The 57,671-nt window shown below is 41.0% G+C and carries 55 protein-coding genes and 1 other RNA gene (1 of these 56 running past the window's edge); 48 read left to right on the top strand and 8 right to left on the bottom strand.

What is annotated here, in order from left to right:
- Positions 1-120: 120 nt before the first annotated feature.
- The 4 genes from nrdF to nrdH are packed head-to-tail and all read right to left on the bottom strand — an operon-like array spanning position 121 to position 3,893.
- Entirely contained in the window at positions 121-1,098 is a 978-nt protein-coding gene (nrdF, locus tag FC36_RS00890) for a class 1b ribonucleoside-diphosphate reductase subunit beta (protein WP_025020449.1), read from the bottom strand.
- Positions 1,099-1,116: 18 nt separating this feature from the next.
- Positions 1,117-3,288: a class 1b ribonucleoside-diphosphate reductase subunit alpha gene (gene nrdE, locus FC36_RS00895; RefSeq protein ID WP_035187825.1), complete on the bottom strand. Its 2,172-nt coding sequence runs from the start codon at positions 3,286-3,288 to the stop codon at positions 1,117-1,119.
- Positions 3,278-3,652 carry a class Ib ribonucleoside-diphosphate reductase assembly flavoprotein NrdI gene (gene nrdI, locus FC36_RS00900; protein WP_023859084.1) on the bottom strand — a complete coding sequence of 125 codons (375 nt, stop codon included), beginning with the start codon at positions 3,650-3,652 and terminating at the stop codon, positions 3,278-3,280. The genes nrdE and nrdI overlap by 11 nt, the downstream gene beginning before the upstream one ends.
- A gap of 19 nt (positions 3,653-3,671) precedes the next feature.
- Positions 3,672-3,893 carry a glutaredoxin-like protein NrdH gene (gene nrdH, locus FC36_RS00905; RefSeq protein ID WP_023859085.1) on the bottom strand — a complete coding sequence of 74 codons (222 nt, stop codon included), beginning with the start codon at positions 3,891-3,893 and terminating at the stop codon, positions 3,672-3,674.
- A gap of 222 nt (positions 3,894-4,115) precedes the next feature.
- Here nrdH and FC36_RS00910 point away from each other — a divergent pair, with 222 nt between their 5' ends.
- The 16 genes from FC36_RS00910 (at position 4,116) to tsaD (ending at position 14,835) form a co-directional block, all read left to right on the top strand.
- Entirely contained in the window at positions 4,116-4,733 is a 618-nt protein-coding gene (locus FC36_RS00910) for a class I SAM-dependent methyltransferase (protein ID WP_025020448.1), read from the top strand.
- Positions 4,734-5,189: a tRNA adenosine(34) deaminase TadA gene (gene tadA / locus FC36_RS00915; RefSeq protein WP_035187822.1), complete on the top strand. Its 456-nt coding sequence runs from the start codon at positions 4,734-4,736 to the stop codon at positions 5,187-5,189.
- Between the two features lie 51 nt (positions 5,190-5,240).
- An RNA gene (gene ffs, locus FC36_RS11485) (signal recognition particle sRNA small type) lies at positions 5,241-5,327 on the top strand.
- A gap of 83 nt (positions 5,328-5,410) precedes the next feature.
- Complete coding sequence (gene dnaX, locus FC36_RS00920) at positions 5,411-7,165, top strand: DNA polymerase III subunit gamma/tau (protein WP_056986658.1); 1,755 nt, start codon at positions 5,411-5,413, stop codon at positions 7,163-7,165.
- Positions 7,166-7,194: 29 nt separating this feature from the next.
- The gene (locus tag FC36_RS00925) at positions 7,195-7,506 is read left to right on the top strand and encodes a YbaB/EbfC family nucleoid-associated protein (protein ID WP_023859089.1); all 312 of its coding nucleotides are present in this window, start codon (positions 7,195-7,197) and stop codon (positions 7,504-7,506) included.
- A gap of 17 nt (positions 7,507-7,523) precedes the next feature.
- Positions 7,524-8,123, top strand: coding sequence for a recombination mediator RecR (gene recR / locus FC36_RS00930; RefSeq protein WP_023859090.1), 600 nt, complete (start codon positions 7,524-7,526; stop codon positions 8,121-8,123).
- Positions 8,124-8,138: 15 nt separating this feature from the next.
- Positions 8,139-8,393: a YaaL family protein gene (locus FC36_RS00935; protein WP_025020447.1), complete on the top strand. Its 255-nt coding sequence runs from the start codon at positions 8,139-8,141 to the stop codon at positions 8,391-8,393.
- Positions 8,394-8,457: 64 nt separating this feature from the next.
- Positions 8,458-9,105 (top strand): dTMP kinase, encoded by a 648-nt coding sequence (gene tmk, locus FC36_RS00940; RefSeq protein ID WP_025020446.1) that lies wholly within the window; start codon positions 8,458-8,460, stop codon positions 9,103-9,105.
- Positions 9,106-9,114: 9 nt separating this feature from the next.
- Positions 9,115-9,444, top strand: coding sequence for a cyclic-di-AMP receptor (locus FC36_RS00945; RefSeq protein WP_023859093.1), 330 nt, complete (start codon positions 9,115-9,117; stop codon positions 9,442-9,444).
- Between the two features lie 11 nt (positions 9,445-9,455).
- Positions 9,456-10,448: a DNA polymerase III subunit delta' gene (gene holB / locus FC36_RS00950; RefSeq protein ID WP_023859094.1), complete on the top strand. Its 993-nt coding sequence runs from the start codon at positions 9,456-9,458 to the stop codon at positions 10,446-10,448.
- Between the two features lie 11 nt (positions 10,449-10,459).
- Positions 10,460-10,792, top strand: coding sequence for a DNA replication initiation control protein YabA (locus FC36_RS00955; protein ID WP_025020445.1), 333 nt, complete (start codon positions 10,460-10,462; stop codon positions 10,790-10,792).
- Positions 10,792-11,682, top strand: coding sequence for a 16S rRNA (cytidine(1402)-2'-O)-methyltransferase (gene rsmI / locus FC36_RS00960; protein ID WP_023859096.1), 891 nt, complete (start codon positions 10,792-10,794; stop codon positions 11,680-11,682). Before FC36_RS00955 ends, rsmI begins: the two co-directional genes overlap by 1 nt.
- Positions 11,682-12,410: an acyl-[acyl-carrier-protein] thioesterase gene (locus FC36_RS00965; RefSeq protein ID WP_025020444.1), complete on the top strand. Its 729-nt coding sequence runs from the start codon at positions 11,682-11,684 to the stop codon at positions 12,408-12,410. The genes rsmI and FC36_RS00965 overlap by 1 nt, the downstream gene beginning before the upstream one ends.
- A gap of 107 nt (positions 12,411-12,517) precedes the next feature.
- Positions 12,518-13,246: a tRNA (adenosine(37)-N6)-threonylcarbamoyltransferase complex dimerization subunit type 1 TsaB gene (gene tsaB, locus FC36_RS00970; RefSeq protein ID WP_056986659.1), complete on the top strand. Its 729-nt coding sequence runs from the start codon at positions 12,518-12,520 to the stop codon at positions 13,244-13,246.
- Positions 13,218-13,796: a ribosomal protein S18-alanine N-acetyltransferase gene (rimI, locus tag FC36_RS00975; protein WP_161628280.1), complete on the top strand. Its 579-nt coding sequence runs from the start codon at positions 13,218-13,220 to the stop codon at positions 13,794-13,796. The genes tsaB and rimI overlap by 29 nt, the downstream gene beginning before the upstream one ends.
- 1 nt (position 13,797) lies before the next feature.
- Positions 13,798-14,835, top strand: coding sequence for a tRNA (adenosine(37)-N6)-threonylcarbamoyltransferase complex transferase subunit TsaD (gene tsaD / locus FC36_RS00980; RefSeq protein ID WP_023859100.1), 1,038 nt, complete (start codon positions 13,798-13,800; stop codon positions 14,833-14,835).
- Positions 14,836-14,893: 58 nt separating this feature from the next.
- Here the strand turns inward: tsaD and FC36_RS00985 are convergent, their stop codons facing one another.
- A complete protein-coding gene (locus FC36_RS00985) occupies positions 14,894-16,843 on the bottom strand; it encodes an ABC-F family ATP-binding cassette domain-containing protein (RefSeq protein ID WP_056986660.1) in 1,950 nt (649 codons plus the stop codon).
- A gap of 195 nt (positions 16,844-17,038) precedes the next feature.
- Here FC36_RS00985 and FC36_RS00990 point away from each other — a divergent pair, with 195 nt between their 5' ends.
- Positions 17,039-17,680 (top strand): redox-sensing transcriptional repressor Rex, encoded by a 642-nt coding sequence (locus tag FC36_RS00990; protein ID WP_023859102.1) that lies wholly within the window; start codon positions 17,039-17,041, stop codon positions 17,678-17,680.
- Between the two features lie 32 nt (positions 17,681-17,712).
- On the opposite strand, the gene FC36_RS00995 is transcribed toward FC36_RS00990, so the two are convergent.
- Positions 17,713-18,345, bottom strand: a complete 633-nt coding sequence (locus FC36_RS00995) for a CPBP family intramembrane glutamic endopeptidase (protein ID WP_056986661.1) — start codon at positions 18,343-18,345, stop codon at positions 17,713-17,715.
- A gap of 173 nt (positions 18,346-18,518) precedes the next feature.
- Between FC36_RS00995 and groES the strand changes: the two genes are divergently transcribed.
- The 4 genes from groES (at position 18,519) to FC36_RS01015 (ending at position 23,650) form a co-directional block, all read left to right on the top strand.
- Positions 18,519-18,803 carry a co-chaperone GroES gene (gene groES / locus FC36_RS01000; RefSeq protein ID WP_025020443.1) on the top strand — a complete coding sequence of 95 codons (285 nt, stop codon included), beginning with the start codon at positions 18,519-18,521 and terminating at the stop codon, positions 18,801-18,803.
- 23 nt (positions 18,804-18,826) lie between these two features.
- Positions 18,827-20,443 (top strand): chaperonin GroEL, encoded by a 1,617-nt coding sequence (gene groL / locus FC36_RS01005; protein WP_056986662.1) that lies wholly within the window; start codon positions 18,827-18,829, stop codon positions 20,441-20,443.
- Positions 20,444-20,584: 141 nt separating this feature from the next.
- The gene (locus FC36_RS01010) at positions 20,585-22,420 is read left to right on the top strand and encodes an APC family permease (RefSeq protein ID WP_025020442.1); all 1,836 of its coding nucleotides are present in this window, start codon (positions 20,585-20,587) and stop codon (positions 22,418-22,420) included.
- A gap of 117 nt (positions 22,421-22,537) precedes the next feature.
- Complete coding sequence (locus FC36_RS01015; RefSeq protein WP_025020441.1) at positions 22,538-23,650, top strand: glycosyltransferase family 4 protein; 1,113 nt, start codon at positions 22,538-22,540, stop codon at positions 23,648-23,650.
- 27 nt (positions 23,651-23,677) lie between these two features.
- Here the strand turns inward: FC36_RS01015 and FC36_RS01020 are convergent, their stop codons facing one another.
- The gene (locus tag FC36_RS01020; RefSeq protein WP_025020440.1) at positions 23,678-24,310 is read right to left on the bottom strand and encodes a YigZ family protein; all 633 of its coding nucleotides are present in this window, start codon (positions 24,308-24,310) and stop codon (positions 23,678-23,680) included.
- A gap of 53 nt (positions 24,311-24,363) precedes the next feature.
- Between FC36_RS01020 and FC36_RS01025 the strand changes: the two genes are divergently transcribed.
- From FC36_RS01025 to whiA, 18 genes are all read left to right on the top strand, one after another.
- Positions 24,364-25,668, top strand: a complete 1,305-nt coding sequence (locus tag FC36_RS01025; RefSeq protein WP_025020439.1) for an ATP-dependent helicase ComFA — start codon at positions 24,364-24,366, stop codon at positions 25,666-25,668.
- Positions 25,669-25,807: 139 nt separating this feature from the next.
- Complete coding sequence (locus tag FC36_RS01030) at positions 25,808-26,338, top strand: ComF family protein (RefSeq protein WP_023859110.1); 531 nt, start codon at positions 25,808-25,810, stop codon at positions 26,336-26,338.
- 146 nt (positions 26,339-26,484) lie between these two features.
- Positions 26,485-27,039, top strand: coding sequence for a ribosome hibernation-promoting factor, HPF/YfiA family (gene hpf, locus FC36_RS01035; protein ID WP_023859111.1), 555 nt, complete (start codon positions 26,485-26,487; stop codon positions 27,037-27,039).
- A gap of 182 nt (positions 27,040-27,221) precedes the next feature.
- Positions 27,222-29,585 carry a preprotein translocase subunit SecA gene (secA, locus tag FC36_RS01040; RefSeq protein ID WP_023859112.1) on the top strand — a complete coding sequence of 788 codons (2,364 nt, stop codon included), beginning with the start codon at positions 27,222-27,224 and terminating at the stop codon, positions 29,583-29,585.
- Between the two features lie 55 nt (positions 29,586-29,640).
- Positions 29,641-30,748, top strand: a protein-coding gene (gene prfB / locus FC36_RS01045; protein ID WP_225349901.1) for a peptide chain release factor 2 whose coding sequence is annotated in 2 segments (ribosomal slippage) — positions 29,641-29,712 and positions 29,714-30,748 — 1,107 coding nt in all. Because the reading frame shifts where the segments join, the coding sequence is not laid out codon by codon here.
- Between the two features lie 116 nt (positions 30,749-30,864).
- A complete protein-coding gene (locus FC36_RS01050; RefSeq protein WP_051527933.1) occupies positions 30,865-31,974 on the top strand; it encodes a PDZ domain-containing protein in 1,110 nt (369 codons plus the stop codon).
- An 84-nt stretch (positions 31,975-32,058) separates the two neighbouring features.
- On the top strand, positions 32,059-32,397 hold the full coding sequence (locus tag FC36_RS01055) for a PspC domain-containing protein (RefSeq protein ID WP_023859115.1): 339 nt from the start codon (positions 32,059-32,061) through the stop codon (positions 32,395-32,397).
- A gap of 9 nt (positions 32,398-32,406) precedes the next feature.
- Positions 32,407-32,757 (top strand): phage holin family protein, encoded by a 351-nt coding sequence (locus FC36_RS01060; RefSeq protein WP_023859116.1) that lies wholly within the window; start codon positions 32,407-32,409, stop codon positions 32,755-32,757.
- A 12-nt stretch (positions 32,758-32,769) separates the two neighbouring features.
- On the top strand, positions 32,770-33,708 hold the full coding sequence (gene hprK, locus FC36_RS01065; protein ID WP_023859117.1) for an HPr(Ser) kinase/phosphatase: 939 nt from the start codon (positions 32,770-32,772) through the stop codon (positions 33,706-33,708).
- Positions 33,709-33,718: 10 nt separating this feature from the next.
- Positions 33,719-34,540 (top strand): prolipoprotein diacylglyceryl transferase, encoded by an 822-nt coding sequence (gene lgt, locus FC36_RS01070; RefSeq protein ID WP_152524897.1) that lies wholly within the window; start codon positions 33,719-33,721, stop codon positions 34,538-34,540.
- A gap of 63 nt (positions 34,541-34,603) precedes the next feature.
- Complete coding sequence (gene trxB, locus FC36_RS01075) at positions 34,604-35,530, top strand: thioredoxin-disulfide reductase (RefSeq protein WP_023859119.1); 927 nt, start codon at positions 34,604-34,606, stop codon at positions 35,528-35,530.
- 178 nt (positions 35,531-35,708) lie between these two features.
- Complete coding sequence (locus tag FC36_RS01080) at positions 35,709-37,436, top strand: phospho-sugar mutase (RefSeq protein WP_056986663.1); 1,728 nt, start codon at positions 35,709-35,711, stop codon at positions 37,434-37,436.
- Between the two features lie 194 nt (positions 37,437-37,630).
- On the top strand, positions 37,631-39,631 hold the full coding sequence (gene uvrB, locus FC36_RS01085) for an excinuclease ABC subunit UvrB (protein WP_056986664.1): 2,001 nt from the start codon (positions 37,631-37,633) through the stop codon (positions 39,629-39,631).
- Positions 39,632-39,643: 12 nt separating this feature from the next.
- The gene (gene uvrA, locus FC36_RS01090) at positions 39,644-42,469 is read left to right on the top strand and encodes an excinuclease ABC subunit UvrA (protein WP_035189948.1); all 2,826 of its coding nucleotides are present in this window, start codon (positions 39,644-39,646) and stop codon (positions 42,467-42,469) included.
- A gap of 43 nt (positions 42,470-42,512) precedes the next feature.
- A complete protein-coding gene (locus FC36_RS01095; protein WP_023859123.1) occupies positions 42,513-42,986 on the top strand; it encodes an S-ribosylhomocysteine lyase in 474 nt (157 codons plus the stop codon).
- A 139-nt stretch (positions 42,987-43,125) separates the two neighbouring features.
- Positions 43,126-44,016 (top strand): RNase adapter RapZ, encoded by an 891-nt coding sequence (gene rapZ, locus FC36_RS01100; RefSeq protein ID WP_023859124.1) that lies wholly within the window; start codon positions 43,126-43,128, stop codon positions 44,014-44,016.
- A complete protein-coding gene (locus FC36_RS01105) occupies positions 44,013-45,005 on the top strand; it encodes a gluconeogenesis factor YvcK family protein (RefSeq protein WP_023859125.1) in 993 nt (330 codons plus the stop codon). The genes rapZ and FC36_RS01105 overlap by 4 nt, the downstream gene beginning before the upstream one ends.
- Positions 45,006-45,023: 18 nt before the next feature.
- Positions 45,024-45,965, top strand: coding sequence for a DNA-binding protein WhiA (gene whiA, locus FC36_RS01110; protein ID WP_023859126.1), 942 nt, complete (start codon positions 45,024-45,026; stop codon positions 45,963-45,965).
- 50 nt (positions 45,966-46,015) lie between these two features.
- On the opposite strand, the gene FC36_RS01115 is transcribed toward whiA, so the two are convergent.
- Positions 46,016-46,609, bottom strand: a complete 594-nt coding sequence (locus tag FC36_RS01115; RefSeq protein ID WP_023859127.1) for an ATP-dependent Clp protease proteolytic subunit — start codon at positions 46,607-46,609, stop codon at positions 46,016-46,018.
- A 195-nt stretch (positions 46,610-46,804) separates the two neighbouring features.
- Here FC36_RS01115 and rpoN point away from each other — a divergent pair, with 195 nt between their 5' ends.
- From rpoN to rnr, 9 genes are all read left to right on the top strand, one after another.
- Positions 46,805-48,091, top strand: a complete 1,287-nt coding sequence (rpoN, locus tag FC36_RS01120) for an RNA polymerase factor sigma-54 (RefSeq protein WP_025020434.1) — start codon at positions 46,805-46,807, stop codon at positions 48,089-48,091.
- A gap of 290 nt (positions 48,092-48,381) precedes the next feature.
- The gene (locus FC36_RS01125) at positions 48,382-49,410 is read left to right on the top strand and encodes a sugar-binding transcriptional regulator (RefSeq protein WP_023859129.1); all 1,029 of its coding nucleotides are present in this window, start codon (positions 48,382-48,384) and stop codon (positions 49,408-49,410) included.
- A 60-nt stretch (positions 49,411-49,470) separates the two neighbouring features.
- On the top strand, positions 49,471-50,487 hold the full coding sequence (gene gap, locus FC36_RS01130) for a type I glyceraldehyde-3-phosphate dehydrogenase (RefSeq protein ID WP_023859130.1): 1,017 nt from the start codon (positions 49,471-49,473) through the stop codon (positions 50,485-50,487).
- A gap of 100 nt (positions 50,488-50,587) precedes the next feature.
- Positions 50,588-51,790, top strand: a complete 1,203-nt coding sequence (locus FC36_RS01135; protein WP_023859131.1) for a phosphoglycerate kinase — start codon at positions 50,588-50,590, stop codon at positions 51,788-51,790.
- A gap of 90 nt (positions 51,791-51,880) precedes the next feature.
- Positions 51,881-52,636 (top strand): triose-phosphate isomerase, encoded by a 756-nt coding sequence (gene tpiA, locus FC36_RS01140; RefSeq protein ID WP_025020433.1) that lies wholly within the window; start codon positions 51,881-51,883, stop codon positions 52,634-52,636.
- A gap of 85 nt (positions 52,637-52,721) precedes the next feature.
- Positions 52,722-54,047, top strand: a complete 1,326-nt coding sequence (gene eno, locus FC36_RS01145; protein WP_023859133.1) for a phosphopyruvate hydratase — start codon at positions 52,722-52,724, stop codon at positions 54,045-54,047.
- Between the two features lie 63 nt (positions 54,048-54,110).
- The gene (locus FC36_RS01150) at positions 54,111-55,682 is read left to right on the top strand and encodes a ClC family H(+)/Cl(-) exchange transporter (protein ID WP_025020432.1); all 1,572 of its coding nucleotides are present in this window, start codon (positions 54,111-54,113) and stop codon (positions 55,680-55,682) included.
- A 79-nt stretch (positions 55,683-55,761) separates the two neighbouring features.
- Positions 55,762-55,998, top strand: a complete 237-nt coding sequence (gene secG / locus FC36_RS01155) for a preprotein translocase subunit SecG (RefSeq protein ID WP_025020431.1) — start codon at positions 55,762-55,764, stop codon at positions 55,996-55,998.
- A 98-nt stretch (positions 55,999-56,096) separates the two neighbouring features.
- On the top strand, positions 56,097-57,671 hold the 5' portion of the coding sequence (gene rnr, locus FC36_RS01160) for a ribonuclease R (RefSeq protein ID WP_025020430.1). The gene runs 831 nt beyond the window's last position; the window shows 1,575 of its 2,406 coding nt (coding positions 1-1,575); the start codon lies at positions 56,097-56,099; its stop codon lies beyond the right edge, outside the window.

The raw sequence follows: 57,671 nt of genomic DNA on the forward strand, positions 1-57,671 counted from the left end.
TAACCAATTGGATTTCTTCCATCGCTTCTTTTTACGTCCTGTTATGGTGTGCTTACTATTAAAGTGGCTTTGAGGCCAAATAAAAAGAAGTCCATAGGACTTCTTTTTATTTGGAAACTATTACTCTTCATCTTCGTCATCAAAACGGAAGAGGTAGTCATTATCATCCATAGCTTCTACGTTTCCCAAAAGATAACCATTGCCGACTTGGGAGAAGAAGTCGTGGTTGGAAGTCGAAGTGGAAATCCCGTTCATAACAACGGGGTTAACATCTTCGGCTGTGTCAGGGAAGAGAGGATCAAAGCCGAGGTTCATCAAAGCTTTATTGGCATTGTAACGCAAGAAGGTTAAAACTTCTTCGGTCCAACCTACTTGATCATAGAGTAGGTGGGTATATTTTTCTTCATTTTCATATAAATCATAGAGCAAGTCATAAACCCAAGTTTGAAAATTGGCTTGTTCTTCTTCAGAAAGTTCGTTGAAGCCTAATTGGAATTTGTAACCAATATAGGTTCCGTGAACGGATTCATCTCGTAAGATTAACTTGATAATTTCAGCCACATTAGGCAATTTGTTGTGGCCTAACCAATAAAGGGGTGTGTAAAAGCCAGAATAAAAGAGGAAAGTTTCTAAGAAAACAGATGCCACTTTCTTTTGAAGGGAAGTTCCTTCTTGGTAGTAGTGGTTAATTTTTTCGGCTTTGTATTGTAAGATTTCGTTTGAATTTGTCCATGCAAAGATTTCGTCAATTTCTGCGGGCGTATTTAAAGTTGAGAAGATTGAAGAGTATGACTTAGCGTGGACAGACTCCATAAATTCAATATTATTAAGCACTGCTTCTTCGTGTTGGGTCCGAATATCTTGCTTTAAAGAAGACATGCCATCTTGAGATTGTAGGGTATCTAAGAGTGTTAAACCACCAAAAACTTTAGCAACAACGTCTTTATCAGCCTCTGTCAAAGTTCGCCAGTCAGCTAAATCATTGGAAATTGGGATACGGGTATCGAGCCAAAATTGTTCCGTTAATTTTTCCCAGGTTGCTTTATCAATTTCATCTTCTAAATTATTCCAGTTAATTGCTTGGTAATTTTCTGCCATCTTTTTATTCTACCTTTCTTAAATTGTACAACTTTCGCATTCGTTAGCACCGACTTCACCGTTATTATCTGTAAAAGTCCGTACATAGTAGATGGATTTGATTTTCTTATCATGTGCGTAGTTACGTAAAATAGATAAATCGCGGGTCGTCATTTTATCGGTGCGACCTTCTTTCCAAGGATAGAGTCCGGCAGGAATGGTTGAACGCATAAAGAGGGTTAAACTCATTCCTTGGTCAATATGTTCTTGGGCAGCAGCGTAGGTGTTAATAACTTTAATCATGCTGGTATCATAAGCGGATTGGTAGAATTTAATAGTATCATTGGATAAATATGGTGCAGGGTAATAAATTTTCCCAATTTTTCTTTCTTGTCTTTCTTCGATTCGGTTGATGATGGGATGCAAGCTCGCGGTGGTGTCGTTAATATAAGAAATTGATCCGTTAGGCGCGACAGCTAAGCGATTTTGGTTGTATAACCCACCGGTCATAACTTTTTCTTTTAAGGCTTGCCAGTCAGCAGGGCCGGGAATAAAGATGCCGTCAAAGAGTTCTTTGGTCCGATCCAAACTAGGGCGGAAGTCTTTTTCTGAGTACTTGTCAAAGTATTTCCCGTTAGCGTAGTCGCTAGCTTCAAAGCCGACGAAACTTTCGCCCTTTTCCACGGCTAATTCGTTAGAAGCGACTAAAGTCCAGTAGTTGAGCAACATGAAGTAAACAGAAGTAAATTCCAGGGCAACTTTTGAACCATAGTTAATATGGTTTTTAGCTAGGTAGGCGTGTAGTCCCATGCCCCCTAAACCAATGGTATGGGCTTGGGCGTTTCCTTTTTGAACGGTTGGTACAACATCGATATCTGAGGCATCAGAAATAAAGGTTAGTGCTTTGGTCATGGTTTTGACAGATTTACCAAAATCAGGTGAAGCCATGAGGTTAACAATATTTGTAGAGCCTAAATTACATGAGATGTCTGTTCCTAATTGCAAGTAAGATTGGTCGTTGGCCACTTCTGAGGGGGTTTGAACTTGCAAGATTTCTGAACAGAGGTTAGACATAATGATTTTGCCAGCAATTGGACTAGCTTCATTAGCCGTATCGATATTGACCACATAAGGGTAGCCAGATTCTTGTTGTAATTTAGAAATTTCTGTTTCTAACTCACGGGCCTTGATAATTTTCTTTGGAATTAGGTTATTAGCGACCATGTTGTCATATTCTTTTGAAATATCCACATAAGAGAAGGGTTTACCATAGACTTTTTCTACACCCCAAGGATCAAAAAGGTACATATCTTCATCGTTCTTGACTAATTCATAGAATTTGTCGGGAACGACTAAACCGAGAGATAGAGTTTTAACCCGAATTTTTTCATCAGCATTTTCTTTTTTAGTGGCTAAAAAAGCTTCAATATCTGTGTGAAAGACATTGAGATAAACCGCCCCGGCTCCTTGCCGTTGTCCCAACTGATTGGAGTAAGAGAAGGAATCCTCTAAAAGTTTCATGACAGGTACCACGCCAGAAGCAGCCCCTTGGATATCTTTAATTGGTGCGCCTGCACCTCGAAGGTTTGAAAGGGTAATCCCCACACCTCCACCAATCCTTGAAAGCTGCAAGGCAGAATTTATGGCCCGACCAATAGAGTTCATGTTGTCCTCCATTTGGATTAAGAAACATGAGACTAACTCTCCACGTCGCTTACGTCCAGCATTCAAGAAGGAAGGGGTAGCTGGTTGATAGCGCTGGTTAACTAATTCATCAGCCAAATCCATAGCTAATTGTTCGTCACCGTCTGCGAAGTAAAGTGCGTTAACTAATACTCTTTCGTTAAATCCTTCTAAGTAATAAGCTCCATCGTTGGTTTTTAGAGCATATTGAGCATAAAATTTGTAAGCTGCCATAAAGGTTTTGAAGGTAAAGTTAGCGGAGTAAATTTTTTGGGCGACTTTCTCAATGAAAGCAAAGTCATATTTTTTAATAAATTCTTCTTCGATATAATTGTTTTCCAAAAGGTAGTCAAAACGTTCTTTTAAAGAGTCAAACTTCATAGAATTTGGCTCAACATTTTCTTTAAGGAAAGCTTCTAGGGCCTGCTTGTCCTTTTCCAAAGGGATTTGTCCGTTAACAGAGATGTTGATTTGGTTATTTAAATCAAAATAAGTAACTTTATTAGTGTCTAAGTTTTTAAGACTCAAGTTTTTTCACCGCTTTCTTGAAGTTTGAAACATCTTTAGATGTACCGTTAAATTCAAAAGCATAGATAATGGGGGTATCATATTCTTCTGCTAAATCTTTAGCAGTAAAAATAAATAGTTGAGCGAAGTTTCGATTACCAGTACCGACAATACCTTTTAGGTAGTTAGCATTTTCGGCATAATCAAGAAAATCACGGACGGGTTCGGTGATTGCGTCTTCGTATGTCGGCGTAATCAAGACGAACGGTTCCGTGATTTCTGGAAATTCGCTAGCAGGATTAATTTCATAGCTCTCAAATTCAGACCCAAGTTTTTTGATAAAGCGTCGGGTCTGACCCGTGACTGTAAAGTAGACGATTTTCATTAACGTTGCCCTCCTTTTATTAGGCTAGGCCGCGTAAAAGGTCTGGACGGAAACCGGCTACAATGGGCTTTTGGTCGCGTTCTAGAACAGGAACGGAACGGAAGCCTTTGGCTTTTAAGTAATCAACATACTCTGGTTCGTTATTGATATTGTGCTCAGTGTAAGTGATGTTTAGTTGTTGTAAAACATTTTTAGTCATCTTGCATTGAATACAATTATCTTTTGTGTATAATTCGAGCATAACAATCTCTCCCTTGGAAATTTTTATTGTGTTTTAAGTATACAACATCTTGAGACAAATTCAAGAGCTGATTCCCAAGATATTGGGTATGAAATTTTGGTTATAACGATATCTTGTGGTTCTTGAAAGGTGCAAAACTTAATTTTTTAACTAGCAAATAGCTTGAATTTATCGCCTTTTATTCGTATGATTAAGAGGAAAATAAAAAAGGAAACGAAATAAATGACAAATTATTATTATACTGAAAATCCGGATGTCCAACATGACGAAAAAACTTGGAGTTTTACTTTGTTGGATCATGATTTAAATTTTACGACAGATAACGGGGTTTTTTCGAAAAGTCGGGTCGACTTTGGCTCTTGTGTGATGTTAGATGCTTTGGCTGAAAACGAAGCTGAGCTGTTAGCGCAAGCCAAAATCTTAGATGTTGGTTGCGGTTATGGCCCCATTGGTTTGGCCTTAGCTAAGAAATGGCCGGCCAACCATGTTGATATGGTAGACGTCAATAACCTTGCCATGGACTTAGCCAAGAAAAATGCTCGCAACAATGGCATTTCAAACGTCAGTATTTTTCCTTCCAACCAATATGAAGGCGTTACAATAACGGATTATGATTTTGTTTTGACTAACCCGCCAATTCGGGCCGGTAAACCAGTGGTACACGGCATCTTGAGTGGCGCTTACGACCACTTAAAGGTTGGAGGACGTTTGGTCGTGGTAATCCAAAAGAAGCAAGGCGCACCTTCCGCCCAAAAAAAGATGGTGGAAGTCTTTGGTAATTGCCAGGTCCTCAAGAAAAATAAGGGCTATTTCATTTTAGAAGCGGTAAAGGAAGCTTAAATGACGCCACAAGCTAAAGAAAAATTTATGCAAGCCGCAATTGTAGAAGCCCAAAAAGCCCAAGCTAAAGGTGAAGTACCGATTGGCGCTGTCGTCGTGCATGAAGGACAAATTATTGGGCGTGGTCACAATTTGAGGGAAAGTCAGCAAGATAGCTTAGCTCACGCCGAAGTTTTGGCTATTCGTGAGGCGAATCAAGCGCTAAATTCCTGGCGCTTAAATGACTGCCAACTTTTTGTGACTTTAGAACCGTGTCCGATGTGCACGGGAGCAATTTTAAATAGTCGCTTAGACGCAGTTTATTATGGGGCTAGTGACCTTAAAGCGGGGGCCTGTGGGACCATTATGAATCTTTTAGACGATCCGCGTTTGAATCATCAAGCTGATGTCGAAAAAGGAATTTGCCAAAAAGAGTGTTTGGCCCTCTTACAAGATTTTTTTCAACAATTAAGATAAAAAAAGCTGGATTTTTGAAAGTAAATCATGTATCATTAAAAGTGCCGTAAGGCCTTGGAACAATGTTCTCCTTACGAATCGTGTCAGGTTCGGAAGAAAGCAGCACTAAGTATGTGAGGGCATGTGTTCCAAGTTACGATGATATTGAACTCCCAGCTTATGCTTTTCGGATTAGGCTGGGAGATTTTTTTTAAGATAAATATTAAAAGAAAGGTGAGTTTATGGGGTATCAAGCATTATACCGAGTTTGGCGGCCACAGCGCTTTGCGGATTTAGTCGGTCAACAAATGGTGACTAAGACCTTACGCAATGCTTTGAGTACGGGGCAGACTACCCACGCCTACCTCTTTACTGGGCCTCGTGGTACGGGGAAGACCTCAGCGGCGAAAATTTTTGCCAAGGCTTTAAACTGTCATCATCAAAAAGATGGGGAGCCATGTAATAAATGTGAAACCTGCCAGGCTATTACGGCAGGGCGGTTAAATGATGTAATTGAAATTGACGCGGCTTCCAATAACGGGGTCGAAGAAATTCGGGATATCCGGGACAAGGCCAAATATGCGCCTACCCAAGCTGATTATAAAGTCTACATTATTGACGAAGTTCACATGTTATCGACAGGGGCCTTTAATGCTTTATTGAAGACTTTGGAAGAACCGCCCAAAAATGTAGTCTTTATTTTAGCAACAACCGAACCCCATAAAATCCCTGCCACGATTATTTCACGGACCCAGCGTTTTGATTTTAAGCGCATTGAAGTGACGGCAATTTTAGAAAGAATGGAATATATTCTGGATGAAAAGGCAATTAGTTACCAACCCGAAGCCCTTAAAGTGATTGCCAAGGTGGCTGAAGGGGGGATGCGAGACGCCTTATCAATCTTAGATCAGGTTATCTCGTTTGGGGATAATGATGTGACTCTGGAAAACGCCCTTTTGGTAACGGGGAGTGTAACCAATGAAAAACTGACCGTTTACTTAAGTCAGGTTAGTCAACATGAAACTCCGCAAGCCTTAAAAACGGTCCATGAATTATTAGCTGATGGCAAGTCAGCTAAACGTTTGGTTGAAGATTTGATTGCCTACTGTCGAGATATGCTCCTGTATCAACAAGCACCAGAATTGCTTGAGCAAAATGAACTTGGGATGTTGACGGAGGCTTTTAAAACTTTCGTAGCTCAAAGCAGTGCAGCTAAGATTTACCGAATGATTGATATCTTAAATGAGCAAGAAGAAAATATGCGTTTCACCAGTCATGAAGCGGTATATTTGGAAGTGCTAACGGTCAAATTGAGTCAATTAAGTGACCAAGCACCTGAAGTAACCAATGGGGTTCAGCCAGAAGTCAATACAGCAGAGGTCAACCAACTCATTACCCAAGTGCAAAGTTTAACGGCTAAAGTAGAAGCTTTACAAAGTCAAGGTGTATCAACGCAAGCAGCGCCTCCTAAAGCTAACCGGCAAACACGGCAAGTGAAGAGTAGTGGTCCCTTTAAGGCTAACCAAGCTCAGATTAATGAGGTCTTGGGTCAGGCAACGCGGGCCGATTTGATGGCCATGCAAGATATTTGGCCGGACCTCTTGAATATGTTACCGCAACAGTCCTCTTCTATGATGTCCTTTGGGAAACCAGTGGCTGCGAGTCCAAGTGGGGCGGTCATTGCCTTTTCTTATGATTTTATGCCCGAACAGTTCCAAGCGGATCCGACGGTGCAAGAACAAGTGACCCGAGCCTTAGTCCGGCTCTTAAACCGGGAAGTGAGATTGACGGTTTTACCTGAAAGAATGTGGGGGCAAGTAAGGCAAGCCTACATTAAGAGTCACAATCTTAAAGGTCAAGCCCAACAGGCTGAGGCTGAAACGATGGTAGACCAAAAACAAGCCGAAGAAACGAAAGCTATTGAAGCGGCACAAGCTGTGGTAGTCGCGGCCAAAGAAAAATTTGGTGACGAAATTGTCACCGTCCAAGCCGATTAATCATTAAATTTGAAAGGAATTGATAAATTATGATGCGTGGAATGGGAAATATGCAAAGTATGATGAAACAAATGCAAAAGTTGCAAAAAAACATGCAAGCAGACCAAGAAAAGTTGCATGAAACAGAATTTACGGGGAAAGCTCCTGAAGATATGGTTTTGGCAACTTTTACTGGTGATCACCAATTAAAAGACCTTACTATTAAAGAAGAAGCTGTGGATCCTGATGATGTGGATATGTTACAAGACTTTGTGATTGCAGCGGTTAACGATGCCATGGCCCAAATTGACGATGCAACTCAAAAAACAATGGGAAAATATTCTCGTTTAGCGGGAATGTAAGAAAAGGGCGGAAATAGATGCAATATCCAGAACCAATTGCTAAGTTAATTGAAAGCTATATGAAATTACCCGGAATTGGGAATAAATCTGCGACCCGCATGGCTTTTTATACTTTAGATATGGATGAAAAAGATGTTAACGATTTCGCTAAAGCTTTGGTGTCAGCTAAAAAAGATTTACATTATTGTAGTGTTTGTGGAAATATTACGGAAAGCGATCCTTGCATGATTTGTGCCGATAAGGGTCGTGATCAAAGTAAAATTATCGTGGTTGAACAGCCGCGTGATGTTATGTCGCTTGAAAAAATGCGGGAATACCGGGGACTCTACCATGTTTTGCATGGGGTCTTATCACCTTTAGAAGGTAAGGGACCTGATGATTTGAATATTGCCTCATTGTTAAGGCGGCTACAAACAAATGAAGCTGTTGAAGAAGTAATCTTGGCAACCAATGCCACCCCAGAAGGGGAAGCGACTGCGACTTACCTGTCTCGATTGATCAAACCTGCGGGAATTAAAATGACACGCTTAGCCCACGGATTAGCGGTTGGTAGTGATATTGAATATGCAGATGAGATGACTTTGTTGAAGGCAATTGAAGGTCGAACAGAATTATAGTAGGGAAGTGGCGCCATGTTTTTCTTTAAACCAAAAGAAAAGTTACGCAAAAAGTATAATGAACGCTTATTAACGGATATTTATCAAGCCCGGGCGCAGTGGGATGTTGCTAAGCATACCCAAGATGCGGTCTATGATGTGGATGATGAGTTAGAAGCTCGAACGAAACTTGCGCGGGCGCGTTATGAGTTCTTATTTAAAGAAGCACGTCGTAGACACCTAAAGGGTGAGTTACGCGCCACGGTTGAACGGCAAAACTGGTTCAACTAAAAATACCCGCAACCTTTAGGGGAGCGGGTATTTTCTTGAGTCAATAAATTTGGAGGAAATTAATGTGAGTGGATATTTTATATCATTTGAAGGCAGCGATGGTTCTGGTAAGACCAGCGTCTTAAAAAAGATTATTGAATTTTTAGATCAAAAAGGCCAACAAGCAAAATATTTATTGACCCGCGAACCTGGTGGTAATAAAATTTCCGAAGAAATTCGCCAGGTCATCTTAGATGTCAAAAACACCCAAATGTCAGCAAAAACGGAAGCGTTACTATATGCAGCTGCTCGGAGTCAACATTTGGAAGAAAATATCTTACCCGCCCTAAAAGAAAATAAGTTAGTCTTATGTGATCGCTTTGTGGATAGCTCCATTGTTTATCAAGGACGTGCCAGGGGGTTAGGAATGGATGTTGTCGCTCAACTCAACGAATTTGCAACGGACAAACTGAGTCCAGAGTTAACTATTTACTTTGATGTCGATCCTCGTGTTGGCTTAGCACGGATTGTGGCGGGACGGACTAACGAAGTTAATCGTTTGGACCAAGAGGATTTAAGTTTTTATGATGATGTACGTGCTGCGTACCAAGAATTAGCACAAAAATATCCTGATCGTATTGTGACGATTAATGCTAACCAAGAACTTGAGCAGGTGGTTGCAGATGTTTTTAAGGTTTTAGCTAAGCGTGTTCCAGCATTTTTTGAAGCTTAAGGTGATACCATGAAAATGATTATTGCAATTGTGCAAGATAGTCTCAGTAATAAGTTGAGTACCGCTTTGATTGAAGCGGAGGTGAAGGCTACTAAGCTTTCAACGACGGGGACTTTTTTAAAAGCTGGTAATACGACTTTTTTGATTGGTAGTAGTCAAGCTAAAGTGCCAGCTGTTATTGAAATTATTAAGCAGGTTTGTCAAAAACATGAAGGCTACCGGGTGCCACCCATTAATTTAGATGCTCCTAGTCAAATTGATGATAAATCACCGCTTGAGGTTCAAGTTGGTGGGGCGACAGTTTTTGTGGTCCCAATCGAAGAATTTTACCATTTTTAAGGGGGAGGCAGATGGAAGCAATTACCCAACTCCAAGCAAATCTAACTCAGCATTTTGCCAAATTAGTCAAGCAAGACCACCTCGCGCATGCATATTTATTAACCGGTCCGAGTGGCACCGGTAAAAAAGAGCTGGCTGTGTGGATTTCGCAGGCAATTTATTGCCGACAAAAAGATGAACAAGGTTATCCTTGTCAAACTTGCATAGAGTGCCGCCGGATTAGTGAAAATAGCCACCCTGATGTGGTGCGGATTGCACCAGAAGGCCAATCAATTAAGGTTGACCAAATTCGTTTTTTAAAGAGTGAATTTTCTAAAAGTGGTTTGGAAAGTTTGCGGAAAATTTTTATCATTGAAGATGCGGAAAAAATGACCACAGGGGCGGCTAACAGTTTGCTGAAGTTTTTGGAAGAGCCTAGTGGTTTGGTCAATGCCTTTTTACTAAGTGAGAGTCCGCAGCTCATCTTGCCAACAATTATTTCGCGTTGTCAAACAGTGGAGTTAGCGGCCTTATCAACCAAGCAGATTGTCAAGGAATTGGTTGATGCTCAAGTTACGCCCGGTAAGGCGAGTCTTTTAGCCCACTTGTGTGGTGACTATGAACAAGCTTTGGCTTTAAGTCAAGACCAAAAATTTGAAAAATTGGTAGAAAACTTGTGGGAATGGTATAATCTAACCTTGAGAGGTGATTTGCGTGCCTTTGTTGATGTGCAAGTCAAATTGATGCCGTATCTGGAAAATAAGGCAGAACAAGAAAGACTTCTCCAGGTATTGGTACTTTTGATTCGGGATACCATGTTGACATATTATCAAAGACAAGATGAACTAGCTTTTAAGATGTATCTGCCTCAATTGCAAGATATCGCCGCTCATATTGGGGGACCACGGATTGTGAAGGCTTTAGAAATTAGCCTAAAATCCTGGCAAAAGTTAGCTGTTAACGTTAATTTTCAAAATATTTTAGAGGAACTAACACTCAATTTAAGTGAATGTTTTGGTAGATAAGGGGTGATTTCGTGGAAAAACGTGAAGTATATGAAAATTTTGAAGAATTAGAAGAAAAAACCATGGCCGTCACGCAAGCCTTAGCGACCATGAAAGAAGAATTTACAGAAATTCTCGAAAGAAATGCTGAACTGGAAATCGAAAATCAGCACCTTAGAGAAAGACTGCAAGACTTGGAAGAAAAAAACCAAGATGTTAAAGAAGGTCTTTCTAAATCGCGCCAAAATTTGGAAAAATTATATAAAGAAGGATTTCATGTCTGTAACGAAATGTATGGTTCACGACGTGTGAATGATGAACCTTGCATTTTTTGCCAAGATGTGATTTATGGGGAGCGTGCTTAATGTTTACTAAGACCAGTAGTTTTCAAACTACTCAAGCTGGAAAGTTATATCTCGTACCCACGCCAATTGGAAATTTGAGTGACATGACGCCGCGGGCGATAGAAACTTTACAGAAGGTGGATCTCATTGCCGCCGAAGATACGCGCAATACTGCCCGGTTGTTAGCTCACTTTGAGGTATCGACGCCACAAATTTCTTTTCATGAGCATAATACTCAAATGCGGATACCGAAGTTGCTGGAAAAATTGCAGGCCGGTCATAGTATTGCGCAGGTCAGTGATGCGGGAATGCCTTCGATTAGTGATCCAGGTAAGGAATTGGTGGCAGCCTGTGTACAAGCTCAAATTCCGGTGATACCTTTGCCAGGGCCGAATGCGGCTCTAACAGCTTTGATTGCTTCGGGATTAGCACCGCAACCATTTTTATTTTATGGCTTCCTGCCCCCTAAACCTAAAGACCAAGTTAAACAACTGGAAGAGTTAAATTATCAAAAATGTACTATGATTTTCTACGAAGCACCGCATCGCATCGGGCGAACCTTAGCTAGCATGGTACAAGTTTTCGGGGCGGAACGACAAGTGGTTTTATGTCGGGAGCTGACCAAAAAATATGAAGAATTTTTACGCGGAAGTTTAGGTGAAGTTCAAGAATGGGCTCAAAATGAAACTATTCGTGGTGAATTTGTGGTTTTAGTGGAAGGGAATGCGAACCCTCCACAAATTCAGGATTCAGGGCTTGATTTGACTTTACCATATGCAAATCAGGTGGAAGCTGTAATAGCGACGGGTATTTCTAGCAAGGAGGCTATTAAAGAAGTGGCCAAGCTTAATCAGGTAAAAAAACAAGTCGTTTATCGGGCTTATCACCATTTAGATGAGGAGGAGGACTAATGCCTAACGCATATAGTTTGGACCACACTGTCTTATTTTATGAAACGGAAATGACGGGGCAAATGGGAATTGGTCGTTTAGTCGATTTATTATTATTAGCTTCTGAAGGTCATAGCGATTCTTTAGGCGTTGGTAGTCAAGAAGTTCAGAAGCTAGGGCTAGGCTGGGTCATTACTCAGCATCAATTAAAGGTTAAGACCTTGCCCCAACGTGGTCAAAAGGTAACGGTCAAAACTCAGGCTCAAAACTATAATTCCTTTTTTTGCTATCGTGATTTTTGGTTATATGATGAAGCCGGTCAAGAGATGGCCTCTATGCACAGTGTCTTTGTGCTCATGGATCAAGAAAAACGTAAAATGACGCGGATTTTACCGGAAGTTGTAGCACCTTTTGAGGTGGAAAAGACTAAGAAAGTGGAACGTTTAGCCCAGCCTCAAGTACCGGCAAATCCAAGTAATCAAAAAAATTACCGGGTCCGTTTTATGGACATTGATGAAAATCGACATGTAAATAATGTTCATTATTTCGATTGGATGTTGGATAGTTTAGAGGCCGATTTCCTCTTAAATCATCAACTGATTGAAATGAATATTGTTTATAAAAACGAAGTCCACTATGGCCAAGAAGTTACCAGCATCGTGCAAATCGATGACTCAACGACGTATCATGAAATTAGGTGTGATGCAACAATTTCTTGCTTGGCTGAGTGTAAGTGGCAAACAAGGTAGTGAAAGACGGGTGTCCGTTTTTCACTTTTTTTGCTTTTACATATATCCAAGTCAGGAAATATGTTAAGATATTCCATGGATGAAAAAGACAGAAAGGGAAAATTTCAATGAAAATTTTAGCAATCGAAACTTCTAATAAGCCATTGAGTGTTGCGGTTTTAGAAGATCAAAATTTATATGCTGAAACTAAAATTAATTATGGAATGGGCAAAGACCACAGTAAAAATCTTATGCCCTTAATTGATGCCACTTTACAAGAAGCACATTTAACTATCCAAGAGATTGATCGTTTGGTTGTTGCCAAAGGCCCGGGCTCTTATACGGGTTTGCGTATTGGAGCGACCACAGCTAAGACCTTAGCTTATACTTTAGATAAAGAACTTAGCAGTGTATCTAGCTTGGAAGTTTTAGCCCAGGCCTATCCTCAAACTGACGCCATTTTAGTGCCGGTCTTTGATGCGCGACGTGATAATGTTTTTGCTGGTGCTTATACTTGGCAAGATGGCAAATTAGTTAATGTTTTGGCGGATGTCCACATTAGTATCACTGATTTACAGGCGGCCTTGCGAGCTTTCGACCAGGAAATAATTTTTATCGGTCAAGACGCCTTGAACTTGAAAGAAAAATTAAGTCAAGATTTTCCGGCTCACTTTGCTGAACAACAGTTTGCCTACCCAAGTGCTTATGTGTTAGGCTTAGTGGGGCAAAAGCGAGATTTAGAAGCAATTGATACTTTTGTACCTGCCTACTTGCGGTTGACGCAAGCGGAAAGACAATGGTTAGACCAAAATCCGCAAAAGGACAATGATGATGATAGCTACGTTCAAAGAGTTTAAGCAAAAAATTATACGCAATATTTTTCAAAATCAAAATCAGTTGCAGTTTGCAAGTCGGCGCCTTACTTGGGCAGGCCATGAGTACCTCTTGTGTCGGGCGGTAATCCCTGATATTGCAGAAATGCTAGAAATTCAACGCCAAGTCTATGGCGGGCAAGTACCTTGGAATGAAGAAGTCTTTCGAAAAGAATTATCTCAAAAAAAAGCCCATTTATATTTGGTTGTCCGTTACCACGATGAATTGGTGGCCTTTGCTGGAATTGACTTGGAACGTAACCCCAAACAAGCTCACATTACCAATATTGCTGTTTTACCGCAGTATCAGGGACGCAAAATCGGAACTATGTTAATGGAGTTGTTGTTAACCCAGGCGCAAGATGCGGGCTGTCATTTGGTGAGCCTTGAAGTTGCAACTAAAAATCAAGTCGCTCAACAGCTATATCGTACCCTGGGTTTTCGGGTAGTCAAAGTACAAACAAATTATTATTTACCAGAAGGTGAAGATGCCTATCTGATGGAAAAAGAATTAAGAAGACGAGGAACAAATTAATATGGGTAAGAAAAGAAATTTAATTTTGGCCTTCGAATCGAGTTGTGATGAAACTAGTGTGGCTGTAGTTGAAGATGGTAGCCAGGTTTTAGCTAATGTTGTCGCAACTCAAATTAAGAGTCACCAACGTTTTGGAGGGGTGGTACCAGAAGTTGCTAGTCGGCACCACATTGAACAAATTACCTACTGTGTTAAGGAGGCTTTAGCCACCGCCGAAGTTTCCTATGAAGACCTCACTGCTGTGGCGGTGACACAAGGTCCTGGTTTAGTAGGGGCTTTATTAATTGGGGTTGCGGCTGCCAAAGCGATTGCTTATGCGCATGATTTACCTTTAGTGCCGGTGAATCATATGGCTGGTCACATTTATGCGGCCCGGTTTGTGGCACCTTTGGAATTTCCAGCTATAGCACTTTTGGTTTCTGGAGGACATACCCAACTGGTTTACATGGAATCACGAAATAGTTTCCAAATCATCGGAGAAACTCGTGATGACGCTGCTGGTGAAGCTTACGATAAAGTTGGGCGTGTGATGAAGATGGCTTACCCGGCTGGTAAGGAAATCGACCAATTAGCCCAAACCGGGCAAGATACTTTTAATTTTCCACGAGCTATGGTAAATGAAGATAATTACGACTTCTCCTTTTCTGGTTTGAAGTCTGCCTTTATTAATACAGTTCACCATGCAAATCAAATTGGCGAAGAATTAAATCAAGCGGATTTAGCTACTAGCTTCCAAAATAGTGTAGTTGATGTCTTAACTCAAAAGACCATGAAGGCCTTAGCTAACTTTCCTGTGAAACAATTAATTTTAGCTGGTGGTGTGGCGGCTAACTCTGGTTTACGACAAAGTTTAGACGAACACTTAAAGTCTTTTCCAGATGTGAAATTAGTTAAAGCCCCTCTTAAGTACTGTGGAGATAATGCTGCCATGATTGGGGCTGCTGGTTATGTGGCTTATGAAGAAGGCGTTCGAGCTGGTTTAGACTTAAATGCCAACCCTGGCCTTGAATTTGACTGGTACCCAGATATGGAAATGTAGATAAATAGCGCTAGCTCGCAAGATACGGAGCTAGCGCTATTTATGTTGTAATCAGTGATTACCCTTCTAAAAATTCTTCTAATTCAAGACTAGCAGTTTCCCAGGCTTCCTCGGCTTGGGCTAGTTTAGTAGTCAGTTCGTCTAATTGTTTTTGTAAATCTGTTAACTTACCTAAATCTGTGGCTACTTCTGGCTGGGCCATTTCGATTTCTAAGTTTGATTTTTGTGAGTCAAGTTTTTCAACTTCTTTTTCGAAACTATCAACGGCCCGTTGTAATTTGCGTTCTTGCTTTTGGCGTTCCTTGGATTGTTGATAGTTAACTTTCCCTGTAGAAACTTGCTTTTCGGTAATCGAGTAGCTTGTGTCTTCTTTAGCTTGCTTGAGGAGTTCGGCTTCTTCTTTCTTTTCCAAGTAGTAATCATAGTCACCTAAGAAAAGCTGACTGCCTTCAGGAGTGATTTCTAGGACACTGGTTGCGACCTTGTTGATAAAGTAACGGTCATGGGAAACAAAGAGGACGGTACCGTCAAATTCCAGAAGGGCTTGCTCTAGCACCTCCTTGGAGTCGATATCTAAGTGGTTAGTTGGTTCGTCCAAAAGTAAGAAGTTATCATGACGAAAGGCAAGCTTCGTTAAGAGTAAACGGGCCTTCTCACCTCCGGAAAGGGAGGCCACAGATTTTAAGACATCATTTCCAGAAAAGAGGAAAGAACCGAGGATAGAACGAATATCATATTCAGGCGTGGTGGGATGCTCGTCCCAAAGTTCGTTTAAGACCGTTTTTTGGGGATTGAGATTTTTTTGTTCTTGGTCATAGTAGCCAACCTCAACCCCCGTTCCAAAACTTGAACTACCTTTAATGAAAGGAATTTGTCCAAGAATGGACTTCAATAAGGTAGATTTCCCAATCCCATTAGGTCCCACTACGGCAATGATATTGTTTTTACGAACTTCAAAGTCGATGGGTTCAGAGATGATATTGCCATCATAACCAATGGCAGCATCAGTGACGGTTAGGACTAAGTTCCCACTGTTTTTTTTAGTGGAGAAGGTGAAATGTGGTCCTTTTTCTAAACCTTCAGGTCGATCTAAGCGATCCATTTTTTCCAATTGTTTCCGTCGACTTTGGGCTCGTTTGGTTGTTGAAGCTCGGACCAAGTTACGGTTGACAAAATCTTCCAACTTATTGATTTCAACTTGTTGCTTTTCGTATTGCTTCCATTCTTGTTGGAGACGTTGGGCTTTTTCATCAATATATTGACTGTAATTGCCGTGGTAGTGGTGGCATTTATTATGGCTAATTTCGTAAACTTCGTTGACAATTTTATCTAGGAAGTAACGGTCGTGGGAGACAATTAAAAGGGCACCGGCATAACTTTGGAGGTAACTTTCTAACCAGGTCAAAGTATCAATATCTAAGTGATTGGTTGGTTCGTCCAAAATTAATAAGTCACGCTTTTCTAACAATAACTTAGCCAAGGCGAGGCGGGTTCTTTGCCCTCCGGAAAGGGAAGATATCAAGCGGTCATGGTCGGCTTCTTCAAAGTGGAAACCGTGGAGAACAGACTTAATTTCATTGACATAACCATAACCGTTTTGTTCCTTAAAATCGTGTTGTAATTGGTCATATTGCTTTAAAATCCGCGCGTATTCAGGGCTTTGATGGTCAGCATCAGGATTGGCCATGGCGCTTTCTAATTGGTGGATTTGTTTTTCCATGTCTTGAAGATAGTCAAACACAGCTAACATTTCATCCATAATCGTCCGGTCAGAGGAAATGTCGGCATTTTGCGCTAGGTAACCGATGGTTAAATCTTTTTTTCTGGCGATGTTGCCGGCACTAGGCTCACTTTCACCGATAATCATTTTAATTAGCGTTGATTTTCCGGCGCCGTTTCTTCCGACTAAGGCAATCCGGGAATTATCTTGAATTTCGAGATTAATATTTTCAAACAAGACGTCTGCGCCAAAATGGCGAGCAACTTGTTGCGCTTGCAGTAAAATCATTTTTATATTCCTACACTTTTTGTAAATTTAGTCCTCTTAATTTTAGCATAAACGAGGGATTTTTTAAAAAGTTAAGTTTGTGAAAAATATAGTATTTTGTTCTTATATTGTCCAAAACATTAGATGATTATGCTTTATTTTCAGGACTCAGATGTGGTAGAATAGAAATAAAAACTATGTGAAAGGAAGAATGAAATGGCTACTGAAAATATTCCTAATGCGACAGCCAAGCGGTTACCAATTTACTATCGATACCTCAATATCTTAGCTGATTCCGGTAAGACCCGGATTTCCTCAACTGAATTGGCTGAAGCAGTAAAAGTCGACTCGGCGACAATTCGCCGTGATTTTTCTTACTTTGGTGCTTTAGGTAAGCGTGGTTATGGTTATGATATTGCTTCTTTGGTTGAATTTTTCAAAAAGGTTTTAAACCAAGACCGGCTAACTAATGTAGCTTTGATTGGGGTCGGTAACTTGGGACATGCGCTTTTGAACTTCAACTTCCATGGTGGAAGCAATGTTCGTATTAGTGCAGCTTTCGATATTAATGAAGAGATTGCTGGTACGATTCAAAGTGGGGTACCTATTTATCCGATGTCAGATATGAAAGAGCAACTTAATGCACAGCAGATTGAGATTGCAATTTTGACGGTGCCTGCACCAGTTGCTCAGAAAGTGACTGATGAATTGACGGAAACCGGGATTAAAGGGATTTTGAACTTTACACCCTTACGGATCAATGTGCCGGAACATATGCGGGTACAAAATGTTGATTTAACGAATGAATTACAAACTTTAATTTACTTCTTAGACCGTTTTGGGACTGAGGATGAATAAAAAAGACCAAGAATGAGCCTTCTTGGTCTTTTTTAGTAGTATGCCATAATTAAAATAGCAGCATTCATTAGAATATGACTTAACATGGAGCTAGTGAGTCGGTGAGTTTTGGCATAAACCCCACATAAAAGTAAGCCCATCCCGGCATAAGTTAGGTAGTGTCCGTCGCCATGAGCTAAGGCAAAGAGCAAGCTCGAAAGCAGGGCTGCCCCGAGAGGAGAAATATGTTGACTGAGATTACCAAAGATTACTTTGCGAAAGACAAATTCTTCCAAAATAGGGAGCGCTAAAACAACAGTTAGCGTAAAGTAAGGATATTTGCCGATTATAGTTAACAAGAGGCTGGTATTGGCGGAAGTAAGCTTTTGTCCTAAAAGGAGGTATTCGAGGTTTAAACCCAAAATTTGAACTAAGAATAAGCCTAGAGCTCCACCCAAACTCCAGAGTAAACTTTGAGGACCACTGATATGGGCTTGGTCATAGGGATTATGAAAAGTAAATTTTTTTTGAATCCCAAACATGGCTGCGCAAGCCAGTAAAGCAAGTAAAGTACCCCAAAGGTAAGGTTGTGCCTTTAAGGGCAAAAGATTAAGGCAAAGAGTATTGAGTATTTGGAAGAGGCAATAGGTTATTAAAATGGCGAAACTATTTCGTGAATTAGTCATAAATGGATTCTCTTTCTATTGTTTTCTAGGGCTTAGTATAGCACATTTTAGCACTCGATGAAATAAAGTGCTAAATAAGGCTTGCATTTTTTAAGGAAAGCGTTTATAGTAATACTTGTAATCATTAGCACTCAAGTGCAAAGAGTGCTAAAAAAGATATGGAGGGATTCTACGTGCTAAAACCATTAGGAGATCGTGTCATTTTACAAGTTCAAGAACAAGAAGAACAAAAGGTTGGAGGAATTATTTTAGCCTCTAACGCTAAAGAAAAACCTCAAACGGCCAAAGTGGTGGCAGTAGGTTCAGGTCGCGTCTTGGAAAACGGCCAAACAGTTGCTTTAAGTGTTAAAGAAGGTGACTTAGTCTTATTTGACAAGTATGCTGGTACAGAAGTGAAGTACAATCAAGAAACATACTTAGTGGTACGTGAAAACGACTTAATCGCAATTGTAGATTAATTATTTGATGAGGTGAAATGAAAATGGCAAAAGAAATTAAATTCTCAGAAGATGCAAGAAAAAAGATGCTTCAAGGGGTTGACAAGTTAGCTAACACTGTTAAGTCAACGATTGGACCTAAGGGGCGTAATGTGGTTTTGGAACAAAGTTTTGGGGCACCAACCATTACTAATGATGGTGTAACAATTGCTAAAGCTATTGAATTAGAAGATCACTTTGAAAATATGGGGGCTAAGTTAGTCGCCGAAGTTGCTTCAAAGACCAACGATATTGCAGGGGACGGGACCACTACGGCGACTGTTTTAACCCAAGCTATCGTAAATGAAGGTATGAAGAACGTAACGGCTGGCGCTAACCCTGTGGGCATTCGTTCTGGGATTGAAATGGCTACCAAAGCAGCAGTTGCTAAGTTGCACGAAATGTCACACACAGTTTCATCTAAGAGTGACATCGCTCAAGTTGCGTCAATTTCTTCTGCAAGTCAAGAAGTTGGGGAATTAATTGCTGACGCGATGGAAAAGGTCGGTAACGATGGGGTTATCACCATTGAAGAATCTAAGGGTATTGACACATCATTAGACGTAGTTGAAGGGATGCAGTTTGACCGCGGTTACCTCTCACAATACATGGTAACAGATACTGACAAGATGGAAGCTGACTTGGATAACCCATACATCTTATTAACAGATAAGAAGTTATCTAACATTCAAGAAATTGCTCCATTATTAAATGACATTATCCAACAAGGTCGCAGTCTCTTGATTGTGGCAGATGACGTGGATGGTGAAGCTTTACCTACTTTGGTCTTGAACAAGATCCGTGGTAACTTCAATGTGGTAGCTGTGAAGGCCCCAGGTTTTGGTGACCGTCGTAAAGCTATGTTAGAAGATATTGCAATTTCAACTGGTGCAACGGTCATTACTGATGAATTAGGCTTGCAATTGAAGGATACCAGTGTGGCTCAATTAGGTTCAGCTCACAAAGTTATTGTAACCAAGGATAGCACTACGATTACGGAAGGTGCTGGTGACCGTCAAGCCATTGCGGAACGTATTGACCAAATTCGTGCCCAAATTGCAGAAACAACTTCTGATTTTGACAAAGAAAAGATGCAAGAACGTTTGGCGAAGTTAGCCGGTGGGGTAGCCGTAATCCGTGTGGGTGCTGCAACGGAAACTGAATTAAAGGAACGGAAATACCGTATCGAAGATGCCTTGAACGCTACTCGCGCTGCGGTTGAAGAAGGTTTTGTTCCTGGTGGTGGTACTGCCTTGGTAAACGTTATTGATGCGGTGGCAGAATTAAAGGCTGAAGGTGATGTCCAAACGGGGATTAACATTGTTAAGCGCGCGTTGGAAGAACCAGTACGCCAAATTGCTGAAAATGCCGGGTTAGAAGGTTCCGTCATTGTTGAAAAATTAAAGGAACAAGAACCAGGTATTGGTTACAATGCCGCTAATAATGAATGGGTTGACATGGTAAAAGCCGGAATTGTAGACCCTACTAAGGTGACACGTTCAGCCTTACAAAACGCTGCCTCTGTTTCAGCTTTACTATTAACTACAGAAGCCGTTGTTGCAGACAAACCAAGTGAAAATGACGCTCCAGCCAATCCTGCAGCCATGGGTGGCATGATGTAAGAAAGGAAAGTTCTCATCGAGATGTTGATGGGAGCTTTTTTAATTTTCATCAAAAATTAGTTGCAAAGTTAAGCGCTTTGTCCTAAAATTGGTAAACATGGATGAAAACAAAATAAATTTCCATATAAAAAGGAGTCTATTATGTGGCGTTATATGAAACGGCTACTGATTGGTGCCCCGCTGAAGACAGCCGAAGAAGGGGGCCAAGCTCTAACCAAATTTAAAGCCTTAGCGCTTTTATCTTCAGATGCTTTATCTTCAGTCGCTTATGGGATTGAAGAAATTGTCGCAGTTTTGTTTGCTCTATCCGCAGCTGCGACATGGTACACCTTACCAGCCGTGGGAATTGTCTTAATTTTATTATTTGCAATTACCATGTCTTACCGGCAAATTATTCATGCCTATCCTTCCGGAGGTGGGGGCTATGTTGTCGCTACCCAAAATTGGGGGAAAACTGCGGGGCTAGTTGCAGGAGGATCGTTACTGGTTGATTATATGTTGACAGTGGCGGTTTCTGTGACTTCAGGGACACAAGCTATTACTTCGGCCATCCCTGCCCTGTATAAATACAGTGTACCAATTTCGATTATTATTATTTTATTTATTATGACCTTGAACTTACGGGGGTTACGGGAATCAGCTTCCTTCTTAACCGTACCAGTTTATTTTTTTGTCATCATGATATTAGCTCTAATCGGAGTTGGATTCTTTAATATTGCGACCGGTAATATTGAATATCATGCCCATGCTGCGGTTGGTTCTAGTGTCAAAGGAATGACGGTACTTTTATTCTTAAAGGCCTTTTCAGCCGGATCGTCATCTTTAACAGGGGTGGAAGCCATCTCCAATGCGGTGCCTAACTTCCGCTCTCCAAGAAGAAAAAATGCAGCGGCTACGCTAACAATTATGGCAATTATCTTAGGTTTCTTCTTGGCGTCCGTGACGGTGATGTTTTACTATGCAGGGATTGAACCTAGTGCTGAAAATACTATGTTATCCCAATTAGGAGAAGCAGTCTTTGGCAAAGGAATTTTCTATTACATGTTACAATTAGCGACCGCTATGATTTTAGCAGTAGCGGCAAATACCGGTTTTTCAGCCTTTCCGGTCTTAGCCTATAACATGGCTAAAGATAAGTTCATGCCACACTTATTTATGGAAAAAGGGGACCGGTTAGGCTACTCTAACGGGATTATTGCCTTAGCGATGGGGGCCATTGTCTTAATCTTAATTTTCAATGGCCAAACTAGTCTCCTAGTTCCGCTGTATGCGGTCGGGGTGTTTGTGCCCTTTACATTGTCACAATCAGGGATGATTATCCACTGGTTCAGAGAAAGAGGGAAAAATTGGGTTCTCAATGCCTGTTTCAACTTCTTAGGAGCAGCTATTTCCCTAGCCTTAGTGGTTTTCTTGTTTTGGTTACACTTCGACAACGTTTGGCCATATCTCATCATCATGGCGGTCTTGATGTTTGCATTCTATAAAATCAATGATCACTACATTAAGATTGCGGAACAATTGCGTTTAAACGCCCAAGTCAAGGCGGATTCACATCGCTATGATGGTTCGACTGTGATTGTGTTGGTTTCATCTGTAACTCACGTGACGACCGGGGCGATTGACTATGCGCGTTCTATTGGTGATTACGTTATCGCTATGCACGTATCTTTTGATACTAATCCGCAAAAGGAACACGAAACGGCTAAAGAGTTCAAAGAAGCCTTTCCAGATATTCGCTTCGTGGACTTACACTCCTCCTACCGTTCCGTTGTTCAACCTGTCTTGCGTTTTACAGATATTATTGCTAAAAATGCGGAAAAACGGAATGCGTCTGTAACGGTAGTTGTACCACAATTTATTCCGAAAAAATCATGGCAAAATATCTTGCATAACCAAACTGCGTTACAATTACGTCGAGCACTAAGTCCTCACGAAAATGTGATTATTTCGACTTATAACTATCATTTGAAAAAATAATGTGCTACTCTTCGCAAATTTTTGCGAAGAGTTTTTTTGAATTTTAAGGTTAAATTTTAAGAAATGTGGTAAGATGAAAGAGAATGTAATTATAAATATGAATAAGGATGGCTGTGTATGTATAGTATCTTTGGTGCCTTTTTAGTAACATTGGTCCTATCTGCTGTGCTAACCCCATTTATTAGAAGAATAGCTCTGAAAATCGGTGCCGTGGACAAGCCTAATGCCCGGCGAGTTAATAAGGTCGCCATGCCTACGATGGGTGGTTTGGCTATCTTTTTAGCTTTTAACTTAACAAACTTTTTCCTACTGAAAAGCCAATACCCGCAAAAACAAATGTGGCTACTTTTTTTAGCCGAACTTGTGGTGATTTTTACGGGAGTCGTCGATGATTTGATTGAATTAAAGCCAGCCCAAAAGATGCTGGGAATTTTCTTAGCCGCGCTTGTTGTTTATTTTGCCGCGGGGGTGCGGATGACGACGCTGACCCTTCCTTTCGTAGGGACGGTTAATCTAGGTTTACTTTCTTTTCCGGTGACGATTTTATGGATTTTGGCTATTACCAATGCTGTTAATTTGATTGATGGTTTAGATGGGTTAGCGACAGGAGTTTCAATTATCGCATTATTTACCAGTGCTTTAACTGGGTATTTTTTCCTTAATGTTACTAACGTATATATTTCAATCATGATTTTTAATTTAATTGCTGCCTTAGCAGGATTCTTACCTTATAACTTTAACCCCGCTAAAATTTATTTAGGTGATACTGGTTCCCTATTTATTGGGTTTATGATGGCTATTTTTTCCCTCTCCGGTTTAAAAAATGCTACCTTTATTACCTTGATAATTCCCGTTGTTATCATGGGGGTTCCGATTACGGATACAGTTTATGCCATCTTACGGCGGAAATTAAATAACCGACCTATTTCCCAAGCAGATAAACATCACCTGCATCATCGCTTGATTCAAATGGGATTGTCACACCGGCAAACAGTGTTAGTAATTTATGGTATTGCTTTAATCTTCTCGCTGATTGCTTTCTTGTATCCATTTTCCAGTTTACTTGGGTCGTTTTTATTAACTCTGGCAACTTTAGTAGGTTTGGAAATCTTTGTGGAATTAATTGGGTTGGTCGGTGATGATCGCCAACCACTTTTGAATTTGATTAAGCGCTTAGCTTTAGGATTCAAATCAGATAAAAATAAGAAAAATACGTCCAATAAAAAATAAGGCTGTTCCGTTTGGAACAGTCTTATTTTAGTTAACGGGAACTTCAACATAGTTTTCGTCACCAATTTCATAGTTGACTTTAGCATTGAAGATATCGATGATTTGAGCACAAAAGTTTTCGACTTGTGGCGAATCGATTCCAACGATAAAGTCGACTTCGACGCCGTAGTCTGTTTGCAGTAGGTTGATGTCATGTTCTTCCAGGTAATTTTGCATCTTACCTTGCAAAGGATAGGGGGTTTTTAAAGTAATAGCAGTTTGGACTGTCTTTTTTACTATCCCAATTTCTTTGATGGCATCGGCAGTAGTGCCACTATAAGCGCGAATTAAACCACCAGCGCCTAGTTTAATCCCCCCGAAGTAGCGGGTGACGACAGCGGTCACGTTATGAAGTTCGTTGTTTTTGAGGACTTCCAAAATCGGTACTCCAGCGGTTCCAGAAGGTTCACCATTATCACTAGCTCGTTGGATTTCGTCATGCATGCCTAGAGTATAGGCATAGCAGTTATGCGTGGCTTTGCGGTGCTCAGTATTAATTTTTTCAATAAAAGCTAAGGCCTCAGTTTCGTTTTCAGTTCGAGCTATGTGGCAAATGAATTCTGATTTCTTAATGATGGCGGTGTAACTGGCATTTTCTTTGATTGTTAAAAAAGATTCCATAAATTTAAGCTAATTCCTTTCTGTTTTGCGTATTTAATATATGAGGTGATTTTATGTTAAAGCAATTATGGGGCCGTCAAATACCAGTAGTAAATCCGGAAATTTATGGCAATCAAGTTATGCAACGCCCCGCTATTTATCGCCATAGGCAGCATTATTATTGTAATCGTTGTGGGCAACGGATTTCTAAGCAAGATTGCCTGCCCCAGCAAAACTATTATTGTCGTCATTGTCTAAGTTTAGGCCGTGTTTCGACGCTAGATACCCTTATTAGTATACCGGAGCCGAATCGATTTCCCAAATTAAATCATAATCCACTTTTATGGTCAGGGCAACTATCACCGCTCCAAAAACAATGTTCTCGGGAATTATTAACTGTTGTAAAAAATGGTGGTCATCATCTTCTTTGGGCTGTCACCGGGGCCGGAAAAACTGAAATGTTATTTGAAACGTTAGCCTATTCGCTTCAAAAACAAATGCGCATTGGCTTGGCTTCACCACGAGTAGATGTGTGTACAGAATTATACCCGCGTATAAAAGAAGCATTTACAGTTAAGCCTCTTTTATTACATGGAAAAAGTGAGATGAGTTATAGTTACTGTCAGCTAACTATTTGTACAACTCACCAGCTATTACGTTTTTATCAGGCTTTTGATCTCCTGATTATTGATGAGGTAGACTCCTTTCCTTTTGCTCAAGATGCAGGTTTAGCCTATGCAGCCCAAAATGCTTGTAAAGCTAAAGGGTCCTTGGTTTATTTGACCGCAACACCAGGTAAGGAGCTTCAAAAGCAAGTTGCTCGGCGAAATTTAAGTGTATCTTATTTACCCTTACGCTTTCATGGTTACCTTTTACCAGAAATTCAAGTAATCAAAACCAGACGTCGAGAACTCTTGCCTGCTAAAGCACTAGATTATTTGAAGAAGTGGTTTCAAGCTGGAACGCCATTCTTAATTTTTGTTCCGAAAATTGTTGATTTAGCGCCTGTCTTAAAAAAGGTTAAACAAACGTTGCCCAATTTGGCCGTAGCCAGTGTTCATGCAGCCGATGAACAACGCTTAGAAAAGGTTATAGCCTTAAGAAGCGGCAAACTGCAAGCTCTGGTGACGACAACCATTTTAGAACGGGGAGTAACCTTTAAAAATTTGGACTTGATGGTGTTAGCTGCAGAGCAGACCTTCTCAAGTGCGGCTCTGGTACAAATTGCGGGCCGGGTTGGGCGTAGTGCTCAAAAGCCAGGCGGTGAGGTGCTTTTCTTTTGCCAACGAAAAAATGCGGCTATCAGGGAAGCACAAAGGCAAATTAAGTTTATGAATCGAAAGGGGGCGCAGCTGGGTGGGAAAATGTATTCTGTGTGAAAAAAATTGTCCGGAACATTTTTCGTTGGCGTGGCTTTTATCCTGGCAAGCTCTTAAACAAGAACGTCTTTGTCGTAAATGTCATGAGAAATTTCTACCTTTATTAAATGAAACGATTTGTCCAGGATGTGGGCGCATAATGACTAAGGCAGAATTATGTCCAGATTGCCACACTTGGCAAAAAAGTCAAGGCGGTTTATTGAAAAATCGTGCCTTGTATACTTACCGTACTTCTGCGATGAAAGATTACATCGAGCGCTACAAATTTCAAGGGGATTATCATTTGCGTTTGGCTTTTAAGGATGAGTTTCAACACTATATTAAGCAACATTATCCGTTGAAAAAATGGGACCTCTGGGTTATTCCCGTTGATGAAGAAACCATGGCGACACGTGGTTTTAATCAGGTGGAAGGCTGGTTAGAAGGACTGAATTACCATTGTGACTTGCAGATGAAACAAAGGCAAGGACGGATTAAACAAGCGCGTAAAACCCGCCAGGAACGTCTTCGAAGTAAGCAACCATTTCTTTATCGAGGACCACGAGTAGAAAATCGAAATATTTTGTTGGTGGATGATATCTATACAACCGGAAGAACCTTATATTATGCCCGCCAAATCGCACTTTTGCAGGGAGCTAAACATGTGAGAAGTATAACTTTATGTCGTTGAAACTTTAAAAAATACAAAAAAGGATAAAAAAATTCGAATATAGATTGAAAAATAAAACGCTTTCTATTATAATAAAGATGTAGATAAGTTAGAGAAAAAACTCTAACTCCCCTAGAAATAAGCCAGGGGCGAAAGGAGAGATTACCATGTTAAAATTTAACGTTCGTGGTGAAAACATTGAAGTTACTGAAGCAATCCGTGACTACGTAGAAAAGAGACTTTCTAAATTAGAAAAATTCTTTAATTACGCCGGTGATTCGATTGCTCACGTAAACTTGAAGGTGTACTCCGACAAGAAGTACAAAGTAGAAGTAACAATTCCATTGCCATACCTGGTATTACGGGCGGAAGAAACTTCTCCTGACATGTACGGTAGTATCGACTTGGTAACTGACAAGTTGGAACGTCAAATTCGCAAGTACAAGACAAAGATTAACCGTAAGTCACGCGAAAAAGGTGTGAAGGAATTCCAAATGCCGGAAATCCCTGAAAAGCCAGCTGAAGACGAAAAGAAGTTTGAAGTTGTGCGGACGAAACGCGTATCTTTGAAACCAATGGACAGCGAAGAAGCGATTTTACAAATGGACATGTTAGGTCATGACTTCTTCATCTACGAAGATGCTGAAACTGAAGGCATCAATATTGTTTATCGTCGTCAAGATGGCCGCTATGGCTTGATTGAAGCAGGCGATGAAGATTAAAATCTGAATAATGCGAAGGCACCATCTTCTACGGAAGGAGGTGCCTTTTTAGGCGCCGGAGTCTTTTCTTTAGGTGAGAATAATGTTAGAATATTTAATGGTATACTGAAAAAGCTATACGATTATAGATGAAATTACTAAGATGAAAAAAGTATCATAAATAAAGAAAGGAAAATTGCTCTATGGCTAACCTTTTAAAAACCTGGGTTGAAAGTGATAAGCGTGAATTAAAGCGCTTAGGTAAAATTGCTGATAAAGTTGAATCGTATGCAGCAGAATATGAAAAATTGAGTGACGCAGAATTACAGGCTAAAACGCCTGAATTCAAGCAACGCTACCAAAACGGAGAAACGTTAGACCAGTTGCTACCAGAAGCCTTTGCAGTTGCACGTGAAGGGGCAAAGCGGGTCTTAGGTCTTTATCCTTACCGGGTACAAATTATCGGGGGGATTGTGCTTCATGGTGGTAATATCGCGGAAATGCGAACTGGAGAAGGGAAGACTTTGACAGCCACAATGCCTGTTTATCTTAATGCCTTATCCGGTGATGGGGTTCACGTTGTGACGGTTAACGAATACCTCTCCGGGCGGGATGCCGCCGAAATGGGTGAATTATATAACTGGCTTGGTCTCTCTGTTGGTTTGAACATTTCCGAAAAGTCACCGGAAGAAAAGCGGGAAGCTTACAATGCAGATATTACTTATTCTACTAACAGTGAACTAGGTTTTGACTACTTACGTGATAACATGGTAGTTTACCGTGAAGATATGGTCCAACGGCCTTTGAACTTTGTGATTGTCGATGAGGTGGACTCTATCTTGATTGATGAAGCGCGAACACCGTTGATTATTTCCGGGCAGGCTACTGGGACAACGACACTTTACACGCGGACTGATCGCTTTGCTAAGACTTTAACTGCTGAAGATGATTTCAAAATTGACTTGGAATCCAAGACTGTGGCTTTAACGGAAGATGGGATTCAAAAAGCTGAAAAATACTTTGGCTTAGAAAATCTTTACGATCCAGATAACACAGCGTTAAACCACCACTTGGATAATGCCTTGCGAGCTAACTTTATTATGTTACGCGACAAGGACTACGTGGTTCGGGAAGGCGAAGTTATGATCGTTGACCAATTTACTGGACGGATTATGGATGGACGGCGTTTCTCAGATGGTTTACACCAAGCCATTGAAGCTAAGGAACAAGTCGAAATTCAAGAAGAAACTAAGACGATGGCCAATATTACTTACCAAAACTTCTTCAGAATGTACAAGAAGTTGTCGGGAATGACGGGAACTGGTAAGACGGAAAAAGAAGAATTCCGTGAAATTTATAACATGGAAGTTGTTACGATTCCAACAAATAAGCCAATTGCCAGAGATGATAAACCTGATTTGCTTTACCCAACCTTGAAGAGTAAATTTGCTGCTGTAGTTGAAGAAATTAAAATTCGCCATGAAGCAGGTCAACCAGTTTTGGTCGGTACGGTGGCCGTGGAAACTTCTGAATACTTGAGTCATTTATTGGATCAAGAAAATATTCCGCATGCGGTCTTGAACGCCAAGAATCACGCTAAGGAAGCAGAAATCGTTATGAATGCTGGTCAACGCGGGGCAGTAACAATTGCCACTAACATGGCCGGACGGGGGACTGACATCAAGTTGGGACCTGGGGTACGTGAAATTGGTGGTTTGGCCGTGATTGGGACGGAACGTCACGAATCGCGTCGGATTGATAACCAGTTACGGGGACGTTCTGGTCGGCAAGGTGACCCTGGGGTTTCTCAATTCTATCTTTCTTTGGAAGATGATCTGATGTTGCGTTTCGGTTCTGAAAGAATCAAGGCTTTCTTAGAAAGAATGAAAGTCGCTGATGATGATGCCGTCATTCAATCTCGGATGATTACTAAGCAAGTAGAATCGGCCCAAAAGCGGGTTGAAGGTAATAACTACGATACTCGTAAGCAAGTCTTACAATATGACGATGTAATGCGGGCACAACGGGAAGTCATCTATGCACAACGTCAACAAGTTATTATGGAAGATAAATCCCTAGAATGGGTTATCATGCCTATGATTCAACGGACGGTGGAACACCAAGTAGAAATGCACACCCAAGGGGATAAGAGTGAATGGAACTTGCAAGCTATTGTTGACTTTGCTGGTTCAGCGATGGTTCATGAGGATTCAATTTCCGTTAGTGACTTTGCTGGTAAGAAACCAGCTGAAATGGTTGATTACCTAATGCAAAGAGCGAAGGAAAACTACGAAGCTAAGCGCAAGCAGCTCTTTGAACAAGCCCAGATGCTTGAGTTCGAAAAGGTAGTAATTTTACGGGTGGTTGATGCGCGGTGGACAGACCATATTGATGAAATGGATCAGTTACGTCAAGCCATCGGTTTGCGTGGTTACGGGCAATTAAATCCGTTGGTGGAGTATCAATCTGATGGTTTCACCATGTTTGAACAAATGATTGGTGATATTGAATATGACGTTACCCGTCTCTTCTTGAAGGCGGAGATTCGTCAAGATATCAAGCGCTAAAAACACGATAGCCTTTGCTTGCGGGCAAAGGCTATTTTCTAAATGAGGTCATAAAATGGAATACAGTGATTACAAACGTGAGGTCGCACGGATGAACGACCAAATCCTTGACTTTAGGGGGTCTCTTTGACTTAGATGAGCTTGAACAGAGCATTGCAGTTAATGAAGGTAAAATGCTAGAGCCTACTTTTTGGGATAACCAAGAAGAAGCACAAAAGATTATTAATGAAAATAATCAATTAAAAGCGCAATTCGATACTTTTCATGAATTGGAAGACGCGGTCGAAGAATTAGATGTCTTATTGGAAATGCTTAAAGAAGAGCCTGAAGAACCAAGTCTTTTAGCAGAATTAGCACAAGCTTTTCCTGAAGTTGAAGAGAAATTAGAAAAATACCATCTACAAATGTTATTAAGTGGTCCTTATGATAAGAATAATGCTATTTTAGAAATTCACCCTGGAGCTGGGGGGACAGAATCACAAGATTGGGGTTCAATGCTTTTGCGGATGTACACTCGTTGGGCCGATCAACATGATTTTAAAGTTGAAGTTCTTGATTACCAAGACGGTGATGAAGCAGGAATTAAAAGTGTCACTCTAATGATTTCAGGTCTCAATGCTTTTGGTTATCTTCAAAGTGAAAGAGGCGTTCACCGTTTAGTACGGATTTCCCCATTTGATTCAGCTGGTCGGCGTCATACGTCATTTGCTTCGGTTAATGTGATGCCTGAGTTGGATGATTCGGTGGAAGTCGAATTACGTCCTGAAGATATTAAGATGGAAGTTTTCCGGGCCAGTGGTGCTGGGGGACAACACATCAACAAAACGTCTTCAGCAGTACGTTTGATTCACATTCCTACTGGGATTGTGGTATCTAGTCAAGCTCAGCGTTCCCAATTTCAAAACCGAGCCACGGCTGAAAGCATGTTGAAAGCAAAGTTATATCAGATGGAAATGGAAGCCAAAGAAAAGGAAAAAGCGCAAATCCAAGGAGAACAAATGGATATTGGTTGGGGTTCGCAAATTCGTTCTTATGTTTTCCACCCTTACACTATGGTTAAAGACCACCGGACCAATTACGAAACCGGTAATGGTCAAGCCGTGATGGATGGCGATTTAGATCCTTTCATCAACAGCTACTTACAATGGAAAATTAATGGCTAAAATAGATTAAGAAAATCCCATTTTTTGTGGGATTTTTTTGTTTTTTCGGTTTAATAATTGCTATAATGGGGATGTTAAGGATTACAAAAAAGAGAAAATGAGGGATTTATGTGATAATGGTATTAAAAGCTTTGCTGACTTACCTAGTTCAGCCGGCCTTGTGGGTGGCAATCGCAACTGTGATTTATCTATACTTTCGCCGGCTTAAACTGGAACGCAAACAGTTTCGTATTGCGATTGAAAAAGATTTTTATGAAGGACGGACCTTTTTAAAAACCGGCTTACTTCTAGGGGGAATCGGCACGTTATTAACCTTTATTTTAGGCCTGACCTTGACGACAAAAATGGTCTATGCCTATGAAGCAGTGACTATTGTGAGTCTTTTATTAGGTAGTGGGGCTTTTAGTTTCTATGCCATTTTACTGACTGGTGGAGTGGCTTTGTACCTTAACCCAGGCCAGTCCGGAAGTATAATGGCCAGTGCCTTTTTAGTCCTAGCTATTTTATATCTTTTGGGAAGACTATTTTTAGCTTCGAGTAAGCAAGTAGCACACTTCTTTCCTTTGGTTAAAAATGGTCAGCGTGGTCGTCGCGTGGCTACTTACCGCTGGCGAGAAATGGCGGTGGCACCAATCTTGGTCTTGATACCAGGAAATGAAATTCAGGGGATTTTTGCGTGGTGGCCGGTGATTAATCTAGGCCAAAGTAGTTACAGTTTGTTTTTCTTACCACTCTTGGTTACAGCGGGGATGCAAATCTTAAAACAAGATAGCAAGGAAGCGTTAATCTTTTATCAAAAACAAACAGAAGTATTGTTACTCTTGACGGTTGTTGTAGCGATTATGGCTTTGATTTGGCCGGTCAGTGCCCCCTATGGTTTAGGCTTTATGGGCTTAGTAAGTATTATTAGTTGGCTACTTGAACGGCGTAAAGATCATCAAGCTAATAATTGGTATGTCGAGACGACTGAAGGAGTGCGAGTCTTAGCTGTACGTAAGGATACCCCGGCGGCCAAGATGGGTCTGCAGGCAGGGGATATTATTTTAGAGTGTAACAAAGTGCCAGTTTCTAATGAAAAGAATTTATATGCGGCTTTACAGGAAAATTCAGCTTATTGTCGCTTGCGGGTAAAGACATATGCAGGTGATTTAAGAGCAGTGGGGAGTGCCATTTATGCTGACTCACCACATGAAATTGGTTTGGTGCTTTTTCAAGATGAATTTTAATGAAAAATTTCTAAAGATGAGCAAGTTATTAGGTAGAATAGCTGTTTTCTCGGTAAACTCAAGGTAATACGAAGGAGTGATAGGATGACTAAAAAATTATATCGTTCTCGGAAACGTTTGTTAGCAGGAGTTTTAGGTGGAATTGCCGATTATTTTAAGTGGCCAGCAAAATATGTCCGGTTGGCTTTCGTAATAATTTGCCTTGGTGCAAGTTTTTTTCCTGGAGGAATCTTACTACCAGTTGGCTTATATGCTCTTTTGGCTTGGTTAGTGCCACTAAATCCCCATCAAGATAATATTTCATGGGTAGATATTATCGAAAGTTTGTATTCTTTTCAAAAAGATAAACCTAAAAATGAAAAAACAAGTACTAAGCAGCAGAAACGTACAATTATTACCGATGCCCGTGAAAGAGATTTATAAGAGGTTAAGATGAGTTTTATTCAAAGAACATTAATTAATGCCGTAATTTTTATTGCAGTAAATGGCTTATTTCCTAATTTATTCCATGTGGAGAATCTGTGGTATGCTTTTATAGCAGCACTTGTTATGGGAGTGTTGAATGCAATTGTCAAGCCAATTTTAGTGATAATTGCTTTACCAATCACTTTCATGACTTTAGGGATTTTCTATTTAGTGATTAATGGATTCATCCTACAATTAACAGCTACCATTGTAGGAAATGGTTTTGCTTTCCAAAATTTTGGCGCAGCCTTTATTGTGGCTTTAATTGTGAGTGGGGTTAATCTAATTATCACAGATTATATGACTAATCGAGGTTAAGGAGTGTTTTTTATGGCAAATTTTGTGACAGTTGAACAACTGGCAAAAGAAAATGATTTAATGATTTATTCAGGGGCCAAATATCTCAAGGAAAGAAAAATTACAACTAGTGATATTTCTCGACCGGGTTTAGAATTATCTGGCTATTTCGACTACTATCCGCAAGAACGGATTCAACTGTTGGGAATGACAGAAATTTCTTATGCCCACAAGATGCCAGCAGAAGAGAGAAAAAAAGTGATGGAAAGACTTTGCGGTCCAGAAACACCATGCTTTTTGATTTCACGTTATCTTTCGGTACCTGAAGAAATGGAAGAGGCAGCACGTAAATACAATATCCCGATTTTACGTTCGAAGTTACCTACCACGCGTTTGTCAGCCAAATTGACGGATTTCTTAGAAGCTTGTTTGGCAGAAAGAAAATCCTTGCATGGGGTTTTGGTTGATATTTACGGCTTAGGAGTTCTAATTACCGGTGAATCTGGAGTTGGTAAATCAGAAACTGCCTTGGACTTAATTAAACGAGGCCACCGTTTAATTGCCGATGATCGGGTAGAAGTTTATCAAAAAGATGAACAAACCATTGTTGGTTCAGCACCACAAATCCTCAGTCATCTTCTCGAAATTCGTGGGGTGGGGATTATTGATATTATGAATCTCTTTGGAGCCGGCGCTGTGCGTCAATCAGCTGGGATTGATGTCATCGTTCATTTAGAAAATTGGAGCAAGGACAAGCAATTTGACCGTCTTGGAAGCGGGGAAGAATATGTCCAAATCTTTGATGTTAACTTGCCAAAGATTACCATTCCTGTTAAAGTTGGGCGGAACATGGCCATTATTATTGAAGCAGCGGCCATGAACTATCGGGCTAAGACTATGGGGTATGATGCTACCCAAGCCTTTGAAAGAAACTTAAACCAATTAATTCAAGAAAATTCGGCTAACAATTAGAGGTGATGGTGTGATTAAAAATATAGCCACCTTAAACCCCATTTTTGTAAGTTTTGGTCCCTTTACCGTACGTTGGTATGGTTTGATTATTGCTTGTGCAGTGGTGATAGCGGTCATTTTATCGGTACGTGAAGGTAAGAGACGTGGTTTGGCAGAAGATGATTTTTACGACTTCTTACTCTGGGCTTTACCTAGTGCGATTATTGCAGCCCGTCTTTATTATGTGATTTTCCAGTGGTCTTATTATGCGAGTCATCCTGGTGAGATTATTCGTATCTGGGATGGAGGCATTGCTATCTATGGTGGATTATTAGGGGCCTTATTAGTTCTTGTAATCTTTACTAAGCGTAAGCAAATCTCCCCCTGGTTATTCCTAGATGTCATTGCACCAACGGTAATCTTAGCGCAAGGGATTGGTCGCTGGGGAAACTTCATGAATCAAGAAGCGCACGGGCGTGCAACGACTTTGACCTTTTTACAAGGCTTGCACTTACCATCCTTTATTATTAATCAAATGCGGATTGATGGTGTTTATTACCAGCCAACTTTCCTTTACGAATCTGTGTGGGATGTGCTAGGATTTTTATTGTTGTTTAGTCTGCGACATAAGTTACCTTTTAAACAAGGGGAAATTTTCCTAAGTTATGTAATATGGTATGGTTGTGGTCGTTTCGTGATTGAAGGGATGCGAACGGATAGTCTTATGCTAGGACCTTTACGTGTCTCACAGTGGTTATCGGTAATTTTCATTATTATTGCTCTAGGCATTTGGGCATACCGTCGCTACTATAATCCCTTAAATCCTGCCTATCTAGCAGCTAAAAACAAATAAGTTGCTTACTAACAAAAAGTAAGTTATAATAAAGAAAATTAAAATGAGAGAAGGAATGGAGTAATGGCAAAGCAATATGATGTAATTGTGATTGGAGCAGGTCCCGGGGGGATGACGGCTGCATTGTATGCGTCCCGTGCTAATTTGAAGGTCTTGATGTTGGATCGTGGGATTTACGGGGGTCAAATGAATAATACGGCTGAAGTTGAAAATTACCCAGGATTTGAATCTATTATGGGACCAGACTTAGCTGAAAAAATGTATACTTCTTCAACGCGTTTTGGAGCTGAATATGCCTACGGTAGTGTTGAATCTGTGACAGTTGACGGCCCAAATAAAATTGTTAAGACTGATAGTGAAGAATTTTCTGCCCCTGTTGTAATCATTGCGACAGGTTCTGAACACCGTAAACTAGGTGTGCCTGGTGAAGAAGAATACGGTGGTCGCGGGGTATCTTACTGTGCAGTCTGCGATGGGGCCTTTTTTAAAAATAAGCAATTAGTCGTAATTGGTGGGGGAGACTCCGCGATTGAAGAAGGAACTTATTTAACACAACATGCAAGTAATGTTAATGTCATCCACCGTCGTGATCAATTGCGGGCACAAAAGGTCATTCAAGACCGGGCTTTTGCCAACGACAAGATGTCTTTCACTTGGGATAGTGTTGTCACGGAAATCTTAGGTGATGGTCAAAAAGTGACAGGTGTTAAGGTAAAAAACGTCAAGACTGAAGAAGAACGTGAAGTTGCCACAGATGGAGTTTTTATCTACGTGGGAATCATTCCAATGACCGCTCCATTTAAGGACTTGGGCATTACTGATGAACAAGGTTGGATTGAAACTAACGATAAGATGGAAACTAAGATTCCTGGAGTTTACGCCTTAGGTGATGTACGTAAGAAAGACTTACGGCAAATTACAACGGCTGTTGGTGACGGTGGAATTGCCGGTCAACAAGCCTTTAACTACATTGAAAGTTTGAATGATTAAAAATCAGTATGAAACGACTTCTTTTGGGAGTCGTTTTTTATTCGAATAAAATCAAAGTTTTTAGCTGTAAGCGATTTTAAATTTTGACAGTCATTAGTTAGGAGATGTGATATAATAAAATTTGAGATAGATTTTGTAAGAAAAAAGTGTGTAAGACACATTACAAGGAGAGATTGCTATGAGTTGGAAAGAAAATTATCAAGTATGGCAAGACAACAAAGATTTGGATGCAGAATTACGTACAGAACTAGATGCTTTGGCTGGTAACGACCAAGCTCTAGAAGATGCGTTTTATGCCCCCCTTGAATTTGGAACCGCGGGGATGCGAGGGGTGTTAGGAGTTGGTTTAAACCGGATGAACATCTATACTGTCCGGCAAGCAACTGCTGGTTTAGCTTCCTTCATGCACACCTTAGACAAAGAAGTGCGTGACCGTGGGGTAGCCATTAGTTACGATTCTCGTCACCACTCTCAAGACTTTGCATTTGAAGCAGCTCGCGTCTTAGGAGCAGCAGGGATTCCTACATATGTTTTTGAAAGTTTACGTCCAACCCCTGAATTATCATTTGCCGTTCGCCACCTACACACTTATGCTGGGATTATGATTACTGCTAGTCACAACCCTAAGCAATACAATGGTTACAAGATTTACGGTGAAGACGGGGCCCAAATGCCACCCAAAGAATCTGATTTGATTACCAAATACATTCGTCAAATCGAAGATGTTTTTGCCATTGAAGTAGCTGATAAAGATGCCTTAATTGCTGATGGAACTTTAAAAGTTATTGGTGGCGAAGTTGACCAAGCTTACTTGGATGAATTAAAGGCGGTGACAATCAATCGTGAATTGGTGGATGAAGAAGGTAAAACTATGAAGTTAGTCTTTACCCCATTACACGGGGCTGGGGCAATGTTAGGTGAAAAAGCCTTACGTCAAGCCGGTTTTGAAGACTTTACTTTGGTACCTGAACAAGCTCAACCAGACCCAGACTTCTCCACGGTTAAATTACCTAATCCTGAAGATCCTGATGCTTTTGATTTGGCTATTAAGTTAGGTAAAAAAGAAGGGGCCGACCTCTTAGTCGGGGTAGACCCTGATGCTGACCGTTTAGGAGCGGCTGTTCGTCAACCAGATGGTGAATACAAACTCTTAACGGGTAACCAAATTGCCGCCATCATGTTAAACTACATTTTAACGGCTCACAAGCAAGCTGGCTCTTTACCAGCAAACGCTGCTGCTGTAAAATCTATTGTTTCTAGTGAATTCGCAACGAAGGTGGCTGAAAGTTACGGCGTTGAAATGATTAATGTTTTAACTGGTTTTAAGTTTATTGCCGAACAAATCAAGCACTTTGAAGATACCAACGCCCACACCTTTATGATGGGATTTGAAGAAAGTTATGGTTACTTGGTACGTCCATTTGTACGTGATAAGGACTCCATCCAATCTTTGGTTATGTTAGCTGAAGTCGCAGCTTTCTACAAGAAACAAGGTAAGAACCTTTACGATGGTTTACAAGAACTCTTCCAAAAATATGGTTACTTCTCTGAAAAGACTATTTCGCACACATTTGATGGGATTTCAGGCGCTGACCAAATTAAAGCCTTGATGACGAAATTTAGAAATGAAGCCCCAGATAGCTTTGGTGGGCAAAAAGTCGCAGTTTTAGAAGACTTTGAATTAAGTACGAAAACTTTCGCTGATGGTCACAGCGAAGAAATGACCTTGCCAAAATCAAATGTGTTGAAGTACATCTTAGAAGATGGCTCTTGGATTGCGGTACGTCCTTCTGGGACTGAACCAAAGATTAAATTCTACATTGGGACGCAAGCTGATAGTCAAGAAGCTTCCTTGGCTAAGCGTGATAACTTTGAAGCCGACATCAATGCTTTTGTAAATGCTTAATTAAAGATTGAAAACAGTTACTTACGGGTAGCTGTTTTTATTTTGCTATTAGTTATGTGTCTGGGTTACAGTATGTTGCTTAATGCTAGAAGGCTTGCGGGTGATAATAGGCAAAATGTGTGAGAAAAAAGGTTGATTGTGGTATGATAAGCGAAGATTAAATGAGCTAAGTGCTAACGAGAGGAGGCCGTGTTGTGATTGAACGACAAGCCAAACGAGAATTTGATTTACAAGCTCCTTATCAACCCACTGGAGATCAACCAGTGGCGATAGCGGAACTAAGCGCTGGAATTAAAGCTGGTAAAAAGGCGCAAATTTTATTAGGTGCTACGGGGACTGGGAAGACTTTTACAATTTCTAATGTTATTAAGAACGTCAATAAGCCGACCTTGGTTTTGGCGCATAATAAGACCTTGGCGGGCCAGCTGTATTCTGAGTTTAAAGAATTTTTTCCCAATAATGCAGTGGAATACTTTGTTTCCTACTATGACTACTATCAACCTGAAGCTTATGTACCTTCCAGTGATACTTATATTGAAAAGGATTCTAGTATCAATGATGAAATTGATAAGTTACGTCACTCAGCGACTTCTTCACTACTAGAACGCAATGATGTGATTGTAGTGGCTTCAGTTTCTTCCATCTTTGGTTTAGGGGATCCACATGAATATCAAGAACACACCTTATCCTTGCGTGTTGGTCAAGAAATTGATTTGAGTAAACTTTTAGCTCAATTGGTTGAAATTCAATATGATCGTAATGATATTGATTTTCAGCGGGGGCGTTTTCGCGTACGTGGTGATGTGGTAGAAATTTTCCCAGCTGCCCGAGACGATAAGGCGTTGCGAGTCGAATTTTTTGGTGACGAAATTGATCGGATTCGTGAAGTTGACCCTTTAACAGGTGAAGTTTATGGCGATCGGGACCATGTAGCGATTTTTCCGGCGACGCACTTTATGACAAATGATGAACGTTTGGAAACCGCTATCACTGGGATTGAGTCTGAATTAGTTGCACGAGTGGCTGAATTAGAAAAAGATGGAAAACTCTTGGAAGCTCAACGTCTAAAGCAAAGAACAACCTATGATATTGAAATGTTAAAGGAAATGGGTTACTGCTCGGGCATTGAAAACTACTCTCGCCATATGGATGGTCGCAAAGCTGGGCAACCACCTTATACCTTGTTAGATTTCTTTCCTGATGACTTTTTAATTGTGGTGGATGAATCACATGTGACTATGCCTCAAGTTCGGGGAATGTACAATGGGGATCGTTCACGTAAACAAATGTTAGTTGATTATGGTTTTCGGCTACCTTCTGCTTTGGATAACCGGCCATTACAATTAGCGGAATTTGAACAACATGTTAACCAAATTATCTATATGTCAGCAACTCCTGGTCCTTATGAAATGGAACAGACTAAGACGGTGGTGCAACAAATTATTCGGCCAACAGGGCTTTTGGATCCAGAAATTGAAGTACGGCCAATTATGGGACAGATGGATGACTTAGTTGGCGAAATCAATGCGCGGGTTGAAAAAGATGAGCGGGTCTTTGTGACTACTTTGACCAAGAAGATGGCTGAAGACTTAACTGATTACTTTAAAGAGCTTGGCATTAAGGTTAAGTATCTGCACTCAGACATCAAAACCTTAGAACGAACAGAAATCATTCGTGATTTACGTCTGGGTAAGTTCGATGTCTTGGTTGGAATTAACCTTTTGCGGGAAGGAATTGACGTTCCAGAAGTATCTTTGATTGCGATTTTAGATGCCGATAAGGAAGGTTTCTTACGCAATGAGCGTTCTTTGATTCAAACGATTGGACGTGCTGCTCGAAATGAGAATGGTCATGTAATTATGTATGCCGATACGATAACTGATTCAATGCAAGCAGCTATTGATGAAACCAAACGGCGGCGAAGCATTCAAGAGGCTTACAATGAAGAACATGGTATTATACCAAAGACTGTTAAGAAGGAAATCAGGGCCAATATTACAGTTACCAACAAAGAAAGTGGTAAGCGTGAGGAATTGACCACGGATGTTGATTTGAGTAACTTGACGCAAGCTGAACAGGCGGACTTGATTAAGAACCTTCAAACCCAAATGCAGGCTGCCGCCAAAGAATTGGACTTCGAAGAAGCTGCCCGTTTGCGGGATACGATTATGGAATTACAGATGCAATTAGATTAAGAAGGTAAAAGCGTGGCACAAGATAAAATTAAAGTACGTGGGGCACGTGCCCACAATTTAAAAAATATTGATGTAGATATTCCTAAAGATAAACTAGTGGTTGTAACGGGGTTATCAGGATCTGGTAAGAGTTCTCTAGCTTTTGATACGCTCTATGCCGAAGGACAAAGACGCTATGTGGAAAGCTTGTCGGCTTATGCACGGCAATTTTTGGGGCAAATGGATAAACCAGATGTGGACTCGATTGATGGTCTTTCGCCAGCAATTTCAATTGACCAAAAGACAACTTCTAAAAATCCCCGTTCAACAGTGGGGACTGTGACGGAGATTAATGACTATTTACGACTTCTATGGGCAAGAGTTGGAACTCCAATTTGTCCCAATGATGGCAGTGAAATTACAAGTCAATCACCAGAACAAATGGTTAACCGAGTGTTAGAATTACCGGAAAGAACGAAATTAATGATTATGGCACCAGTTGTTCGTGGTAAAAAAGGTCAACATAAAAAAATACTCGAGAAAATAGCGCAACAAGGTTTTGTCCGTTTGCAAATTGATGGTCAAAACTATGAAGTCGGAGATGTCATTGAGCTGGACAAAAATCAAAAACACGATATTAATGTTGTGGTAGACCGGATTGTCATTAAGGATGGGATTCGCTCTCGTCTCTTTGACTCTTTTGAAGCAGCCTTACGTCTTAGTGATGGTTACGCGTCCGTGCAAATTATTGATGGTGAATTATTGCAGTTTTCCGAAAACTTTGCTTGTCCTTATTGTGGTTTCACAATTGGCGAACTAGAACCTAGACTCTTTTCTTTTAATGCACCTTTTGGGGCTTGCCCTGATTGTGATGGCTTAGGGACGAAATTAGAAGTTGATCTCGATGCTGTGGTTCCGGACCCAAGTAAGACTTTGCGGGAAGGTGCTATGGCACCATGGAATCCAATTTCTTCTAAGTACTATCCCGCCTTTTTAGAACAGGCATGTCAGGCCTTTGGTATTGACTTAGACACACCATTTGAAGACCTGCCTCAAAAAGATCAAGACACAGTTCTTTATGGTGCGGGTAGTAAGACTTTCCACTTTCATTTCAATGGTGACTTTGGTTTACGGGATATGGATACCGAATTTGAAGGGGTTATCAATAATGTTAACCGCCGTTATCACGATACTAATAGTGACTTTACTCGTGAAGTGATGAGCCAATATATGCAAAGTTTGACCTGTCAAACCTGTCATGGCTACCGTTTAAACGACCAAGCTTTAGCAGTTAAAATCGACGGCCAACATATCGGGGAAGTTTCCGACTACGCTATCGGTGATAGTTTAGACTTTTTTGAAGGTCTGACATTTTCTGCTCAAAAGCAAGCCATTGCAGAACCAATATTAAAGGAGATTGATTCCCGTTTAACTTTCTTGAAAAACGTTGGCTTGGAATATTTGACGTTAAGTCGTGCTAGTCGCACCCTTTCTGGGGGGGAAGCTCAACGGATTCGCTTGGCAACTCAAATTGGTTCGAATTTATCTGGGGTAATGTATGTCTTAGATGAACCATCAATTGGTTTGCATCAAAGGGATAACGACCGTTTACTAGACTCTTTAAAGAAGATGCGCGATTTAGGTAACACTTTGATTGTAGTCGAACACGACGAAGATACCATGCGGGCTGCGGATTACTTGATTGATATTGGTCCAGGAGCTGGTCAAGCGGGGGGACAAATTATGGCTGCTGGAACACCTAAACAGGTGGCGCGTTCCCGTAAGTCTTTGACGGGGCAGTATTTATCGGGTAAGAAGTCAATTTCAGTTCCAACTGAAAGAAGAACCGGTAATGGCCAGTTCTTACATCTAAAAGGGGCGCAAGAAAACAACCTCAAGAATCTAAATGTTGATTTTCCATTAGGCAAGTTTATTGCAGTTACTGGGGTTTCTGGTTCTGGGAAATCCACCATGGTTAATATGATTCTGGAAAAAATTTTGGCCAGTCGTTTAAATCACGCCAACGAAAAACCAGGTAAGTTCAAGTCTTTTAGTGGGGAAGAAAATTTGGAAAAGGTCATTAACATTGACCAAAGTCCCATTGGTCGGACGCCACGTTCCAACCCAGCAACGTATACCGGTGTTTTTGATGATATTCGCGGGCTCTTTGCGCAAACTAATCAAGCTAAATTGCGGGGGTACAATAAAGGGCGATTTTCTTTTAATGTTAAGGGGGGACGCTGTGAAGCTTGCAAAGGGGACGGGATTATCAAGATTGAGATGAACTTCTTACCAGATGTTTATGTGCCATGTGAAGTTTGCCATGGCACGCGTTATAATTCCGAAACTTTGGAAGTTGAATATAAGGGCAAGAATATTGCACAAATTTTAGAAATGACGGTTGAAGAAGCGCTTGATTTCTTTGGGGCCATCCCCAAGATTGCTCACAAACTGCAAACTATCAAAGATGTTGGGTTGGGTTATGTGGCGCTAGGACAATCAGCTACGACTTTATCTGGAGGGGAAGCTCAAAGAATGAAGTTGGCATCCGAATTACGTCGGAAGTCTAATGGGAAGACCTTCTATATTCTGGATGAACCAACAACCGGTTTACACACCGATGATATCAAGCGTCTCTTAGAAGTTCTTCAGCGCTTGGTTGACAAGGGTAATACGGTTTTAGTGATTGAACACAACTTAGATGTAATTAAGACAGCGGATTACTTAATTGACCTTGGACCTGAAGGAGGTCAAGGGGGCGGAACAATTGTTGCGACCGGAACTCCAGAGGAGGTTGCCACAGTACCGGAAAGTTACACTGGTCAATACCTCAAACCTCTCTTGGAAAAAGAAGATTAAAGTGGTAGAGTTAAGTTATTGAATTGAAAAGAGGTAAGATTTTATGGCAGAAGTTGAAAGTTTTACATTAGATCATACTGCAGTGAAGGCACCATACGTACGCTTGATTACCGTGGAAAATGGACCTAAGGGCGACGAAATTTCAAATTTCGATTTACGTTTAGTGCAACCAAATGAAAATGCAATCCCAACGGCTGGTTTACACACGATTGAACATATGTTAGCGGGCTACCTTCGTGACCACTTGGATGGAGTTATTGACTGCTCACCATTTGGTTGCCGGACAGGTTTCCACTTAATTACTTGGGGCAAACACGATACCGTTGAAGTCGCTAAAGCCTTAAAGGTTTCTTTACAAGAAATTGTGGATGCGACTTGGGAAGATGTGCAGGGTACAGATATTAAGTCTTGTGGCAACTATCGTGACCACTCCTTGTTCTCTGCTCAAGAATGGTGCAAGAAGATTTTAGCGGAAGGTATTTCCTCTGATCCATTCGACCGTAAAGTTGTTGATTAATGGTAAAAAGCAGGCCTTAGGGTCTGCTTTTTTTAATGTTTTTTGACTGCGTTTGAGGTGAAAGACTTTTCATGACACGCCCGGTATGTTATGCTAAGAAAAGATATGTCAATGCCTACGGGCAGAAAGGGTGACGAAAATGGCAGACCAAAATAAATTTGAAGTCGTCGTCGTAACAGGAATGAGTGGCGCGGGGAAAACCGTTGCTACCCAATCGTTTGAAGATTTAGGTTACTTTTGTATTGATAATTTACCCCCAGCTTTACTGCCTAAGTTCCTGGAATTAGTGCGTGAATCAGGAAAAATTAAGAAGGTTGCGGTGGTTGTTGACCTCCGTTCGCGGGCTTTTTTTGACCAGGCCAGCGAAATGGTTTCTCAGTTAGAAGAAAGTGACGCTATCAGTGCGCGCGTCTTATTCTTGGATGCTTCTGACGAAGAATTAGTTGCTCGTTATAAGGAAACGCGCCGTTCCCACCCTTTATCCATGGATGGTCGGGTTTTAGATGGGATTAAATTAGAAAGAGAATTATTAGCTCCTTTGCGGAGCCAATCACAATTAGTGATTGACACTAGTAAGTTATCACCGCGACAATTAAGAGAGGAAATCTCTCATAATTTTGCTTCTAGTCAAGTAAAAACTTTCCATGTGGAAGTGATGTCTTTTGGATTTAAGTACGGTTTACCGATTGACGCTGATATTGTTATGGATGTTCGTTTCTTGCCGAACCCCTACTATGTACCGGAATATCGGGATAAAACGGGGCTCGACCAGGGCGTCAATAATTATGTAATGGATTCACCGACGACGGAAGAATTCTATCAAAGATTTATGCAACTTTTGATGACTGTTATGCCTGGCTATCAAAAAGAGGGAAAGTCGAGTGTGACAATTGCCATTGGTTGTACCGGAGGACAACACCGGTCAGTAGCCTTGGCGCAAAGAATTGGAGAGGCCTTACAAGCTGATTATCCCGTTAAAATTTCACATCGTGATATGAATAAGCGTAAAGAGACGGTAAACCGTTCATGATTAGGAGAAAAAGTCATCGCGCCAAAATTGTTGTGATTGGTGGGGGAACTGGTTTACCTGTTGTTTTACGGGAGTTGCACAAACAGAAAGCTGAGGTCACGGCGGTCGTAACCGTTGCAGATGATGGTGGCTCTTCTGGGGTTATTCGCGACTATATTAATGTGGTGCCCCCAGGAGATATTCGTAATGTTTTGGTAGCCTTATCTGATTTACCAGAAAAGTTTAAAAAGATTTTTCAGTATCGCTTTGATTCCACTGATCAATTCTTTTCGGGACATGCAATTGGGAACTTGATTATTGCCGCTTTAGCCGAAATGGATCAAGATGGGATTTTTAATGCTGTGCAAGAATTAGCCGAAATGATGCAAGTTGATGGCCATGTCTATCCGGCGGCTAACCAGGCTTTAACACTACATGCACATTTCAGTGATGGTACCGAAATGGCGGGTGAGTCAGAAATTTCTCAAGCTAACAAGACGATTGAAAAAGTTTGGGTAACAACTGAGGATGGCACCAAGCCCCGAGCACGTCAAGAGGTAATTGATGCTATTATGGAAGCCGATCAAATTGTGATGGGACCGGGTAGTTTGTTTACCAGTATTTTGCCAAATTTGATGATTGAAAATGTAGGCCAAGCCGTTTGCCAAACGAAGGCTGAAGTAATTTATATCTGCAATATCATGACCCAAAAAGGTGAAACGGAGCGCTTCAGTGATGCTCAACATGTGGAAGTTTTAAATCGCCATTTAGGCCAAAACTTTATTGATACGGTGCTCGTTAATACCCAACCGGTACCTAATGATTATTTAGACCGTCAAAAATATGACGAATACTTATATCAAGTTAAATATGATTTCAAAGCGCTCAGAGCTCAGGGTTGCAAGGTGATTTCAGATGACTTTTTACTTTTACGCGACCAAGGGGTCTTTCATGATGGTCAAAAAGTTGTGACGGAATTAATGCGATTGGCGGGACAAAAGCGCTTCTAATAACGAAAGGAGACTTTTATGTCTTATGCAAGTGAAGTGAAAAAAGAGCTGACCACGCTAGAAGTTCACTTTGGCAATGCCAAGGCGGAGTTAATGGCCTTGATTCGGATGAATGGATCTTTAAGCATTGTTAACCACCACTTTGTTTTGAATGTTCAAACTGAAAATGCGGCGATTGCGCGGCGAATTTATCAACTCTTGAAACAATTTTATTCGGTTGAAAGTGAGTTGTTAGTACGGCGCAAGATGAAGCTGAAGAAGAATAATTTTTATATTGTACGCTTGAAGACAGGTTCGGATTATGTGCTCAAAGATTTGGATATTTTAGATATGTTCCAAATTAAGGAGACAGTTCCGATGGAGTTCTTGGATGACGATGCCAAGGTGCGGTCATATTTACGGGGAGCATTCCTAGCTGCTGGTTCAGTGAATAATCCAGAAACTAGTCGCTACCACTTGGAAATCTATTCCTTGTATGAAGACCATAATGACACCATTTGTCAAATGATGAATAATTATGGTCTCAACGCGCGTAAAGCCGCCCGGCGTAGTGGTTACATTACGTATTTGAAGGAAGCAGAAAAAATTGCTGATTTCTTATCTTTGATTGGCGCTACGAATGCCATGTTGAAGCTGGAAGATGTGCGGATTGTGCGGGATATGCGTAACTCAGTTAATCGGATTGTAAATTGTGAAACGGCCAATATGAATAAAATCGCTGATGCGGCCAAGCGTCAAATTGATAATATTGTTTATATTGACGAAAATATTGGGCTCGAAAAGCTTCCAGAAAAACTCCAAGCCGTGGCCAAGGCGCGGATTAGTCACCCAGAAGTTTCGCTTAAAGAGTTGGGAAACTTTGTCGAAGGGGGTCCAATTTCTAAGTCAGGGGTCAACCACCGTTTACGTAAACTAAATGAATATGCGCAAAAATTACGTGAGGATCAAGAAATTGCCTAAAAAAGGCTGTGGATTTTTGTCCACAGCCTTTTTGGTACATAAATTAGAGGTTAGCTTAATTTCTTTTTATTTTCCATGATGCCATCAATTAAGCCGTATTCAACGGCTTCTTGAGCAGTCATGAAGTTATCACGTTCAGTATCTTGGTTAACCTTTTCGATTGGTTGTCCAGAACCAGCAGCCAACATTTCGTTGATTAATTTGCGAGTCTTTAAAATGTGTTCTGCCGCGATTTGAATTTCGGTTGATTGACCTTGGGCACCACCTAATGGTTGGTGAATCATAATTTCTGAGTGTGGTAAAGCAAAGCGTTTGCCCTTAGCCCCAGAAGTAGCGAAGATGGAAGCCATAGAAGCGGCCATTCCCATCACGATGGTTTGCACATCAGCAGAAACAAAGTTCATAGTATCTACAATGGCTAAACCTGCGGAAACAGAACCACCGGGTGAGTTAATGTACATGTAGATGTCTTTTTCAGGATCTTGGGCATCTAAGAAAAGTAACTGGGCGATGACAGCGTTGGCCATATCGTCATTGACTTCACCAGAAACCATAATAATGCGATCTTTTAATAAACGTGAGTAAATATCATAAGCGCGTTCGCCTTGCGCTGATTGTTCGATAACTGTAGGAACTAAGTTCATGAGTAATCCTCCTAAAATCAAATTGGTTAAGGTTATTTTAGCACTCTTAACTTTGTACTGCTAGTTTAACCTCTTGGTCAAATAAAGTCAAACATAACGCTTGACAAAAGTAAAAAATCTAAAACGCTTTAAATTCATGTCGTGTCCTATGGTAAAATAATATAGTAAGAAACCCAAAAGAAAAGAGGTTAGTTTATGCAGTATGAAAATCGTTTAAATCAAAAGCAAACGCAAATCCAAAAGTTAGTCCTCAGTCAAAATATGCAACGTTCCTTACATGTTTTACGGATTAGTAATGAAGAACTCCGTAACTATGTTAAAGAGGAGGCGTTAGCTAATCCACTAATGACGGTGAGCTACCGCCAAAAAAGTCAGGGCTTCGATGAACCTGTCCGTCAAGAGGTTTACCAGGATCGGGGAAGTCAAAGTTTATATGAATATCTTTTAGAACAAATTAATTTAACTATGCGGGCTACGCCTTTGCGACAAAAAGTTTTATATTTAGCTGATAACTTAGATGACAATGGTTACTTACAACTCGACTTTGCTCAATTATCTCAAGAAGACGAACTAGCCTGGCTTGATGCTTTGACCTTACTCCAGGAGTTAGATCCACCTGGAATCGGGGCGCGTGATTTACAAGAATGCTTATTGCTACAAATTAATCGTGATGAACAGGCCCATTTTCTAGCGGCGGAGGTTTTAAAAGCGGATTTTGCAGCCTTTGTCCAAAAAGATTGGACATATTTAGCGAGCCAGTATGCGTGTCGAGTTAGTGACTTGGAAGATCTATTAGCCTATGTACAAACTTTAACTCCAGCCCCAGGAGCAGCCTATAAACAAGAAGAAATCGAATATACTTATCCAGATATGATTGTCAAGTCCGAGGCCGGGAAGTTAGCCTTGCAGCTTACTCGTTATGCCCAACCAGAAATTATACTGAATGAACGTTATCTAGCAGACTTGGTGGGTAAAGATGACCAGGAGGTAGCCGCCTATCTGCAAACTCAAAAGGAAAAGTTGCAAGAATTAGCTCAAGCTATTGCCATGCGTGGGCAAACCTTAAAGCGTATTGGTCAGGAAATTATTAGCTATCAGCAAGATTTCTTTTTAAAAGCCGAACATCCCTTAAAACCGTGGTTATTACGCGATTTAGCACAAAAACTCCAATTGCACGAATCGACCATTAGCCGAGCGGTTAATGGCAAGTACTTACAAACCGATTTTGGGAGCTTTGAATTACGTTCCTTCTTTACCCAGGCGACGGTTTATCATAATGTTAATGGTCAAGATGTACAAGTTGACAAGGTAAAGGCCGAAATTTTACGCTTGATTGAAAATGAGGATAAGCGCAAGCCATTGTCTGATCAAAAGATTGTTCTGGCTTTAGATGCACAGGGGGTGAAGATATCTCGTCGTACGGTGGCCAAATATCGGGAAGCGGCTGGGATTGCTGGGTCAAGTAAACGAAAAGAAAGTTAAGTTTTTCTTGTTAATCAAGCTTTAAAAAGAATGGAAATTCGGTTATTGTAAATATCGGATGTGTTATCACATATATAATTCGGGATTTGGTGAAAGTAGAAATCACCCTAGAAAACTAAGGCTTTACAGTTGCAAAAAACTCAATCCATGCTATAATAGAATTGTAATTGAGAGGTGTAAGAACGGTTTAAAATTAAATTAGATTCGTTGTTGCGCTTTGTTTTTTTTACTTACTGGGTCGCCGAATGACACGGTTGGACGTTGGGCGTCCCGGAGAAAGAGGCCATAACATGCACCAGGAATTAGAATGGATCGAGTTAATCGCCCCAGACATGGTCGAAATTATGAGCCGTCGGTTTACAATTTTACGCAACATCGCTTGGGCCCAACCAGTAGGGCGGCGTTTATTAGCGCAGACGCTCGATACTAGCGAACGTGTTTTGCGGACGGAAACCGATTTTTTAAAAAAGCAAGAGCTTATTGCTATCACCAAGTCCGGGATGATTATCACCTCCAAGGGACAAGCTACAATTCAAGGTCTGGCACACCTGATGGACCATTTGCTTGGTCTACAGCAAATGGAAGCAAGACTAGCTACTAAACTAGATATTGCTAGGTGTCTGATTGTTGCTGGGGATAGCGATTCACAACCTCAAGTAGTGAATGATATGGGTAATATCGTGAGTGCTACATTACAAACGCTCCTGCCAGAAGGAGAGAACATTATTGCTGTAATGGGGGGGACAACTATGGCAGCTATTGCCAAAAGGTTGAATCCAGCTATTAGTGTTAATCGGGAACTAACTTTTGTCCCAGCGCGGGGCGGAATTGGTGAACGGATTGACATTCAAGCCAATAATGTTTCTGCTCAAATGGCTGAAAACGCTGGTGGTCATCACCGTGTGTTGTATGTGCCAGAGCAGGTAAGCGAGAGTACCTATCAGTCTTTGTTAAAGGAACCGGCGGTACAAGCGGTAGTTTCCTTAATTAAGCAAAGTAATGCCGTCATCCATTCGATTGGTGGAGCCATGTCAATGGCTGAACGGCGAGAGATGGCACCAGAAGTTGTAAAAATGCTCCAGGATAAGCGAGCAGTGAGTGAGGCTTTTGGTTATTTCTTCGATGAAGATGGGCAGATTGTTTATAAGATCCCTAGGATTGGTTTGCAATTGGAAGATCTCGCAGATATGGACTGTGTGCTTGCTGTTGCCGGTGGTGCCTCTAAGGCCAAGGCGATTGCTGCATATATGAAACATGCTCCCCGTCAAACTTATCTGGTGACGGATCAAGGGGCCGCACAACAGATTTTAAACGAGTAATGTTAGTCGCATTGCTTTTTAAAATAAATTTTTTCATTTCCTAAAGGAGGAAATTCTACAATGACTACAAAAGTAGGTATTAATGGTTTTGGCCGTATCGGTCGTTTAGCTTTCCGTCGTATTGCTGAAACTTCAGAAAACTTAGAAGTTGTTGCTATCAACGACTTAACTTCACCAGCTATGTTGGCTCACTTATTGAAGTACGACACAGCTCACGGCCAATTTGATGCAGAAATTTCTGCAACTGAAAACGCATTGGTTGTTAACGGTAAGGAAATCCCTGTTTATGCTGAAGCAGATGCAAACAACATTCCTTGGGTTAAGAACGACGGTGTTGACTTGGTTCTTGAATCAACTGGTTTCTACACATCAGCTGAAAAAGCACAAGCTCACGTAAACGCCGGTGCAAAGAAAGTTTTAATCTCTGCTCCTGCAGGTAAGATGAAGACTATCGTTTACGGTGTTAACGATGACACATTGACAGCCGACGACCAAATCGTTTCTGCTGCTTCATGTACTACTAACTGTTTAGCACCTTTAGCTAAGGCCGTTAACGATGCTTTCGGTATCAAGGCTGGTACTATGACAACTATCCACGCTTACACAGCAACTCAAAAGTTACAAGATGGTCCTGACCGTGGTGGTAACGTACGTAACGCACGTGCTGCTGCTCAAAACACTATCCCTCACTCAACTGGTGCTGCTAAGGCTATCGGTTTGGTTGTTCCAGAACTTAACGGTAAGTTAGATGGTCACGCACAACGTGTTCCTGTTATTACTGGTTCATTAACTGAATTAGTTGCAACTCTTAACAAAGAAGTTACAGCTGAAGAAGTTAACGCAGCTGTTAAGGCTGTTACTGAAGGTAACGAATCATTTGGTTACAACGCTGATGGTGTTGTTTCTTCAGATATTATCGGTACATCATTTGGTTCAGTATTTGACCCAACACAAACACAAGTTGTTGGTGAAGGTGAAGGCCAAGTTGTTAAGACTGTTGCATGGTACGACAACGAATCAGGTTTCACTGCTCAAATGATCCGTACTTTAGAAAAATTTGCTAGCTTCTTAGCTTAATTTTAAGTTAATACTAGTAATATTTTGGCGGGGGGAGGCAACTCCTCCCGCTTTTCTTTTGATTTTATAATCACACAAATTTATTGGAGGTTTGCTACTAATGGCTAAACTTACTGTTTCAGATTTAAACGTTCAAGACAAAAAAGTTTTAATCCGTGTTGACTTCAACGTACCTGTTAAAGATGGTGTTGTTGGTGACGATAACCGTATCGTGGCTGCATTACCAACTATTAAGTACGTAATCGACAACGGTGGTAAGGCAATTTTATTCTCGCACTTAGGTCGGGTTAAGACTGAAGAAGATAAGGCTGCTTTATCAATGCGTCCAGTTGCTGCTAAGCTTGCTGACTTATTAGGTAAGCCTGTAACTTTCGTACCTGTTACGCGTGGTGCTCAATTAGAAGAAGCTATTGCTAACATGAACGATGGTGACGTATTGTTATTCGAAAATACTCGTTTCGAAGACTTAGATGGTAAGAAGGAATCTGGTAACGACCAAGAATTGGGCCAATACTGGGCTTCATTAGGTGACATGTTTGTGAACGATGCTTTCGGTACTGCTCACCGTGCTCACGCATCTAACGTTGGTATTTCCGAAGCTATGAAGGCTGAAGGTAAGCCTGCTGCTGCTGGTTTCTTATTAGAAAAAGAAATCAAGTTCTTAGGTGAAGCTGTTGATGCTCCAGAACGTCCATTCGTGGCTGTTTTAGGTGGTTCAAAGGTTTCAAGTAAGATTGGTGTTATCAACCACTTATTATCAAAAGCTGACAAGGTTATCATTGGTGGTGGAATGACTTACACATTCTACGCTGCTAAGGGTATCGAAGTTGGTAACTCTTTAGTTGAAGAAGACAAAATTGAATTAGCTAAGGAATTAATGGAAAAAGCTGGCGACAAGTTAGTTTTACCTATCGATAACGTGGTAGCTGACAAGTTTGCTAACGACGCAGAATTTAAGACAGTTGAAGGCGACATTCCTGCAGGCTACATGGCCCTTGATGTTGGTGAAAAGTCAATTGAATTATTCAAGCAAAACTTGGCTGATGCTAAGACAGTTGTTTGGAATGGACCTATGGGTGTGTTCGAAATGTCTAACTTCGCTAAGGGTACTTTAGAACTTGGTAAGTTCATCGGTTCTTTAGAAGATGCTACAACTATTGTTGGTGGTGGGGACTCAGTTGCTGCTGCTAAGCAATTAGGTATCGCCGACAAGTTCAGCCACGTATCTACTGGTGGTGGTTCATCACTTGAATACCTTGAAGGTAAGACTTTACCAGCCGTTGCTGCGGTGTCTGATAAATAATCTGTTACCCCAAAATAGTCTCTGAGAGACTCCCGGGGGAGGTGTTGGCCTCCCCATCAAGAATTTTTCATTTTGAAAGGATGAATATTAGTGCGTACACCAATTATCGCAGGTAACTGGAAAATGAACATGAACCCAGTTCAAACTGCAGAATTTGTTAAGGCCGTTAAAGACCAATTACCAGCAGCTACTGATGTAGAATCAGTTATTGCTGCTCCAGCTGTTGACTTGCCAGCTTTATTAGAAGCTGCCAAAGGTTCAGACTTGAAAGTTGCTGCCGAAAACTGCTACTTCGAAAATGAAGGTGCCTTCACTGGTGAAACTTCACCTAAGGTATTGAAAGAAATGGGCGTTGACTACGTGGTTATTGGTCACTCAGAACGTCGTGACTACTTCCACGAAACTGACGAAGATATCAACAAGAAAGCTCACGCTATCTTCAACAACGGTTTGACACCAATCGTATGTTGTGGTGAATCTTTGGAAACTCGTGAAGCTGGCAAAGCTGAAGAATGGGTTGAAAACCAAGTTACTGCAGCTTTGAAAGACTTATCAGCTGATCAAGTAGCCAGCTTAGTAATCGCCTACGAACCAATTTGGGCTATTGGTACTGGTAAGACAGCTACTGCTGACCAAGCACAAGAAATCTGTGCTGTAGTACGTCAAACAGTTGCTAAGTTATACGACCAAACAACTGCTGACAAAGTTCGCGTTCAATACGGTGGTTCTGTAAAGCCTGAAAACGTGAAGGAATTAATGGCTAAAGAAGACATCGACGGTGGTTTAGTTGGTGGTGCTTCATTAGTTCCAGAATCATACCTTGCCTTGGTTAACTACCAAAAATAGGCTTGAAAAAAGCACAATAAACCTTTAGAATACAAAGTAAGAGAATAATTTCTCAAAGTCAATTATCTCAAAGGAGAGTTAAATAATGTCTGCAATTACAGAAATTTACGCACGCGAAGTTTTAGACTCACGTGGTAACCCAACAGTTGAAGCTGAAGTTTACACTGAAGCAGGTGCATTCGGTCGCGGAATCGTTCCTTCCGGTGCTTCTACTGGTGAACACGAAGCCGTTGAATTACGTGATGGTGACAAGTCTCGTTACCAAGGTAAGGGTGTTTTAAAGGCCGTTGCCAACGTTAACAACGTTATCGCTAAGGAAATTGTTGGTTTTGAAGTAACTGATCAAGTTGCTATCGACAAGGCCATGATTGCTTTAGATGGTACTCCAAACAAAGGTAAGTTAGGTGCTAACGCAATCTTAGCTGTTTCTATCGCCGTTGCTCGTGCAGCTGCTGACGAATTAGAAATGCCTTTATACAACTACTTAGGTGGTTTCAACGCGCACGTCTTACCAACACCAATGATGAACGTTATCAACGGTGGTGCACACTCAGACAACAAGGTTGACTTCCAAGAATTCATGATTATGCCTGTAGGTGCTAAGACTGTTGCCGAAGCAATCCGGATGGGTTCAGAAACTTTCCACAACTTGAAGAGTTTATTAGGTAAAGCTGGTAAGGTTACTTCTGTTGGTGACGAAGGTGGTTTCGCACCTGACTTCGCAAACAACGAAGAACCATTACAATACTTGGTACAAGCTATTGAAGCAGCTGGTTACAAGCCAGGTAAGGACATTGCGATTGCTGTTGACGTTGCTTCTTCAGAATTATGGGATGACAACACAAAGACTTACACTTTACGTTGGTCAACTAAGGAAGAATTCACTACTGAACAATTCATCGATTACCTTGAAGGCTTAACTAACAAGTACCCTATCATCTCAATCGAAGACCCTATCGATGAAAACAACTGGGATGACTGGAAGACTGTTACTGACCGCTTAGGTAAGAAGGTTCAATTAGTTGGTGATGACTTCTTCGTTACAAACACTCAATTCCTTGCTAAGGGTATCAAGATGGGTGCAGCTAACTCAATCTTAATCAAGGTTAACCAAATCGGTACATTGACTGAATCAATGGAAGCTATCGAAATGGCTAAGGAAGCTGGTTACACAGCTGTTGTTTCACACCGTTCAGGTGAAACTGAAGACACAACTATTGCTGACTTAGTTGTTGCTACAAATGCAGGCCAAATCAAGACTGGTTCTATGAGCCGGACTGACCGTCTTGCTAAGTACAACCAATTGATGCGTATTGAAGATCAATTGACTGAAAATGTTGCAGAATACAAGGGTATCCAATCATTCTACAACATCAGCGAAGACGCACGCGAAGCAATCGAAAACAAATAAGATTCGCTTAAAGCGTTAGAAGGGACCGGAAGGATGTAAATCTTTCCGGTTTCTTTTTGTTTGATGGAGGAATTACTTGTGGAAAAAAATAGAAATTTTGATTTCAGTCGTCTGCATTTCATTGGCAAGGGAGTTGCAGTTGGAGTTTTAGCAGGGATTATTGTGGCCGCTTTTCGAAAGGCTATTGAAGAATTAGCGCAAATCGCGGTGTACTTTTATAGCTTAATTAAAACTAACCCTTGGTGGTTATTAGTGTGGTTACCAATTATTACCTTGATTTGTTTGCTTGAAGCGCGCTTAATCCACGATGAGCCTAATATTAAAGGATCAGGAATTCCGCAAGTAGAAGGTCAATTAAGTGGTTTTTTAGAACAAAAATGGTGGTCAGTCTTATGGCGCAAATGGTTTGGCGGGGTTTTGGCCATTGCGCCTGGACTTTTTCTGGGACGGGAAGGTCCTTCCATTCAATTAGGAGCCATGGTCGGGCAAGGTTTTGCCGAAAAAACTAATCATCACGGTGTTGGCCGGCGATTGTTAATTGCAGGAGGATCTGCAGCAGGTCTCTCCGCCGCCTTTAATGCGCCGATTGCGGGGACGCTTTTTGTCATCGAAGAAGTGTACCATAATTTTTCTCCTTTAGTTTGGATGACCGCATTGTCAGCAGCTTTAGCGGCGAATGCAGTTTCGATGAGTATTTTCGGTTTGACACCGGTCTTGCACATGCAGCATCAATATGCCTTGCCTATTCGCTATTATCCGTACTTATTATTATTGGGACTGTTATTAGGAGCTTTGGGGTATTTATATCAATATTTAACTCTCAATGTGGGAAAGGTTTACGCTAAGTACCGCTTTTGGCCAGCCATTTTGGATAGTATTGTACCGCTTCTATTAGTTCTTCCCATCGGACTCTACTGGCCACAAACTTTAGGCGGTGGGAATGGGTTAATTGTCTCTTTTGGCCAACAAGTACCTGGTTTAGGTATTTTATTAGGGATGTTTGTCTTACGCTTGCTATTTTCGACGCTATCATATGGCTCTGGTTTACCCGGCGGAATTTTCTTACCGATTCTCACCTTGGGGGCGATTATCGGTGCCTTATATGGTCAACTTTTAGTGGTCTTAGGTTTGTTGCCTACATATTTAGTCGCAAACTTTGTGGTGTATGCTATGGCAGGGTATTTTGCTTGTATCAGTAAAGCCCCATTTACGGCAATTTTACTAATTACCGAAATGGTGGGTTCTTTATCTCACCTGATGCCTTTGGCCGTTGTCGCAATTATTGCCTATCTTTTAGTTGATGTTTGTGGGGGACGGCCAATTTATGAAGCCATGTTGGCGCGCTTGAAGTCGGTTAAGCATGCTGAAGTTGAGATGGCCGAGCGTTATGAAGATCGGCTGGAGGTACCGGTTTTTTCAGGCTCTTATTTACAAGATAAACAAGTTCGTGAAATTTCTTGGCCTAAGTATTGTCTCTTGGTGGAAATTCGACGGGGGGAAAATCTTTTGATTCCCCACGGTGATACTTTGATACGTAGTGGTGATACCTTGATTTTTCTAACTAGCCATGATAAGCGCGGTCTTTTGAATGACAAAATCCAACAGTATAACCGGGAAAATTTCGCTCAAGGGTAAGTAAGACTGGAATTTATCGCTAAAATATGATAGATTAGAGTAGATATTAAATTACCAAAGTGGGCGAGGAGGTCTTGTTTTGTACAATATTTTGTTAACATTATTGATTGTCGATTCTATTTTAATGATTATCGCTGTCTTGATGCAGCCGGCAAAAAATGATAATGCTTCTAGTGCTTTATCTGGGGGAGCGGCCGATTTATTTAGCAAGCAAAAGCCCCGTGGATTTGAAGCATTTATGCAAAGAGTAACAGTTGTTTTAGGTGTAATTATGTTTGGCTTGGCGCTTGCACTTGCCTACATTTCATCACATTAAGGCTCATAAAGCACAAGAAAGCCTCCTGACTCCAGGGGGCTTTTTAAAAAGCTAGGTAAAATGATCGAAATTAGACAGATACAAGAGGAAAAAATAGCATGCAAAATGATGAATTAAAAGCGGCGATTCTCGCCCATTTAGGCGAGCAACCAGACCAAGAATTTACGGTAAATCAGTTAGTTGATTTACTTGATATGCAAAAAAGTGGCCAATTCAAATTTGTGGTTAAGGCTTTAGCGGAATTGGAACATGACCACCAAATCAATCTGAACCAAAGTGGGGCCTTTACTTTGGCCCGTCGCAAGGAAGCTCAAGTGTTTACGGGGATTTTCCACGGAAATGACCGCGGTTTTGGTTTTGTAACCATTGATCCAGAACAACCAGATTTCTTTATTAATCCGACCCAAACCATGGCCGCTTTAAATGGTGACGAGGTGGAAGTGGAAATGTTATCGGCTGGTGATCCCGAAAATGGTAAGGGACCAGAAGGTAAAATTGTGGCCATTACCCAACACAATTTGACCCAAGTCGTAGGGGCTTTTGAAGTTCCGGAAGACGAAAAGTTGCCTGCGGGGATTATTGGAATTATCAAATTAAAAGACAAGAAGCTAGCTAACTACCGCTTCTTAATCGAAGACACAGGTTTACATCCCGTCCCCGGTGAAGTGATTTTAGCGGATATTACTGCTTATCCAGATTCTCACTTACCTGGTATCCTTAAAGGGGTTGCTACCAAGGTAATCGGGAATGTTAATGACCCAGGAATCGATATTTTGGAAATTGTTTACCAACACAATTTACCAACTGAATTTCCGCAAGAAGTGCAAGATCAAATTGCCCAAATTCCCGATTATGTAACGGAAGCAGAAAAAGTGGGGCGTCGGGACTTAACTGATCAAAAATTAGTTACGATTGACAGTATCGAATCAAAAGACTTGGATGATGCGGTAACGGTATGGAAACTTGAAAATGGCAATTACCACTTAGGGGTCCACATTGCTGATGTTTCTCACTATGTTCGTCCGGGAACACCTTTGGATGATGAAGCTTACGACCGGGGAACTTCCGTGTACTTGACTGACCGTGTGATTCCAATGTTGCCACCTAAGCTATCTAACGGAATTTGTTCTTTAAATCCGAAGGTGGAACGGTTAGCCATGTCTTGTGAAATGGAAATTACATCGGAAGGTGAAGTAGTAAATCACGAAATTTTCCCATCTGTGATTAAGACCACGGAGAGAATGACTTACATTGACATCAACAAGATTTTGGAATCTGATGATGAAAAGACCAAGGAACGTTATGCGGAACTGGTGCCAATGTTTAAGGAGATGGCTGAATTACACAAAATTTTAGTCAAAATGCGTAAACGTCGCGGTTCGATTGATTTTGAATTTCCTGAAGCCAAGATTATCGTTGATGAAGAAGGTCATCCAACGGATATTCAAATCCGGGAACGGGGAACTTCTGAAAGAATGGTGGAATCCTTCATGTTGGCTGCGAATGAAACAGTTGCAACTCATTACAATCAAGCACACTTACCGTTTGTTTATCGGATTCACGAAGACCCTAAGGAAGACAAAATCAAGGCCTTTTACGAAATGTTGGAAGGATTAGGTGTACAAGTTACGGGGCGTTCTGATAAAATTACCCCTAAGATGTTGCAAACTGTT

This window comes from Ligilactobacillus equi DSM 15833 = JCM 10991 (assembly GCF_001435735.1).
Classification (GTDB): domain Bacteria; phylum Bacillota; class Bacilli; order Lactobacillales; family Lactobacillaceae; genus Ligilactobacillus; species Ligilactobacillus equi.

Coding starts and splice junctions, on each gene's coding strand:
- FC36_RS00965 (WP_025020444.1), top strand. CDS start 11,682: ATGCCTAACGCATATAGTTTGGACCACACTGTCTTATTTTATGAAACG.
- FC36_RS01135 (WP_023859131.1), top strand. CDS start 50,588: ATGGCTAAACTTACTGTTTCAGATTTAAACGTTCAAGACAAAAAAGTT.
- FC36_RS01010 (WP_025020442.1), top strand. CDS start 20,585: ATGTGGCGTTATATGAAACGGCTACTGATTGGTGCCCCGCTGAAGACA.
- secA (WP_023859112.1), top strand. CDS start 27,222: ATGGCTAACCTTTTAAAAACCTGGGTTGAAAGTGATAAGCGTGAATTA.
- tsaB (WP_056986659.1), top strand. CDS start 12,518: ATGAAAATTTTAGCAATCGAAACTTCTAATAAGCCATTGAGTGTTGCG.
- FC36_RS01080 (WP_056986663.1), top strand. CDS start 35,709: ATGAGTTGGAAAGAAAATTATCAAGTATGGCAAGACAACAAAGATTTG.
- FC36_RS00985 (WP_056986660.1), bottom strand. CDS start 16,843: ATGATTTTACTGCAAGCGCAACAAGTTGCTCGCCATTTTGGCGCAGAC.
- eno (WP_023859133.1), top strand. CDS start 52,722: ATGTCTGCAATTACAGAAATTTACGCACGCGAAGTTTTAGACTCACGT.
- FC36_RS01050 (WP_051527933.1), top strand. CDS start 30,865: ATGGTATTAAAAGCTTTGCTGACTTACCTAGTTCAGCCGGCCTTGTGG.
- FC36_RS00945 (WP_023859093.1), top strand. CDS start 9,115: ATGAAAATGATTATTGCAATTGTGCAAGATAGTCTCAGTAATAAGTTG.
- FC36_RS01150 (WP_025020432.1), top strand. CDS start 54,111: ATGGAGGAATTACTTGTGGAAAAAAATAGAAATTTTGATTTCAGTCGT.
- trxB (WP_023859119.1), top strand. CDS start 34,604: ATGGCAAAGCAATATGATGTAATTGTGATTGGAGCAGGTCCCGGGGGG.
- FC36_RS01095 (WP_023859123.1), top strand. CDS start 42,513: ATGGCAGAAGTTGAAAGTTTTACATTAGATCATACTGCAGTGAAGGCA.
- FC36_RS00925 (WP_023859089.1), top strand. CDS start 7,195: ATGATGCGTGGAATGGGAAATATGCAAAGTATGATGAAACAAATGCAA.
- FC36_RS01055 (WP_023859115.1), top strand. CDS start 32,059: ATGACTAAAAAATTATATCGTTCTCGGAAACGTTTGTTAGCAGGAGTT.
- hprK (WP_023859117.1), top strand. CDS start 32,770: ATGGCAAATTTTGTGACAGTTGAACAACTGGCAAAAGAAAATGATTTA.
- rimI (WP_161628280.1), top strand. CDS start 13,218: ATGATGATAGCTACGTTCAAAGAGTTTAAGCAAAAAATTATACGCAAT.
- tadA (WP_035187822.1), top strand. CDS start 4,734: ATGACGCCACAAGCTAAAGAAAAATTTATGCAAGCCGCAATTGTAGAA.
- groL (WP_056986662.1), top strand. CDS start 18,827: ATGGCAAAAGAAATTAAATTCTCAGAAGATGCAAGAAAAAAGATGCTT.
- nrdH (WP_023859085.1), bottom strand. CDS start 3,893: ATGCTCGAATTATACACAAAAGATAATTGTATTCAATGCAAGATGACT.
- FC36_RS01025 (WP_025020439.1), top strand. CDS start 24,364: ATGTTAAAGCAATTATGGGGCCGTCAAATACCAGTAGTAAATCCGGAA.
- nrdF (WP_025020449.1), bottom strand. CDS start 1,098: ATGGCAGAAAATTACCAAGCAATTAACTGGAATAATTTAGAAGATGAA.
- nrdI (WP_023859084.1), bottom strand. CDS start 3,652: ATGAAAATCGTCTACTTTACAGTCACGGGTCAGACCCGACGCTTTATC.
- tsaD (WP_023859100.1), top strand. CDS start 13,798: ATGGGTAAGAAAAGAAATTTAATTTTGGCCTTCGAATCGAGTTGTGAT.
- FC36_RS01030 (WP_023859110.1), top strand. CDS start 25,808: ATGACTAAGGCAGAATTATGTCCAGATTGCCACACTTGGCAAAAAAGT.
- FC36_RS01105 (WP_023859125.1), top strand. CDS start 44,013: ATGATTAGGAGAAAAAGTCATCGCGCCAAAATTGTTGTGATTGGTGGG.
- FC36_RS00990 (WP_023859102.1), top strand. CDS start 17,039: ATGGCTACTGAAAATATTCCTAATGCGACAGCCAAGCGGTTACCAATT.
- FC36_RS00910 (WP_025020448.1), top strand. CDS start 4,116: ATGACAAATTATTATTATACTGAAAATCCGGATGTCCAACATGACGAA.
- FC36_RS01015 (WP_025020441.1), top strand. CDS start 22,538: ATGTATAGTATCTTTGGTGCCTTTTTAGTAACATTGGTCCTATCTGCT.
- dnaX (WP_056986658.1), top strand. CDS start 5,411: ATGGGGTATCAAGCATTATACCGAGTTTGGCGGCCACAGCGCTTTGCG.
- hpf (WP_023859111.1), top strand. CDS start 26,485: ATGTTAAAATTTAACGTTCGTGGTGAAAACATTGAAGTTACTGAAGCA.
- FC36_RS01020 (WP_025020440.1), bottom strand. CDS start 24,310: ATGGAATCTTTTTTAACAATCAAAGAAAATGCCAGTTACACCGCCATC.
- FC36_RS01060 (WP_023859116.1), top strand. CDS start 32,407: ATGAGTTTTATTCAAAGAACATTAATTAATGCCGTAATTTTTATTGCA.
- rapZ (WP_023859124.1), top strand. CDS start 43,126: ATGGCAGACCAAAATAAATTTGAAGTCGTCGTCGTAACAGGAATGAGT.
- recR (WP_023859090.1), top strand. CDS start 7,524: ATGCAATATCCAGAACCAATTGCTAAGTTAATTGAAAGCTATATGAAA.
- rpoN (WP_025020434.1), top strand. CDS start 46,805: ATGCAGTATGAAAATCGTTTAAATCAAAAGCAAACGCAAATCCAAAAG.
- rsmI (WP_023859096.1), top strand. CDS start 10,792: ATGTTTACTAAGACCAGTAGTTTTCAAACTACTCAAGCTGGAAAGTTA.
- FC36_RS00995 (WP_056986661.1), bottom strand. CDS start 18,345: ATGACTAATTCACGAAATAGTTTCGCCATTTTAATAACCTATTGCCTC.
- holB (WP_023859094.1), top strand. CDS start 9,456: ATGGAAGCAATTACCCAACTCCAAGCAAATCTAACTCAGCATTTTGCC.
- gap (WP_023859130.1), top strand. CDS start 49,471: ATGACTACAAAAGTAGGTATTAATGGTTTTGGCCGTATCGGTCGTTTA.
- whiA (WP_023859126.1), top strand. CDS start 45,024: ATGTCTTATGCAAGTGAAGTGAAAAAAGAGCTGACCACGCTAGAAGTT.
- FC36_RS00935 (WP_025020447.1), top strand. CDS start 8,139: ATGTTTTTCTTTAAACCAAAAGAAAAGTTACGCAAAAAGTATAATGAA.
- FC36_RS01115 (WP_023859127.1), bottom strand. CDS start 46,609: ATGAACTTAGTTCCTACAGTTATCGAACAATCAGCGCAAGGCGAACGC.
- FC36_RS01125 (WP_023859129.1), top strand. CDS start 48,382: ATGCACCAGGAATTAGAATGGATCGAGTTAATCGCCCCAGACATGGTC.